Source organism: Cellulomonas terrae (assembly GCF_007990265.1).
Classification (GTDB): domain Bacteria; phylum Actinomycetota; class Actinomycetes; order Actinomycetales; family Cellulomonadaceae; genus Cellulomonas; species Cellulomonas terrae.
The window spans coordinates 1-57,442 of record NZ_BJWH01000021.1 but is presented as its reverse complement, the minus strand read 5'-3'; the positions used below and the strand labels follow the sequence as shown (position 1 = coordinate 57,442).

48 protein-coding genes and 2 tRNA genes (1 of these 50 cut by a window edge) are annotated in these 57,442 nt (G+C 71.6%); 36 read left to right on the top strand and 14 right to left on the bottom strand.

The features are described 5' to 3' along the window. The 7 genes from CTE05_RS16500 to CTE05_RS16475 all read left to right on the top strand — a co-directional run. On the top strand, window positions 1-976 hold the 3' portion of the coding sequence (locus tag CTE05_RS16500) for a site-specific DNA-methyltransferase (RefSeq protein ID WP_146847403.1). The gene continues 1,181 nt to the left of window position 1, outside the view; only the last 976 of its 2,157 coding nucleotides appear in the window; its start codon lies off the left edge, out of view; the stop codon is at window positions 974-976. Then, complete coding sequence (locus tag CTE05_RS16495) at window positions 973-3,552, top strand: DEAD/DEAH box helicase (protein WP_146847402.1); 2,580 nt, start codon at window positions 973-975, stop codon at window positions 3,550-3,552. The genes CTE05_RS16500 and CTE05_RS16495 overlap by 4 nt, the downstream gene beginning before the upstream one ends. Before the next feature lie 1,027 nt (window positions 3,553-4,579). Continuing rightward, entirely contained in the window at window positions 4,580-4,885 is a 306-nt protein-coding gene (locus CTE05_RS16490) for a hypothetical protein (protein ID WP_146847401.1), read from the top strand. A 135-nt stretch (window positions 4,886-5,020) separates the two neighbouring features. Beyond that, entirely contained in the window at window positions 5,021-5,770 is a 750-nt protein-coding gene (locus CTE05_RS16485; protein ID WP_146847400.1) for a hypothetical protein, read from the top strand. Between the two features lie 128 nt (window positions 5,771-5,898). After that, window positions 5,899-6,033 carry a hypothetical protein gene (locus tag CTE05_RS20760; RefSeq protein WP_281286195.1) on the top strand — a complete coding sequence of 45 codons (135 nt, stop codon included), beginning with the start codon at window positions 5,899-5,901 and terminating at the stop codon, window positions 6,031-6,033. Between the two features lie 48 nt (window positions 6,034-6,081). Then, entirely contained in the window at window positions 6,082-6,924 is an 843-nt protein-coding gene (locus CTE05_RS16480; RefSeq protein ID WP_146847399.1) for a hypothetical protein, read from the top strand. Further along, on the top strand, window positions 6,921-8,771 hold the full coding sequence (locus CTE05_RS16475) for a hypothetical protein (RefSeq protein ID WP_146847398.1): 1,851 nt from the start codon (window positions 6,921-6,923) through the stop codon (window positions 8,769-8,771). The genes CTE05_RS16480 and CTE05_RS16475 overlap by 4 nt, the downstream gene beginning before the upstream one ends. Window positions 8,772-9,080: 309 nt before the next feature. On the opposite strand, the gene CTE05_RS16470 is transcribed toward CTE05_RS16475, so the two are convergent. Beyond that, window positions 9,081-9,151, bottom strand: a tRNA-Gly gene (locus tag CTE05_RS16470). Between the two features lie 107 nt (window positions 9,152-9,258). On the opposite strand from CTE05_RS16470, the gene CTE05_RS16465 reads away from it, so the two are divergent. The 9 genes from CTE05_RS16465 (at window position 9,259) to CTE05_RS16425 (ending at window position 18,013) form a co-directional block, all read left to right on the top strand. Beyond that, window positions 9,259-9,332, top strand: a tRNA-Pro gene (locus CTE05_RS16465). Between the two features lie 63 nt (window positions 9,333-9,395). After that, entirely contained in the window at window positions 9,396-10,358 is a 963-nt protein-coding gene (locus CTE05_RS16460) for a DUF389 domain-containing protein (RefSeq protein ID WP_146847397.1), read from the top strand. A 75-nt stretch (window positions 10,359-10,433) separates the two neighbouring features. Then, complete coding sequence (locus tag CTE05_RS16455; RefSeq protein WP_146847396.1) at window positions 10,434-11,849, top strand: glycosyltransferase; 1,416 nt, start codon at window positions 10,434-10,436, stop codon at window positions 11,847-11,849. Window positions 11,850-11,907: 58 nt separating this feature from the next. Continuing rightward, on the top strand, window positions 11,908-13,314 hold the full coding sequence (gene tig / locus CTE05_RS16450) for a trigger factor (RefSeq protein ID WP_146847395.1): 1,407 nt from the start codon (window positions 11,908-11,910) through the stop codon (window positions 13,312-13,314). Window positions 13,315-13,534: 220 nt separating this feature from the next. Continuing rightward, window positions 13,535-14,134: an ATP-dependent Clp protease proteolytic subunit gene (locus tag CTE05_RS16445; RefSeq protein ID WP_146847424.1), complete on the top strand. Its 600-nt coding sequence runs from the start codon at window positions 13,535-13,537 to the stop codon at window positions 14,132-14,134. A gap of 26 nt (window positions 14,135-14,160) precedes the next feature. After that, a complete protein-coding gene (locus CTE05_RS16440; protein ID WP_056591158.1) occupies window positions 14,161-14,862 on the top strand; it encodes an ATP-dependent Clp protease proteolytic subunit in 702 nt (233 codons plus the stop codon). Window positions 14,863-15,075: 213 nt separating this feature from the next. Continuing rightward, on the top strand, window positions 15,076-16,356 hold the full coding sequence (gene clpX / locus CTE05_RS16435) for an ATP-dependent Clp protease ATP-binding subunit ClpX (RefSeq protein ID WP_146847394.1): 1,281 nt from the start codon (window positions 15,076-15,078) through the stop codon (window positions 16,354-16,356). 31 nt (window positions 16,357-16,387) lie between these two features. Next, window positions 16,388-16,702, top strand: coding sequence for a chorismate mutase (locus CTE05_RS16430; protein ID WP_146847393.1), 315 nt, complete (start codon window positions 16,388-16,390; stop codon window positions 16,700-16,702). 114 nt (window positions 16,703-16,816) lie between these two features. After that, on the top strand, window positions 16,817-18,013 hold the full coding sequence (locus CTE05_RS16425) for a baeRF2 domain-containing protein (RefSeq protein WP_146847392.1): 1,197 nt from the start codon (window positions 16,817-16,819) through the stop codon (window positions 18,011-18,013). 100 nt (window positions 18,014-18,113) lie between these two features. Here CTE05_RS16425 and CTE05_RS16420 read toward each other — a convergent pair whose 3' ends face one another. Both CTE05_RS16420 and valS read right to left on the bottom strand, forming a co-directional pair. Then, a complete protein-coding gene (locus CTE05_RS16420; RefSeq protein ID WP_146847391.1) occupies window positions 18,114-19,916 on the bottom strand; it encodes an AMP-dependent synthetase/ligase in 1,803 nt (600 codons plus the stop codon). A 1-nt stretch (window position 19,917) separates the two neighbouring features. Continuing rightward, a complete protein-coding gene (gene valS / locus CTE05_RS16415) occupies window positions 19,918-22,545 on the bottom strand; it encodes a valine--tRNA ligase (protein WP_146847390.1) in 2,628 nt (875 codons plus the stop codon). Window positions 22,546-22,718: 173 nt separating this feature from the next. Here valS and CTE05_RS16410 point away from each other — a divergent pair, with 173 nt between their 5' ends. From CTE05_RS16410 to CTE05_RS16395, 4 genes are all read left to right on the top strand, one after another. Then, window positions 22,719-26,558 (top strand): Pls/PosA family non-ribosomal peptide synthetase, encoded by a 3,840-nt coding sequence (locus CTE05_RS16410; RefSeq protein WP_146847389.1) that lies wholly within the window; start codon window positions 22,719-22,721, stop codon window positions 26,556-26,558. Then, complete coding sequence (locus CTE05_RS16405; RefSeq protein ID WP_222595501.1) at window positions 26,555-27,844, top strand: M1 family metallopeptidase; 1,290 nt, start codon at window positions 26,555-26,557, stop codon at window positions 27,842-27,844. Before CTE05_RS16410 ends, CTE05_RS16405 begins: the two co-directional genes overlap by 4 nt. A gap of 87 nt (window positions 27,845-27,931) precedes the next feature. Then, a complete protein-coding gene (locus tag CTE05_RS16400; protein WP_146847387.1) occupies window positions 27,932-28,948 on the top strand; it encodes a TIGR03557 family F420-dependent LLM class oxidoreductase in 1,017 nt (338 codons plus the stop codon). Beyond that, a complete protein-coding gene (locus CTE05_RS16395) occupies window positions 28,945-29,712 on the top strand; it encodes a coenzyme F420-0:L-glutamate ligase (RefSeq protein ID WP_146847386.1) in 768 nt (255 codons plus the stop codon). Before CTE05_RS16400 ends, CTE05_RS16395 begins: the two co-directional genes overlap by 4 nt. Before the next feature lie 121 nt (window positions 29,713-29,833). Here CTE05_RS16395 and CTE05_RS16390 read toward each other — a convergent pair whose 3' ends face one another. Both CTE05_RS16390 and CTE05_RS20360 read right to left on the bottom strand, forming a co-directional pair. Next, window positions 29,834-30,085, bottom strand: coding sequence for a helix-turn-helix domain-containing protein (locus CTE05_RS16390; RefSeq protein WP_186814903.1), 252 nt, complete (start codon window positions 30,083-30,085; stop codon window positions 29,834-29,836). Window positions 30,086-30,463: 378 nt separating this feature from the next. After that, window positions 30,464-30,715, bottom strand: a complete 252-nt coding sequence (locus CTE05_RS20360) for a hypothetical protein (protein WP_186814902.1) — start codon at window positions 30,713-30,715, stop codon at window positions 30,464-30,466. Here CTE05_RS20360 and CTE05_RS16385 point away from each other — a divergent pair. The 3 genes from CTE05_RS16385 (at window position 30,699) to CTE05_RS16375 (ending at window position 33,097) form a co-directional block, all read left to right on the top strand. Further along, window positions 30,699-30,893 (top strand): hypothetical protein, encoded by a 195-nt coding sequence (locus CTE05_RS16385; protein WP_146847384.1) that lies wholly within the window; start codon window positions 30,699-30,701, stop codon window positions 30,891-30,893. The genes CTE05_RS20360 and CTE05_RS16385 overlap by 17 nt on opposite strands. 483 nt (window positions 30,894-31,376) lie before the next feature. Continuing rightward, window positions 31,377-32,324 (top strand): ABC transporter ATP-binding protein, encoded by a 948-nt coding sequence (locus tag CTE05_RS16380; protein WP_146847383.1) that lies wholly within the window; start codon window positions 31,377-31,379, stop codon window positions 32,322-32,324. A 95-nt stretch (window positions 32,325-32,419) separates the two neighbouring features. Continuing rightward, window positions 32,420-33,097: a hypothetical protein gene (locus CTE05_RS16375; RefSeq protein ID WP_146847382.1), complete on the top strand. Its 678-nt coding sequence runs from the start codon at window positions 32,420-32,422 to the stop codon at window positions 33,095-33,097. An 80-nt stretch (window positions 33,098-33,177) separates the two neighbouring features. Here CTE05_RS16375 and CTE05_RS16370 read toward each other — a convergent pair whose 3' ends face one another. Further along, a complete protein-coding gene (locus CTE05_RS16370; RefSeq protein ID WP_146847381.1) occupies window positions 33,178-33,756 on the bottom strand; it encodes an HhH-GPD-type base excision DNA repair protein in 579 nt (192 codons plus the stop codon). Window positions 33,757-33,792: 36 nt separating this feature from the next. Here CTE05_RS16370 and cofC point away from each other — a divergent pair, with 36 nt between their 5' ends. Continuing rightward, complete coding sequence (gene cofC, locus CTE05_RS16365) at window positions 33,793-34,395, top strand: 2-phospho-L-lactate guanylyltransferase (RefSeq protein ID WP_146847380.1); 603 nt, start codon at window positions 33,793-33,795, stop codon at window positions 34,393-34,395. Window positions 34,396-34,404: 9 nt separating this feature from the next. After that, window positions 34,405-35,454: a zinc-binding metallopeptidase family protein gene (locus CTE05_RS16360; protein WP_281286194.1), complete on the top strand. Its 1,050-nt coding sequence runs from the start codon at window positions 34,405-34,407 to the stop codon at window positions 35,452-35,454. Here CTE05_RS16360 and cofD read toward each other — a convergent pair. The 5 genes from cofD to CTE05_RS16335 form a co-directional block, all read right to left on the bottom strand. After that, window positions 35,451-36,407, bottom strand: coding sequence for a 2-phospho-L-lactate transferase (cofD, locus tag CTE05_RS16355; protein ID WP_146847379.1), 957 nt, complete (start codon window positions 36,405-36,407; stop codon window positions 35,451-35,453). The genes CTE05_RS16360 and cofD overlap by 4 nt on opposite strands. Continuing rightward, on the bottom strand, window positions 36,404-37,174 hold the full coding sequence (locus CTE05_RS16350; RefSeq protein WP_146847378.1) for a putative F420-0 ABC transporter ATP-binding protein: 771 nt from the start codon (window positions 37,172-37,174) through the stop codon (window positions 36,404-36,406). Before CTE05_RS16350 ends, cofD begins: the two co-directional genes overlap by 4 nt. Then, the gene (locus CTE05_RS16345; protein ID WP_146847377.1) at window positions 37,165-38,184 is read right to left on the bottom strand and encodes a putative F420-0 ABC transporter permease subunit; all 1,020 of its coding nucleotides are present in this window, start codon (window positions 38,182-38,184) and stop codon (window positions 37,165-37,167) included. The genes CTE05_RS16350 and CTE05_RS16345 overlap by 10 nt, the downstream gene beginning before the upstream one ends. Then, window positions 38,181-39,164, bottom strand: a complete 984-nt coding sequence (locus CTE05_RS16340; RefSeq protein WP_146847376.1) for a putative F420-0 ABC transporter substrate-binding protein — start codon at window positions 39,162-39,164, stop codon at window positions 38,181-38,183. The genes CTE05_RS16345 and CTE05_RS16340 overlap by 4 nt, the downstream gene beginning before the upstream one ends. Window positions 39,165-39,495: 331 nt before the next feature. Next, complete coding sequence (locus tag CTE05_RS16335) at window positions 39,496-40,848, bottom strand: aminotransferase-like domain-containing protein (RefSeq protein WP_146847375.1); 1,353 nt, start codon at window positions 40,846-40,848, stop codon at window positions 39,496-39,498. 221 nt (window positions 40,849-41,069) lie between these two features. Here CTE05_RS16335 and CTE05_RS16330 point away from each other — a divergent pair, with 221 nt between their 5' ends. The 11 genes from CTE05_RS16330 (at window position 41,070) to CTE05_RS16280 (ending at window position 53,974) form a co-directional block, all read left to right on the top strand. Further along, window positions 41,070-41,918: a nitrilase-related carbon-nitrogen hydrolase gene (locus CTE05_RS16330; RefSeq protein ID WP_146847374.1), complete on the top strand. Its 849-nt coding sequence runs from the start codon at window positions 41,070-41,072 to the stop codon at window positions 41,916-41,918. A 16-nt stretch (window positions 41,919-41,934) separates the two neighbouring features. Next, window positions 41,935-43,353: a dihydropyrimidinase gene (hydA, locus tag CTE05_RS16325; RefSeq protein ID WP_146847373.1), complete on the top strand. Its 1,419-nt coding sequence runs from the start codon at window positions 41,935-41,937 to the stop codon at window positions 43,351-43,353. 11 nt (window positions 43,354-43,364) lie between these two features. Continuing rightward, window positions 43,365-44,381: a TIGR03842 family LLM class F420-dependent oxidoreductase gene (locus CTE05_RS16320; RefSeq protein ID WP_146847372.1), complete on the top strand. Its 1,017-nt coding sequence runs from the start codon at window positions 43,365-43,367 to the stop codon at window positions 44,379-44,381. After that, a complete protein-coding gene (locus CTE05_RS16315; protein ID WP_146847371.1) occupies window positions 44,378-45,313 on the top strand; it encodes an ABC transporter permease in 936 nt (311 codons plus the stop codon). The genes CTE05_RS16320 and CTE05_RS16315 overlap by 4 nt, the downstream gene beginning before the upstream one ends. Next, window positions 45,310-46,101 (top strand): ABC transporter ATP-binding protein, encoded by a 792-nt coding sequence (locus CTE05_RS16310; protein ID WP_146847370.1) that lies wholly within the window; start codon window positions 45,310-45,312, stop codon window positions 46,099-46,101. The genes CTE05_RS16315 and CTE05_RS16310 overlap by 4 nt, the downstream gene beginning before the upstream one ends. Then, window positions 46,098-46,859, top strand: a complete 762-nt coding sequence (locus tag CTE05_RS16305) for an ABC transporter permease (RefSeq protein ID WP_146847369.1) — start codon at window positions 46,098-46,100, stop codon at window positions 46,857-46,859. The genes CTE05_RS16310 and CTE05_RS16305 overlap by 4 nt, the downstream gene beginning before the upstream one ends. Window positions 46,860-46,919: 60 nt before the next feature. Further along, window positions 46,920-48,074, top strand: coding sequence for an ABC transporter substrate-binding protein (locus tag CTE05_RS16300; RefSeq protein WP_146847368.1), 1,155 nt, complete (start codon window positions 46,920-46,922; stop codon window positions 48,072-48,074). Between the two features lie 67 nt (window positions 48,075-48,141). Beyond that, window positions 48,142-49,446 (top strand): aspartate aminotransferase family protein, encoded by a 1,305-nt coding sequence (locus tag CTE05_RS16295; RefSeq protein WP_146847367.1) that lies wholly within the window; start codon window positions 48,142-48,144, stop codon window positions 49,444-49,446. A 40-nt stretch (window positions 49,447-49,486) separates the two neighbouring features. Further along, complete coding sequence (locus CTE05_RS16290; protein WP_146847366.1) at window positions 49,487-50,245, top strand: SDR family oxidoreductase; 759 nt, start codon at window positions 49,487-49,489, stop codon at window positions 50,243-50,245. A gap of 43 nt (window positions 50,246-50,288) precedes the next feature. Next, entirely contained in the window at window positions 50,289-52,154 is a 1,866-nt protein-coding gene (locus CTE05_RS16285) for an ABC transporter ATP-binding protein (protein WP_146847365.1), read from the top strand. Then, on the top strand, window positions 52,151-53,974 hold the full coding sequence (locus tag CTE05_RS16280; RefSeq protein ID WP_146847364.1) for an ABC transporter ATP-binding protein: 1,824 nt from the start codon (window positions 52,151-52,153) through the stop codon (window positions 53,972-53,974). The genes CTE05_RS16285 and CTE05_RS16280 overlap by 4 nt, the downstream gene beginning before the upstream one ends. 6 nt (window positions 53,975-53,980) lie before the next feature. On the opposite strand, the gene CTE05_RS16275 is transcribed toward CTE05_RS16280, so the two are convergent. The 3 genes from CTE05_RS16275 to CTE05_RS16265 all read right to left on the bottom strand — a co-directional run bounded on the left by CTE05_RS16275 (window position 53,981) and on the right by CTE05_RS16265 (window position 57,346). Further along, window positions 53,981-54,631, bottom strand: coding sequence for a response regulator (locus CTE05_RS16275; protein WP_146847363.1), 651 nt, complete (start codon window positions 54,629-54,631; stop codon window positions 53,981-53,983). Then, on the bottom strand, window positions 54,628-56,580 hold the full coding sequence (locus CTE05_RS16270) for a sensor histidine kinase (protein WP_146847362.1): 1,953 nt from the start codon (window positions 56,578-56,580) through the stop codon (window positions 54,628-54,630). The genes CTE05_RS16275 and CTE05_RS16270 overlap by 4 nt, the downstream gene beginning before the upstream one ends. An 82-nt stretch (window positions 56,581-56,662) precedes the next feature. Further along, complete coding sequence (locus tag CTE05_RS16265) at window positions 56,663-57,346, bottom strand: hypothetical protein (RefSeq protein WP_146847361.1); 684 nt, start codon at window positions 57,344-57,346, stop codon at window positions 56,663-56,665. Window positions 57,347-57,442 lie beyond the last annotated feature (96 nt).

The window sequence follows — 57,442 nt, the reverse complement described above, 5'->3', positions numbered from 1 at the left end:
ACGGCCGACGCCCTACGGATATGTCATCAACTACCTTCCGGACGGTGCGTATGCGGCGGTCATGTCGGATCGCTTCGAGATTGCCGGCCGAGCGGACGACGGCTCGATTGTCGCCCACGGCAGGGTTGATTCACGACGAGTTGCTCCAACTCAGTGGAAAATATCGACGCATAACGCATCCGAGTATGGCTCAACGCTCCTCTCGGCATTCATTCCCCGTCGCGCATTCCCATTCCCAAAGTCATTGTACGCCGTCGAGGACGTGCTGCGCTTCTTCGTTTCGAGCAAGAAGGAAGCCACGATCATCGATTTCTTCTCTGGCTCCGGCACGACCGCCCATGCCGTCATGCGGCTTAACCGGCAAGATGGCGGTCGGAGAGTCTCGATCTCTGTGACCAATAACGAAGTATCCTCAGGCGAGCAGAAGGCTCTCCGCGAAAAGAACCTCCGACCTGGCGATGCCGAATGGGAGCAATGGGGTATCTGCGAGTACATCACTAAGCCTCGGATCCGCGCGGCGATTACCGGGCGAACTCCACAGGGTGAACCGATCAACGGTGAATACAAGGTGACCGATGTATTCCCCATGTCCGAGGGCTTCGACGAGAACCTCGAGTGCTTCACGCTTACCTACGAGTCGCCGCTTCGAGTTCAGGCGAACCGAGAATTTGAAAGAATCTCGCTGCTTTTGTGGATCCGGGCGGGACTGCACGGCCGTCAAATCCAGGCCATCCCGGCCGTCGGCTGGGATGTCGCTGAGACCTACGGGGTCCTGGTCGACCTCGATCACGTGAACGAGTTTGTGGATGCGGTGCGGGCCGCTGACGGCCTCACGCACGCATTCATCGTAACGGACGATGAGCGGCTCTTTCAGGCGGTCGTCCGCGATCTGCCTGATTCCGTTGAGCCTGTTCGGCTGTACGAGTCGTACCTTACGAACTTCCGCATTGACGCGATCCGGGCGGTGCAGCGATGAAGTACACGCTCAAGGACTACCAGGTCGACGGCGTGCTCCAGGTGCTCGGCAACCTGGGAACCGCGCTCGGCCTTTATGCGCGTGGGCAAGAGTCTGCCGTTGCACTCACGGCGCCCACGGGCTCAGGGAAGACCGTCATGGCAGCCGCGATCATAGAGTCGCTGTTCTTCGGCTCGGATGACTTCGAAGCCGACCCGACTGCGACCGTCATCTGGTTCTCCGACGACCCGAACCTCAACGACCAGTCGCGGACCCGCCTGACGCAGGCGTCCGACAGGTTGACGTATGACAGGCTCGTCACCGTCCGCGCAGGTCTGTGGCGTCCGGTGCCGATGCTCGATGCGGGCAAGGTCTACTTCCTCAACACGCAACAGCTCGCCAGGGGTGCACGTCTCACCCGCGGATGGGAGGAGCGTGGTGGCGACGCGACGCTCTTCGACAATGTGATCCCGCCCGATGACCTCGCCTGGAACATCTGGGAGACGATTGCCAACACCGTCGACCAAGAGGACCGAACGCTCTACCTCGTGCTTGATGAGGCGCATCGAGGGTTCAACACGCGGACGTCGACAGAGCGAGCCACCATCGTTTCTCGCCTCGTCAACGGCATCGACATCGGGCAGCCGATTCCGATCGTGCTAGGTATTTCCGCCACGATCGACCGGTTCCGCGAGGCGATGAAGAACCTCGAAACGTCCGCGGGCTACACCCGACGGACGTTTGAGGTGTCGGTCAACCCTGAACGGGTGGTGGACTCAGGGCTCCTAAAGGACACGGTCGTGCTCGACATCCCGGCTGAGGCCGGAAACTTCGACACTGTCTTGGTGACGCGCGCGGCGCGCAAGCTGCGAGAGTCGAGCGAGCGTTGGGTGAAGTACGCGAATAGCCAGAACTCGGCCGACACCGTTGCGCCTCTGATGGTGCTCCAGGTGCCGAACCTGCCTGACCCGTTGCAGATCGGGGCCGCGCTTGACGCGGTCGCTGCCGAGATTCCCGGGCTGGGGCTAGCGAATGTCCGGCACGTGTTCGGCGGTGGAGGCGGCACAGAGGAGTTCGGGTCGTGGGTCGTCGACTGGATCGAGCCGCAGCGCGTCGAGGAGACCAAGTCTGTCCGGGTTCTTGTCGCCAAGGAGGCGATCTCGACTGGGTGGGACTGCCCCCGCGCCGAAGTGCTCGTGTCGTTCCGGCCCGCGAAGGATCACACCCACATCACGCAGATGCTTGGCCGCATGATTCGCACGCCGCTCGCGCGCCGCGTGCCGGGTGACGAACGTCTAAACGCCGTGGACTGCATCTTGCCGTTCTTCGACCGCACGACGGCAGGCAACGTCGTCAAGTACATGACCGGCCTCATCCCGGAGATCCCAGGCGGCGCTCAGAAGGTGGTCCTGGACGGACGCGAGCTGCACCCGAACCTGTCGATCCCTCAGAGGGTCTGGGAGGAGTGGGACGGCCTGCCAACCCTTGTCGTGCCGCAGCGGGGCGTGGCGCCCGTGAAGCGCCTCGTTCTGCTGGCACAGGAGTTGTCGAACGACAGTCTCCAGCCGGGCGCCGTCGGAATGGCTCTCCAAGAGATGCACGCCGTCCTGGACGGGTACGCCGTTCGGTATCAGGGAAAGCTCGACGACGCGGTGAGCGAGATCCTGAGAGTTCACGGACAGACGCTCGTAGGTGCTCGTGGCGGTTCGGCGGTCACGTACACCTCGTTCGTCGAGACTGCCGACGACCGTGCGATCGGTGTCGGGTTCGACTTCGCAAAGAAGGCCTTCGGCGGCGAGTTGGCGATGTCATACCTGAACCACCACGCCGGGGAGGACGACGACCTGCGCGACTCGTACGTGACCACCGCTGCGCTGGCGACGGTCAAGGAGATCCGAGAGCGACTCGACGCCGAGGCCGACAAGATGTCCGACGAGTGGTTCGACCGCTACCGAGTCGCCATTCGTGGACTCTCGGACGAGCGTCAGCAGGTGTACGAGGACGTGCGGGCTCTCGCGGCGAACCCGCAGATCACGACGCTACGTCGCCCGCGTACCCGGATCGAAGACTTCGCCGTGGCCGGACCAGATGAGCTCCTAGCGTGGGTGGCGGCGCCGACTGTTGAGAAGCACTTGATGTCGGACGAGCGCGGCCAGTTCCCCGTTGGGTCGCTCAACGAGTGGGAGCAGGACGTTGTCCGCGCGGAAATCGCCAGGCCCGACTCGGTGGCGTGGTACCGAAACCCGTCGCGGCCAGCCGTGGACTCTCTCGGAATCGTGTACCGCGACGACCTCGGGAACTGGCGATCGATGCATGCGGACTTCATCTTCTTCAACGAGATCGGTGGCGAGGTCAAGGCTTCGATCGTCGACCCGCACGGTCACCACCTCGAGGACTCGATGATCAAGCTACGCGCGCTCGCGGACTTCGCGAACGAGTTCGGCGACCGATTCCACCGGATCGAGGCGCTTGACAAGGTCGGCGGTCGGATGCGCCTGCTCGACCTTAAGGACTCTGACACGCGGGCTACCGTTCGGTCGTGGACGGGTGCCGTCGAAGCGCTGTACCTAGAGCCGGTCGCCCGGAACTACTCCTAGGCACAACGACTCGTTGTGGGGCTCCTCGGACAGCGGGCCTAGTTCCGCCCTGTCCAGGTGGCAGGAGCGATTGCCCGCGAGATGGGTGACTTCGTCGAGGACGCACCGCAGGGCGAGTCGAGTGCCGCGCTGTAGCGCGAGCTGATCTGCTCACGGCTGGGTCCGAGTACGTTCGGCGCGTTCTTGCGCTGGCGTACGTCTAGGAGGGACCGGAGACGCCACGCTCCTGGTCGGCCGACGTGTGCGGGCCCTCGATCCGAGGCGAGCCGTCCCAACGATCCGGCGGCGGTGGACGTTGCGGCTTGCCCCAGCGCTGCTCGGTGGGTGGGGTCTCATCACCTCCATTCCGGAGACCCAGCCGAGCAGCGCTGCGGCCGCCGTCGTGTTGCGCTGTGCAGTTGTCAACGTGCAGTGCAGTGGGTTGCGGCGACGCACGGTGACCGGCGATCGCGATTGCGCAACCAGCTAGGTGGCGAACTTCGTGCCCGCTGCCCATGCGCGCCTCGCGAGCACAGTGCTCGTGATCGTCGAACGGCGATCACGACTACCAGGAGGCCAAAGTGCCAGCTTCGCCCTCACGAGCCACACCCGTGCACAATCCCCTGACACCCGAGCGGGTCGGCTCCCTGCCGTCGGCCCACCTCTTCGACCTTGCCGCCACGCGCGCGGGGCTCGCCGCGGGCTCGGCGGGCATCGCCGCTCGTGGATTCGAGTGCAACGGGGCAGCCGTCGTCCGGACGGCTTGGGAGTTGCTCCTGTCCCGGTTTGAAGACACGCCGATGTCCTGCCCGTCGTGCGAGGGCACCACCCGGGAGCGGGCCTGCATCGCGGAGCGCGGCGCAACGCGCGGAATGGTGACGATCGGCGCGATCGGGGCCCGGGCGGGGCTGGCGACCGCCTCGCGAGATGGTCGGTCAGCCAGCTTGGGAGAGGTCGCCCCGCCGCAACGGGTGATGCGGACGGGCCAGCGCCCGCCCGCGTCACCCGGCAGATGAGCTGTCTGGGGCGCCTTCGGCTGGAGGAGCCGATGATCACAAAGGAACCGAACCGGCGATGGGAACTGCTGCGGCTGCTCCACCGTCGAAACCGACTGGCCACCGCCGCGATCGAGCACCTTGCTCACGACCTGCCGGGCGCCGACCTGCTGTGGCAGGAGGTGCACAAGGTCGAGGAGCGGGTTCGCATCCAGTTCCCGGCTGTGTGGGCGATCGAGAACGCGTCGTGGGTGGTGCAGGACGGCGAGCGTCTCCACACGGCGGACTCGCCGCGACCGGCTGACTGCCGAATCTGCGCAGCACAGGCCCGACTGTCGGTAGGCCCCCGAGCTGCGTGACGTGTGGCCCCGCCTCGATCTGAGGCGGGGCCACATCCGTTCCGGCTCGGCATCGAACGCCAGCGGGCGGGTGCTCTGTGGCGCCCGGTTGCCTGGCTCATTGCGCGATCCCCGGGGCGCCGGACGTTGGCAGGCATGGACCCCTCTGCCAACCCTTCTGTCCCTCAAGTGCCTTCGTCCGCCGAGCAGTACGTCCGCGCCTACCGGCCCAAGTCCGTGTCGGACTGGGCGCAGATCGCCCCCGCCGCGATCGCGCTGGTCCTGCGCGGGGCCCCGACCAAGGACCGAGCGCGGAAGGACATTCAGGCGATCGCCGCAGCGGCCGGGCACCTCGAGCGGATCGGCAGGCCACTGACCGTCGACGAGCTCGTCGCCGACCACACCCTCCTTTCCTTGGACCAGGCGATGGCGCGCGAGGGTCTCGACTCGGGAACGCGCGAGAACGTGCGTGGGATCCTGCGTCGACTTCAGGCGGGCCACCACGGCGTGCCAGGACGTCGGCCCCGACGCGCTCCGGGCGAGCGCGTGCTGTACATGCCGGAGCCGGGGATCGTCGACGACCTGGCCCGAATCGCGCAGGCGGCGTCTACCGGCGATCGAGACGGATCTGCCTTTCTCGCGGCCGTGGAGCGCGCCCGCAGGGCCAGGACTGCACGCGGAAGCTCGCCGAGCCATGAGGGCGACGAGTGGATACGGGCCCGCTCTTTCGCGAGAAGGCACGGCCTCAACCTCACGACGCGGTCGCTCGCCGCGGCTGTGACCCATGAAGTGCTGGCGAGCGACGCCCCGCTCGCCACGCTCATCGAGACGTGCGGCTTGACCGTTCGTGACCTCGACCTCGGCCTGACCCATGCCCACGCGCTCGGTGAGTTCGTGAGCTCGTGAGCTCGAACGATGCTGCCGTTCTTCGAGGCAGCTGACGCGAATCCCGCCGATTGCGCACACGGACACACCGCGCACCTTCACGTCTCGCCACCCGCGACCGCCGGTGGCAGATATCGAAGGAGCAAGACATGAGCAAGTCCCGAACCGGGCGCACCCGCAAGGTCAGCGCCGCCGCGATGGCCCGAAGGATCAAGGAGCTCGAGGCCGCGTCTACCCAGCCGCGCGCGCTCCCCGAGAGCATCCTCAACCTCATCGACTCGTAAACCAGCGCGGCGCTTTCGGACACCGAGCTGGAGAGTATCCGTCCGTTCATGCGCCGCGTCGTCGTCGCCAGCACGCTGGACGGCGAGAAGAGCATCCGCAACCACCGCACGCACATCGCCGGCCTCGCCGCGTACGCGATGCGCCACGGCCACCCGCTCGACCCCGTCAAGGTCCTGACGACCGACCTGATCGACGAGTACATCCGGATCGGCATGCCCGGCGCGGGCGACCACGTCCGAGCCGAGCGGCGCCGGCGGCTGCTCGCGCTCGCGCGCACGGTCAACCCGGGGCCGACCACGCCGGCGAACCTGGCGCCGATCGCCCACCGCGCCGTCAAGCCGCCCTACACGCCCCGCGAGCGCGCCGTGTACTTCCGCGTCGCCGGAGTCCAGCCGACGGCAATCCTCGCGCGGGACCTGTCCGCCGTAGTGGGGCTCGGCGCGGGAGCCGGCCTGGACAGCCTGGACATCCGGTACCTGCGCGTCGGGCACATCGAGGACCAGGGCGAGCCCGGGCTGACGGTGCATGTGCCCGGGCCCCGGCCGCGCGTCGTGCCGGTGCGCGCATGTGCGGCGGCGTTGGTCCGCGCGGCTGTCGCGGGCCGCGGCGCCGAGGAACTGGTCCTCGGACAGCAGGTCGACCGCCGCAACATCGCCGCCCGCATCGCGGACCGCGCCGCGCTGTACAACGTCCCACGCATCGAGCAGTCCCGCTTGCGCGCCACGTGGCTCGCAGACCTCATGACCGACCCCGTCCCGATCGGTCTGCTGCTGCGCGCCGCGGGGCTCCAGTCCGCTCGAACGCTCGTCGACCTGCAGCCCTACCTCGCACCGTGGCTCGAGTTCAAGGGGCTCGGTGCCGGCGCGAGCCTGCGGGGCGGTGCCCGATGAGCGCCGTCCACATCAGTGTCGAGATGCTGGACCGGGCGGTGCACGTGATCGACACCTCCGGCGTCCTCGACCTGGCCTGCCCGCCCCGGAAGCCGGGGCAGAGGGGTCGCATCGGCTGTCTCTACGAGAACACCAGACTGCTCTTCATCGGGCTCCACCTGTGCGCCCGTCTCGGCCACGAGACGACCATCAGGGGGGCACACATGGCCCTGACCGAAGGGCTGGACCGCGACTCTCAGTGGAAGATCGGCGTCCTGCGCCCTCTCACGAGCCGGTCGAGGGGCACGCGGGCCAAGGCGGAGTTTGACCCCGAGGCTCCTCGCCTCACGTCGTCGGGAAAGCCACGCAAGCGGATGTGGGAGGCGGACGGGGTCGAGGAGATCGGGTACGACGACCTTGCGAACGCCGCGAAGCGGCTACGCGAGCGCCTCGACTACGGCCTCGGCTCGGCGCCCGGCTTGTCGGACGGTGAGCGAGAGGCTCGGCAGGCGGCGGTGGAGGCGATCGTCGACAGCCTGATCCGTGTCACGACGGTTCCCCGGACGGGCTCCGTCTTCGCGATCGACGCGACCGGTCAGTGGGCGTGGACGAAGGGCCCGACCGCAGACCGGGCGCGAGCGGAGCGTGTTCTCGCCGCGATGGAGGCCGCCGAGGCGGCGGGGGAGGCCCTCGAGGTCGCCGACATCGCGATCGACGACGACGGTGCGACGGCCCCCGAGAGTGCTCCGGAGGTTCCGTCCGCGAACCTCCGGGGCAGGTGCCTCGACGCGGCGTGGGGGTACAAGACCTCCAAGCTGGGGAAGAAGGAGGTCGGCTTCGGCTTCCACCAACACACGATCTGCCGCGTGCCCGACCCCGACGCCGAGGACGACGACGAGGCCGTGCTCGTCGATGGATTCGCGCTCACGCCCGCCAACTGTGACGTCGTCGACGCCTCGCTCCGCATCATCGACCGCATCCGCAAGAACCACGGCTTCACGGGCTTGATCGGCGACCACCTCTACACCAACCTCAAGGCGTGGCGATGGGCGGTGCCGCTCGCGGAGCGCGGGATCGAGCAGTGCCTGACGATGGGGAAGAACGACCACGGCATCGTCGACGTGAAGGGCGCCAAGCTGCAGTACGGCTGGATGCACTGCCCGATGGCACCGATGGCCGACCGCCCGCTACCACCCGAGAACGGGACCAAGGAGGACTGGGACACCTACTTCACGAAGATCGAGGACTTCCAGCGACGCTGGGCCTTCAGCCGCAAGGAGAGCGGCCTCGGAGCCTCTGCCACCAGCAAGTGGGTGTGCCCGGCGGTCGCGACGCGCGTCGGTTGCCACGCTCGCGGCGGTGCGAACGTCCAGGCCGCGATCGACGTCGGGAACCCGGTCACCAGGCCGCCGGACGACTGGGACAGCCGAGACTGCTGCACCAACCGGACGGTCGACTTCACGCCTGACCCGACCGACACCCACCACCAGCGCAAGCTCGCTCAGCGTCACTACTACGGCAACCGAGCGTGGCGCCGGCTCTTCAAGCGGCGGACCTTCGTCGAGGGGATCTTCGGGATCCTGAAGAACCCGAGCCGACAGCGACTGCGACGAGGGCAGAACCGTCTCCCAGGGCTGGCGATGGCGACGGTCATCTCAGCCCTGAAGATCAGCCTCTTCAACGAGGAGCAGCTGCGTGCCTGGCACGGTCGGACGGCGCGCGGACCGGTGGACCACCCCCTGCTGCGGGCTGATCCGCCGAGCTGGGGCTTCCGGAACCTCGGCCGCGACGAGGCCAGGGCGATCGACGCGACGCACCTCGACCGCCTGCGGGCGGGTGCGGCTGCGCGGGAATCTCGCGCTGCCTGATCGCCTGGAGGCCGCCTCTCCCAACGACCCGGCGCTCGATGTGCACCTCGTGCGCCGGGTCGTCGCGTCGCGCAAGAGTGCCGGCACAGAGGAGCGAGCCCAGGAACGTCTGGCTCTGCGCGGGAGCGCAGTCCGCACGACACAGCCGTGGTGACCGAGCGCTCAAACGGTTGCCCTGCACCTTGTCGCGCCGCCGCCCGCGCCCACCGTGGGCGGGTGAGGCTCGGCCGGTTGGCGATGCGGACAGGGCGCCGCCCGAGCCCGGCAATCTGCGAAGAGTTGGCTCGATATCTACGAAGACCTCACGGGAGCGGACGACGGGAATCGAACCCGCGTAGCCAGTTTGGAAGACTGGGGCTCTACCATTGAGCTACGTCCGCACAGGTCCGGCTGCTGCATGCTCAGTCAGGACCGCGGCACCCAGGGTACCGGGTGTGCGAGGGCGCACCGTGCACCTCCCTCGGCCCCCGGGCCTGGTGAGGTGCGCCGGGATGTGGCGCAGGTTGGTAGCGCGTCCGCTTTGGGAGCGGAAGGTCGTGGGTTCGAATCCCGCCATCCCGACAGAGTTCGACGACGGCGGAGCGGCTCCCACCGTCGTGGGCCGGACGGCGACACACTGACCCCGTGCTGCACCTGCGGATCTCGGTCCCGGCGGACCTCACGAGCGGCGTCGTCGGCGTGCTGGAGCGGGCGCCTGCCGTGAGCAGCCTGGCGGTCTTCGACGGTGCGTCGCGACGGCCCGTGGGCGACGTCGTACTGGCGGACATCGCCAGGGAGGCCGCGAACGACGTCCTCGACGAGCTGCTGGAGCTGGGTGTCCAGCGTGAGGGCACGCTCAAGATCGAGCCTGTCGACACATGGGTGTCGCAGCCCGGGTTCGACGCCGAACAGCTCGCGCCGGGCAGCAGCGCGGACGCGGTCGTGTGGGTCGACGTCACGCGGCGGGCGTACGCCGAGTCGGAGCTGAACTGGAGCTACCTGAGCTTCATGTGCTTCGCGACGCTCATCGCCGCGATCGCGATCGTGCTCGACTCCCAGATCCTCATCATCGGCGCGATGGTCCTGGGGCCGGAGTTCGTCCCGATCGCCGCCCTGGGGATCGCGCTGGTCCGCCGCCGGTTCCACCTGCTCCGGATCGCGCTCTGGACGCTCGTGGTCGGGTTCCTCATCGCGATCCTCGTCACGTGCGTGGCGGCGCTCGCGGCGAAGCAGCTCGGGTGGGTGACGCTCGAGCAGGTGACGGCTCCCCGCCCGGACACCGCGTTCATCTACTCGCCGGACAAGTGGTCGTTCATCGTCGCGGTCATCGCGGGGGCGGCCGGCGTGCTGTCGTTGACGTCGGCCCGGGTGGGGGCGCTCGCGGGGGCGTTCATCTCCGTGACGACGGTGCCGGCTGCGGGCAACGTCGCGCTCGGGCTGGCGTTCGGGCAGCTGGCCGAGGTGCGTGGCAGCGCCCTGCAGCTGGGCGTCAACATCGTGGGGATGGCTCTGGCGGGCTGGCTCACGCTCGTGTTCCAGAAGGCGGTGTGGAACAGGTTCGCCGAGCGGCGGGAGCGCTTGCGGGCGCGGATCCTCGGGCGGCCCTGAGCGACGGGATGTATCAGGGCGAATCGCCCAGGGTCTTCGTCGGGGAATGCCCCCGTCACCTCTCGGAGAACCGCCATGAGCAGGATCCTGTTCGCCCTGACCCCCGTCACCGGCCACGTGCGGCCTGCGCTGCCGCTGGCCCGCGCCCTCGTCGACGAGGGTCACGACGTCGTCGTCTACACGGGCCGCAAGTTCGCGAGCGCCGTCACGGCGACCGGCGCCAAGCATGCCCCGATCGTGCAGGGCCGCGACCTGGACGACGCGGAGTTCGACGCCTGGTCGTCGGAGCACGACGCGCCCGCCCCCGGCATCAAGCGGGTGCAGTGGGACGTGCTCCACCACTTCGTGGCGACCGTCCCCGGGTTCCTGGCCGACATCGACACCGTCGTCGCCGCCGAGCGACCCGACGTGATCGTGATGGACAACGCGTTCATGGCCGGGGCGATCGCGGCGCGCCGCCACGACCTGCCGTCGGTGCTGTTCTCGGTCTCACCGCTGGCCATCTCGAGCAAGGACACGGCGCCGTTCGGCATGGGGCTGCAGCCGCCGCGGACCGGGTTCGACGGCCTGCGGTACGCCCTCCTGGACTGGTTCACACGCAAGGTCGTGTTCCGGGACGTGCAGAGGGCGGCCGAGCAGATCGTCGCCGACGCGGGCCAGCCCGTCCCGGACGGCTTCTTCCTCGACTGGGTCCAGACGGAGGTCACCCGTGTGCTGCACCCGTCGATCCCGTCGTTCGAGTACCCGCGCAGCGACCTGCCGGAGCACGTCGAGCTCGTCGGCCCGTACCTGCCGGCCGGCATCGACGGGTTCGACCCGCCCGCCTGGTGGGACGACGTCCTGGAGGCGCGCGCGACGGGTCGGCCCGTGGTCCTGGTCACGCAGGGCACCGTCGCGACCGATCCGGAACGCCTCCTCTGGCCGGCGATCGACGGCCTCGCCGACGAGGACGTCCTCGTCGTCGCGACCACTGAACCCCTCGACGCCTATCCGGCGAACGTGCGGGCGACGCCGTTCGTCCCGTTCGACCGGCTGCTGCCGCTCGTCGACGTCCTGGTCACCAACGGCGGCTTCGGGGGAGTCCAGCAGGCGCTCGCCGCGGGCGTGCCCGTGATCGTCGCCGGGCGGACGGAGGACAAGGCGGAGGTCGGTGCGCGGGTGGTGTGGTCCGGCGTCGGTCTGGCGCTGCCCACCGACAAGGTCACGGACGGCACGACGTCGCAAGCCGTGCGCGACGGTGTGAACCGGGTGCTGGACAACCCGTCGTTCGCGCGTCGGGCGGCGGAGCTGGCCCAGGAGTACGCCGAGTACGACGGCATCGCGCGGACCGTCTCGGTGATCACCGAGGTCGCGGGCGCCGGCAGGCGAGGGCGTGGGCGGTGCCACAGCCTCCCGGCTTGGGAGCGCCGCTCCCCGTGGCGTAAGGTCGAGGGTCGCCAGCGTGCGGTCGTCGCTCCGTTTTCAGGGCGTCACGACGGCGTGCGGCCCTGAACCAACGGAGATCGCCGGAGTCGCCGGCGCCCGCCCCGATCAGTTGGAGACCATCGAAGTGAAGAGCGCCGTCGAGACCCTGGAGCCCACCAAGGTCAAGCTGACCGTCGAGGTGACGTACGACGAGCTCAAGCCGAGCATCGATCACGCGTACGAGCACATCGCCCAGGACGTCGTCGTCCCCGGCTTCCGCAAGGGCAAGGTGCCGCCGCGCATCATCGACCAGCGCGTCGGTCGCCCGGCCGTCCTCGAGCACGCGATCAACGAGGGCCTGTCCGGCTTCTACGCCGAGGCCGTCCGCGAGAACAAGCTGCGCCCCCTGGGCCAGCCCGAGGTCGAGGTCACCAAGGTCCCCGGCCTGACGGCCGCACCCGCCGGCGAGGAGGGTGAGCTGCACTTCACCGCCGAGGTCGAGGTCCGCCCCGAGATCACCGTCCCGGCGCTCGACGGCATCGCCGTCACGGTCGACGACGTCGAGGTCTCCGACGAGGACGTCGCCGCCCGCCTGGACGCCCTGCGCGAGCGCTTCGGCACGCTGGTCGGCGTCGACCGCCCGGCCGCCGAGGGCGACTTCGTCGTCATCGACCTGACCGCCACGATCGGCGACGAGCAGGTCGACAACGTCTCCGGCGTCAGCTACCAGATCGGGTCGGGCAACATGCTCGAGGGTCTCGACGAGGCGCTCACGGGCCTGTCGGCCGGCGAGTCGACCACGTTCGAGACGGCGCTCGCGGGCGGCGACCACGCCGGCGAGACCGCCCTGGTGAACGTCACCGCCACGACCGTCAAGGAGCGTCAGCTCCCCGACGCCGACGACGACTTCGCGCAGCTGGCCAGCGAGTTCGACACGCTCGAGGAGCTGACGGCGGACCTGCGCACGCAGGCGTCCAGCATCAAGGCGTCGAACCAGGCCGTGCAGGCCCGCGACCTGCTGCTCGAGCAGCTGCTCGCCGCGACGGAGATCCCGGTCCCGGCAGGCGTCGTCGAGACCGAGGTGCACCGTCACCTCGAGGGTGAGGGGCGGCTCGAGGACGACGAGCACCGTGCGGAGGTCGGCGAGCAGGCCACCACCGCGCTGCGCAACCAGATCCTCCTCGACACGCTCGCCGAGCAGCTCGAGATCAAGGTCAGCCAGAACGAGCTGCTCGACTACCTGGTGAACGCGTCGCGCCAGTACGGCATGGACCCGAACACGTTCATCCAGACCATCGACCAGCAGGGCCAGATCCCCACGATGGTCGCCGAGGTCGCACGGTCCAAGGCGCTCGCCGTCGCGCTGCGTCGCGTCGCCGTCACCGACGGCTCCGGCAAGGCCGTCGACCTCTCGGAGTTCATCGGCTCCGACGCCGAGGACGCGGAGGAGGCAGCCGCCGCGACCGCGACGGCGACCGACGCCGCGACCGACATCGCCGCGTTCGACGTGTACGACGACGAGGTCGAGACGGCCGAGGACACCAAGGCCTGACGTCCCACCAGGAGGCCCCGCACCGATCACCGGTGCGGGGCCTCCTGTCTGCCCGGGCGCCCTGCTCTGCCGTCAGCGAAAACGCTCCGTGGCGGGACATGGGCGGGCGGGGGCGCGCGTTAGGGTCACTGCATCGCACAGGTCCCGGACGGGACGGCTGTGCGGTGCAGGACAGACGTCACCGTCAGACGAGGGAGCCTTCGTGAACGAGCTAGCGCCGATGATGGCCAGGGCCGACAGCCCGGCCTTCGGCCTCAATGACTCCATCTACAACCGGCTGCTGCGCGAACGCATCATCTGGCTCGGCTCCGAGGTGCGCGACGAGAACGCCAACGCCATCTGCGCGCAGATGATGCTGCTGGCCGCGGAGGACCCGGACAAGGACATCTGGCTGTACATCAACTCGCCCGGTGGCTCGATCACCGCGGGCATGGCGATCTACGACACCATGCAGTACATCCAGCCGGACGTCGCCACGATCGCGATGGGCATGGCCGCCTCGATGGGGCAGTTCCTGCTCTCGTCGGGCGCCAAGGGCAAGCGCTACGCCCTGCCGCACGCCCGCGTGATGATGCACCAGCCCTCGGGCGGGATCGGTGGCACCGCGACGGACGTGCGGATCAACGCCCAGCTCATCCTGCACATGAAGAACGTGCTCGCCGAGCTCACCGCAGCACAGACGGGAAAGAGCGTCGACCAGATCAACTCCGACGCCGACCGTGACCGCTGGTTCACCGCCCCCGAGGCGCTCGAGTACGGCTTCGTGGACAAGGTCGTCACGAAGGCCGACTCGGTCGCCGGCGGCGGCGGCACGGCCTGACACCCCTTCATCTTGAGGAGAAGCTCATGAGCATGGAATCTCAGTTCATGGCGCGCGCCGGGATGCTGGCGGGGCCGGGTGGCCTTGCGCCGTCCTCGCCCGCCGCCCGGTACGTGCTGCCGCAGTTCGAGGAGCGCACGGCCTACGGCTTCAAGCGCCAGGACCCGTACACCAAGCTGTTCGAGGACCGGATCATCTTCCTCGGCGTGCAGGTGGACGACGCCTCGGCCGACGACGTCATGGCCCAGCTGCTGGTGCTGGAGAGCACCGACCCGGACCGCGACATCATCCTGTACATCAACTCGCCCGGCGGCTCGTTCACGGCGCTCACGGCGATCTACGACACGATGCAGTACATCAAGCCGCACATCCAGACGGTCTGCCTCGGGCAGGCCGCCTCGGCGGCGGCGGTGCTGCTCGCGGCCGGCTCGCCCGGCAAGCGCCTGGCTCTGCCCAACGCGCGCGTGCTGATCCACCAGCCCGCGATGGAGGGTGGTGGCTACGCGCAGGCGTCCGACATCGAGATCCACGCGAACGAGCTCATCCGCATGCGGGAGTGGCTCGAGCTGACGATCGCGCACCACACCGGGCGTGACATCGAGCTGGTCCGCAAGGACATCGAGCGGGACAAGATCCTCACCGCTCAGGCGGCGCTGGAGTACGGGATCGTCGACCAGGTGCTCGCCAGCCGCAAGGGCGTCGTCCCGACGACCGTGCAGGCCAAGTAGCACATCACGAGCCGGGTTCCGCTGCGGCGGGACCCGGCTCGGGTGCGTCCGGCGCGACACGCCCGGAACACGCCGAGACTCGCCGAGCCGTGTGTTCGGCTGACATCCCGGCCCGGGTGGTGTGCAATGGGGGAGGACGCGCACCCTGCGGGGTTGACGCACTGACGACGCACCGCCCGTCGGGCGGAGGGCGACACGAGGAAGGGGATCGACGTGGCTCGTATCGGGGACGGGGCCGATCTCCTCAAGTGTTCCTTCTGCGGCAAGTCGCAGAAGCAGGTCAAGAAGCTGATCGCCGGGCCCGGGGTCTACATCTGCGACGAGTGCATCGAGCTCTGCAACGAGATCATCGAGGAAGAGCTGGCGGAGGCCACCGAGGTCGGCCTGGTCGAGCTGCCGAAGCCGAAGGAGATCTTCGAGTTCCTCGAGCAGTACATCATCGGCCAGGAGTCGGCCAAGCGGGCGCTCGCGGTCGCGGTCTACAACCACTACAAGCGGGTCCAGGCCGGTGAGGCACGCACGTCGACGACGGACGACCACATCGAGATCGCGAAGTCGAACATCCTGCTGGTCGGCCCCACGGGCACCGGCAAGACGTACCTCGCGCAGACCCTCGCCCGCATGCTGAACGTCCCGTTCGCGATCGCCGACGCCACGGCCCTGACCGAGGCCGGCTACGTCGGCGAGGACGTCGAGAACATCCTCCTCAAGCTCATCCAGGCCGCCGACTACGACGTCAAGAAGGCCGAGTCGGGGATCATCTACATCGACGAGATCGACAAGATCGCCCGCAAGAGCGAGAACCCGTCGATCACGCGCGACGTCTCCGGCGAGGGTGTCCAGCAGGCGCTCCTGAAGATCATCGAGGGCACGACCGCCTCGGTCCCGCCGCAGGGCGGTCGCAAGCACCCGCACCAGGAGTTCATCCAGATCGACACGACGAACGTGCTGTTCATCGTGGCCGGGGCGTTCTCCGGGCTGGACGACATCATCGCGGCCCGCGCGCGCAAGCGCGTCGTCGGCTTCGGCGCACCGTTGCTGGAGGCCGTCGACGAGGGTGACCTGTTCGCGGAGGTCCGTCCCGAGGACCTGCAGAAGTACGGCCTGATCCCCGAGTTCATCGGGCGCCTGCCCGTCGTCGCCGCGGTCTCCCGCCTCGACCAGGACGCGCTCGTCCGCATCCTGACCGAGCCCAAGAACGCGCTGGTCAAGCAGTACCAGCGGATGTTCCAGATCGACGGCGTCGAGCTCGAGTTCGACGACGAGGCCGTCGCCTCCATCGCGGACCAGGCGCTGCTGCGCGGCACCGGTGCCCGTGGCCTGCGGGCCATCATGGAGGAGGTCCTCCAGCAGGTCATGTTCGAGGTGCCCAGCCGCGACGACGTGGGCCGCGTGGTCATCACGCGGGACGTGGTGCTGGAGAACGTCAACCCGACGCTGATCCCGCGGGACAGCGGCGAGGAGAAGCGCACACCCCGCGAGAAGAGCGCCTGACAGGTCCGTCATCGCGCCTAGGATCGCGACCGTGAGCGACCTGCCGACCCCGATCCCTGCCGAGCTCGCCCGCCTGCGCGGGAGCATCGACAACATCGACGCCGCGCTGGTGTACCTGCTGGCGGAGCGGTTCAAGGCCACGCAGCAGGTGGGCGTGCTCAAGGCGACCACGGGCCTGCCGCCGTCGGACCCCGCGCGCGAGCAGCAGCAGGTGGCCCGGCTGCGCGAGCTCGCGCGGAACGCCGACCTCGACCCGGTGTTCGCGGAGAAGTTCCTCGCGTTCATCGTCGAGGAGGTCATCCAGCACCACGAGGCCATCGCCCAGGGGCACGCGCAGCGCGACTGAGAAGTTCGGGGTGGCGCCGCGGTCCGCAGGAGCGGAAGGTAGGTGGGGTCAGCTCCGGCCGGCCGCGGGGGTGAGTGTGCGGCTGCCGGGGATCTCGATCCCGGAGGGATGCCCATGGACCTGCACTGGCTCAAGCCGCTGCTCGGACGGCCGTCGCCGTTCACGACCGTCTACCTGGACGCGACGAGGACCGGCGCGAACGCTGACGCCGAGGCGGCCGACCGCTGGAGGGCTGTCCGGCGCTCCCTGGAGCGCGACGGGGCGTCCGCGGGCGTGCTGGACGACATCGCCGAGCTGGTCTCCGTCCCGACCGGGGTGCGTGGTCCGCACGGCCGGGTGGTCGTCGCGGACGCCGAGGGCGTCGTCGTCGACCGGGTCCTCTCCGAGCCGCCGGCCCAGTCCTACGCGGTGTTCGGGCCCGCACCCGCTCTGCTCCCGGCGGTGCGTGCGGCCGACGAGACGGTGACCTACCTCCTGGTCGCGGTGGACCGCAACGGTGCGGACCTGACCTGGGCCGCCGGGGGCACGGTCCGGACCGAGGGTGGTCCGGAGACCGAGACCGTCGACGGTGGGCACGACGACGTGCACAAGACGCGCGAGGGCGGGCTGGACCGGCGCAGCCAGACGCGGGCAGAGGACTCGTGGGGTCGCAACGCGGAGGCGGTCGCGGCGGTGCTCGACAAGCGCGTCGCGGAGCGGAGCCCGGACCTGGTGCTGATCACCGGTGACGTGCGTGCGGTCTCTCTCGTGCGCGACGCCGTCGGTCAGCCCACGCGCGAGCTGCTCGTCGACGTGCCTGGGGGCGGCCGGGGCGAGGGCCTGAAGAAGGGGTCGTTCGAGGCGCGCGTGGCCGAAGCGCTTGCTGCGGTCCGGAAGCAGCGCAGCGATGCGGTGCTGGACCGGTTCCGAGAGGCGCAGGGCCGCGGTGGCGGGGCGGTCACGGCGCTCGACGACGTGATCGAGGTGCTCCGGCGCGGTCAGGTGGCCGAGCTGGTGCTGCACGTCGACGCCCTGACGTCCGGGCTGGCGGACCGGACCCTCTGGGTCGGCCCCGAGCCGCTCCAGGTGGCGACGAGCGCGACCGACCTCGCGTCTATCGGGGTGACCGGGGGCGCTGAGGAGATGGACGCGAACGTCGCGCTGGTGCGAGCGGCCCTGGGTCAGGACGCCGGGCTCACGTTCGCCGAGGACGGCACCGTCGACCTCGTCGACGGCATCGGCGCGGTGCTGCGCTGGTCCGACGACTCCACCCCCAGCGAGGCGGTCCCGACCCAGTCGGCGGACCAGGCCCGGCTCCGCTCGGTGGTGTAGCCCCTCCACGGCGTCCGAGGAAGCGAGCGCTCCGGCGACCGCTTCCTCGGACGTCCGCACTCGTGCGGGGTCACGCGTGCAGGAGTGCGGACGTTGTGGGTCAGTCGCCTCGGGTGTCCGTGTACAGGGCGTCGATGTCGGTCGCGAAGTCCTCGAGGATCACCGCGCGCTTCATCTTCAGGGAGGGCGTGAGGTACCCGTTCGCCTCGGTGAAGTCCGTGGTGAGCACGCGGAGCTTGCGGATCGACTCCGCGCGCGAGACGGCCTCGTTGGCGCGCTCTGCGGCGCGGTCGAGAGCCTGCAGGACGCGCGGGTCGGTCGCCGCCTCGTCGACGGACATGGCCGGCAGGCCGTGGTTGGACAGCCAGCCGGGGAGCATGTCGGCGTCGAGCGTGACCAGGGCACCGATGAACGGGCGCTGGTCGCCGACGACGACGACCTGGCTGATCAGCGGGTGACCCCGGAGCCGGTCCTCGAGCACCGCGGGAGCGACGTTCTTGCCGCCCGCTGTGACGATGATCTCCTTGGTCCGGCCGGTGATTGTCAGGTAGCCGTCGTCGTCGAGCGTGCCGACGTCTCCGGTGCGGAACCAGCCGTCGACCAGGGCCTCCGCGGTGGCCTCGGCGTCGTGCCGGTAGCCGCGGAACACGTGCGGTCCGGACACGAAGACCTGCCCCTCGTCGTCGACCCGCAGGGCGGTGCCGGGGAACGCGGGTCCGACGGTGCCGATCTTGGTGAGCCCGGGCCGGTTCACGGCTGTCGGCGCGGTGGTCTCGGTGAGCCCGTAGCCCTCCAGCACCTCGACGCCGATGCCGCGGTAGAAGTGCCCGAGCCGTTCGCCCAGCGGGGCGCCCCCGGAGATGGCGTACTGCGCGCGACCGCCGAGCGCCGCGCGGAGCTTGCTGTGCACCAGGGTGCCCGCCAGCCGGTGCCGAGCACGCAGGGCCGCGCTGGGCCCCGACGAGTCGAGCGCGCGCGAGTAGTCCTCCGCAGCCTTGGCGGCCCACCGGAACAGCGTCAGCTTCGCGCCCGAGCCCGCCTTCTGCTCGGCCGAGTTGTAGACCTTCTCGAACACGCGCGGCACCGCCAGGATGAACGTCGGCTGGAACGCGGCGAGGTCGCCGAGGAGGTTCTTGGCGTCGGGCGTGTGGCCCAGGACGGCGCCCGAGGGGACGCAGAGCACCTGGATGAACCGCGCGAACACGTGCGCGAGCGGCATGAAGAGCAGGGTCCGCGACCCGGCCTGCGCGCAGACGTCACCGAGCCCGGCGACGCCGTTGAGCGTGAGAGCGACGAAGTTGCCGTGCGTCAGCTCGACACCCTTCGGGCGGCCCGTCGTGCCGGACGTGTAGATGATCGTCGCCAGGTCGTCGGCCCGCGCCAGCGCGCTGCGCCGGGCGACCTCGGCGTCGGTGACCCCGGTGCCGGCGGCGACGAGCGACGCGACGGCGCCGTCCTCGATCACGAGCACGTCCGTCAGCCCGGGGAGGTCGTCCCGGACCTGCGCGACGACCGCGGCGTGCTGGGCGGTCTCGACGATCGCGAGTCGCACCCCGGCATCGGCCGCGATCCAGCGGACCTGCTCTGCCGAGGACGTCTCGTAGACCGGGACGCCGAGCGCACCCGCGGCCCAGCAGGCGAAGTCGAGCAGGGTCCACTCGTAGCGCGTGCGGGACATGATCGCGACGCGGTCGCCGGGTTCGACGCCGCGCGCCACGAGCCCCTTGGCGACAGCCGTGACCTCGGCGACGAACGCCGACACCGTGACCGGCGTCCACCGGCCGTCGACGACGCGCTCGGCGAACACCCCGTCCGGGTCGCGCGCGAGCCGGTCCGTGAGCAGCCCCGGGATGCTCGCGGCCGGGTCGGGCTCGACCAGGGGGTCCGACCGGAACTCGCGCACGTCAGTCCTTCGGCGCCGGGGGCACCAGGACGGCGTCGCGCGCCACGCACGTCTCGGCCTCGCCGTCGACGAGCGTGAGGGTTCCCGTGACCCGGCCGGCCGCGCGGATGTCGCCGAGCGCCGACTCGACGCCCGGGCGCAGGGCCGCGGGCACGACGAGCTCGACCGCGGTGATCTCGGTGCGCATCGACAGCTTGGCCTCGGACTTCACCTTGCGCAGCGCGGCGAGCGCCGAGCCTGCGGCGGAGACGACGCCCGGGTCCGCCGACGTGCGCAGCGGCTCGGCGGTCGGCCACGGCGCGCGGTGCACCGAACCCTCGCGCCACCACGACCAGACCTCCTCCGTCGCGAACGGCAGCACCGGGGCGAACAGGCGCAGCAGCACGTCGAGGGCGATCGCCAGCGCGGCGCGAGCCGAGGTGGTCTCCGGGGACGGGTCGCCGTAGGCGCGGTCCTTGACCAGCTCCAGGTAGTCGTCGCAGAACGTCCAGAAGAACGTCTCCGAGAGCTCGAGCGCGCGGGTGTGGTCGTACGCGTCGAGGGCCGCGGTGGCCTTGTCGACGACGTCCGCGAGGCCGGCGAGCATCGCGCGGTCGATCTCGGACGTGACGAGCGCGGGGTCGAGCGCGAGCGGCTCGTCGGCGGCACCGAACGAGAGGGCGAACTTCGAGGCGTTGAGCACCTTGATGGCGAGGCGTCGGCCGATCTTCATCTGGCCGATCTCGAACGCCGCGTCCGTGCCGAGTCGCGCCGAGGCGGCCCAGTACCGGACGGCGTCGGAGCCGTGCTCCTCGAGCAGGCCCATCGGCGTGACGACGTTGCCCTTGGACTTCGACATCTTCTTGCGGTCGGGGTCGAGGATCCAGCCGCTGATCGCGGCCGACGACCACGGCAGCGAGCCGTGCTCCAGGTGCGAGCGGACGACCGTGGAGAAGAGCCAGGTACGGATGATGTCCTGGCCCTGGGGGCGCAGGTCCATCGGGAACACGCGGCTGAACAGGTCGGGGTCCGTGCGCCAGCCGCCGACGATCTGGGGGGTCAGCGAGCTGGTGGCCCAGGTGTCCATGATGTCGGGGTCGGCCGCGAAGCCGCCCGGCACCCCGCGCTGGTCGGCCGTGTAGCCGGCGGGCACGTCGGAGGACGGGTCGATCGGGAGCTGGTCCTCGGTCGGCAGGAGCGGCTTGTCGTGCTGCGGCTCGCCGTGCTCGTCGAGCGGGTACCAGACGGGGAACGGCACGCCGAAGAAGCGCTGCCGAGAGACCAGCCAGTCGCCGTTCAGGCCGCTGACCCAGTTCTCGTAGCGGACCTTCATGAAGTCGGGGTTGAACCCGAGCTCCGCGCCGCGGGCCAGCAGCGCCTCGCGCAGGGACTCGTCGCGACCGCCGTTGCGGATGTACCACTGGCGGCTGGTGACGATCTCGAGGGGCTTGTCGCCCTTCTCGTAGAAGTTCGCCTTGCGCTCGGTCTTCACCGGCTCGCCGTCCAGGTCGCCGGTCTCGCGCAGGCCGGCGACGACGGCCTCCCGTGCGGAGAACGTGGTCTTGCCGGCGAGCTCCTCGTACCGGGTGCGTGCCGACTCGGTGCTCAGCCACTCCGGGGTGTCCCGCAGGATGCGGCCGTCGCGACCCACCACGGAGCGCGTCGGCAGCTGGAGCTCGCGCCACCACTGCACGTCGGTCAGGTCGCCGAAGGTGCAGCACATCGCGATGCCGGCGCCCTTGTCGGGCTCGGCCAGCGCGTGCGCCAGCACGGGGATCTCGACGTCGAACAGCGGCGAGCGGACGGTGGTGCCGAACAAGTGCTGGTAGCGCTCGTCGTCCGGGTGCGCGATGAGGGCGACGCAGGCGGGCAGCAGCTCCGGACGCGTCGTCTCGATGTGGACGGGACCGTCGGCACCGTGGAACGCGACCCGGTGGAACGCACCGGGGTAGTCGCGCGCCTCGAGCTCGGCCTGGGCGACGGCCGTCTGGAACGTCACGTCCCACAGGCCCGGCGCCTCGGCCTGGTACGCCTCGCCGCGCGCGAGGTTGCGCAGGAACGCCTGCTGGGCGACGGCGCGGGACTCCGCGGAGACCGTCTGATAGGTCCGCGACCAGTCCACCGACAGGCCGAGCCGACGCCACAGGGCCTCGAAGAGCCGCTCGTCCTCGACCGTCAGCCGCTCGCACAGCTCGACGAAGTTCTTGCGGCTCACCGGCACCTGCGGCCCCGACTTGCCCTCGCCGCCCTCGAACGGGGGAGCGAAGTCCTCGTCGTAGGGCAGGGACGGGTCGCAGCGGACGCCGTAGTAGTTCTGCACGCGGCGCTCGGTGGGCAGGCCGTTGTCGTCCCAGCCCATCGGGTAGAACACCTCGCGGCCGCGCATGCGCTGGAACCGCGCGACGACGTCGGTGTGCGTGTACGAGAACACGTGGCCCACGTGCAGCGAGCCGGACACCGTCGGGGGAGGCGTGTCGATCGAGTACACCTGCTCGCGCGTGGCCGTCCGGTCGAACGCGTACAGGTCCTGCGCGGTCCACGCCTCGTCCCAGCGGGTCTCGACACCGTCGAGGGAGACCCGGTCCGGTACCTGCCGTGTACCCGTGGTGGACAGGGGTGCGGCGGGCGTGTTCGGGGACTCAGAGCTCATGGGTCGACATCTTCCCAGATCGTCGGGCGTCGAGGATCCGGCGACGAACAGGCGAACACTCGGTGAACTGGTGCGGTCCGGGCGCGGACCGGCGCGCCCCGGGTGCGAGGATCGCCACTCGCCGGGTCGTGAGCGCATGATCGGGAACACACGATCGGACGGGGAGGCTGGCGATGGCGGCCGAGGGGTTCCTCCGTGCCGACCTCGCGCCCGCGCCGCGCACCCTCGTCGACGTCCTCGAGGCGACGGCGCTGGCGCACGGCGACGCCCCCGCGATCGACGACGGCAGCACGGTCCTGACCTACGCCGAGCTGCTGGTGGCCGTCCGCGCGGCCGCGGCTGGCCTGGCAGGTGCGGGCATCGGACCGGGCGACCGCGTCGGGGTGCGCATCCCGTCGGGCACGGCCGAGCTCTACACGGCGATCCTCGCGGTCCTCGCCGCCGGCGCCGCGTACGTGCCCGTCGACGTGGACGACCCGGACGAGCGCGCGCGGACCGTCTTCCGCGAGGCGAGGGTGGCGCGGGTGCTCACCGAGGGCGACCTCGCGGGCCTGCGCCGCACCGCCGAGCCGCGCCGGCCGACGCTGGAGGACGACGCCTGGATCATCTTCACGTCGGGCTCGACCGGTGCACCCAAGGGGGTCGCGGTCACGCACCGGTCGGCGGCCGCGTTCGTCGACGCCGAGGCCCGCCTCTTCCTCCAGGCGGCACCGCTCGGCCCGGGCGACCGGGTGCTCGCCGGCCTGTCCGTGGCCTTCGACGCCAGCTGCGAGGAGATGTGGCTCGCCTGGGGGCACGGGGCCTGCCTGGTCCCGGCACCTCGTGCGCTCGTGCGCACCGGCATGGATCTCGGTCCGTGGCTCGTCGCGCAGGGCATCACGGTCATCTCGACGGTACCGACGCTGGCCGGGCTGTGGCGCGCCGAGGAGCTGGCGGGCGTCCGGCTCCTCATCTTCGGCGGCGAGGCGTGCCCGCCCGAGCTCGTCGCGCGGCTGGTCGGGGACCGGCGGGAGGTCTGGAACACGTACGGACCCACGGAGGCGACCGTCGTCGCGTGCGCGGCGCTGCTCACCGGCGACGGGCCCGTGCGCATCGGGCACGCGCTCGACGGCTGGGACCTCGCGGTCGTGGCCCCCGACGGTTCGCCGGTCGAGGAGGGTGGGCTCGGCGAGCTCATCATCGGCGGTGTCGGGCTCGCGCGGTACCTCGACCCGGCCAAGGACGCCGAGAAGTACGCGCCCGCCGAGGGCCTCGGGTGGCAGCGGGCGTACCGCAGCGGCGACCTCGTCCGGTACGAGCCCGAGGGGCTGGTCTTCGTCGGGCGCGCCGACGACCAGGTCAAGGTGGGCGGCCGGCGCATCGAGCTGGGCGAGGTCGACTCCGCCCTGCTCGGGCTGCCGGGGGTCGCCGGAGCCGCCGCCGCCGTACGCAGGACACCGGCCGGCACTTCGGTCCTCGTCGGCTACCTCGTCCCCGAGCCCGGGATCGAGCTGGACCTCGCCGACGCCCGCCACCGCCTCACCGGCATGCTCCCGGCCGCGCTGGTCCCGCTGCTCGCCCCCGTGGAGTCGATCCCGACCCGGGGCTCCGGAAAGGTGGACCGCGACGCGCTCCCGTGGCCGCTCGCACGTCCCGACGAGGAGTCCGCGCCAGCTGTCGGGCTGACCGCGACGGGTGCGTGGGTGGCGGAGCGCTGGACCGCGGCGCTCGGTGTCGCCGTCGCCGGCCCCCGCGACGACTTCTTCGCGTCCGGTGGGGGGAGCCTGGTGGCTGCGCAGCTGGTGAGCGCCCTGCGGGAGCGGTTCCCCACCGTGACCGTCGCGGACGTCTACGAGTATCCGCGGATCGGGGACCTGGCGCGCCGGCTCGACGAGTTCGAGCCGACGGTCGCAGCCGAGGCGCGGGTCGTCCTGCCGACCCCGCTCCGGGCACAGCTCGTCCAGACGGTGCTCGCGCTGCCGCTCGCCGCGCTCGTCGGGCTGCGGTGGCTGACCTGGCTGCTGGCGGCGGACGCGGTGCTCGTCGCGACGACCGGAGCGCCCTGGGTGCCCGTCGTGCTCGGCGTCTGGTGGTGGGTGGCGCTCGGGTGGCTCGTGCTCATCAGCCCGCTCGGGCGCATGGGGACCACCGTCGTCGTCGCCCGGACGCTCCTGCGTGGCCTGACGCCCGGCCGGTACCCGCGCGGCGGGGCGGTGCACCTACGGCTCTGGTTCACCGAGTCGTGGGCCGCGGCGGCGGGTGCGGAGAACCTGTCCTGCGCTCCGTGGACCGCGCAGTACGCGCGCGCGCTCGGCGCGACCATCGGCCGCGACGTCGACCTGCACGCTCTGCCGCCGGTCACCGGCTTGCTCACGCTCGGCAACGGCTGCGCGGTCGAGCCGGAGGTCGACCTGCGCGGGCACTGGCTGGACGGCGACGTGCTGCGAGTCGGCCGGGTGCGGATCGACAAGCGGGCGACCGTCGGGACGCGCAGCACGCTGGCGCCCGGCACCCGCGTCGGTGCCTGGGCCGAGGTCGCACCCGGGTCCGCCGTGCTCGACTCCGTACCGCCCGGCGAGCTGTGGGTGGGGTCGCCCGCGGTGTTCGACGGGCCGGCGCGTCGCCACTGGCCGCGCGACAAGGCACCCCGCGGCCGGCGCTGGGTGGCCGCCTACGGTGCGACGGCCGCGGCGCTCGCGGCCCTGCCGGTGGTGGCAGCGGCGTGCGGGCTGCTCGTGGTCGGGATCGGGCTCCGAGACGCGACGACGCGGTCCGAGGCGGCCGTCGACGCCCTGCGGGCCGTCCCGCTCGGCGCGGTCACGATGGTCGTCGTGCTCGCTGTGGTGACGCTCGTGTCCGTGCGGCTGCTCGGGCTCGGCTTCCGCGAGGGGTACCACGCCGTGCGCAGCCGGGCGGGCTGGCAGGTGTGGGCGACGCTGCGGCTCATGGACGACGCCCGCACCACGCTGTTCCCGCTCTACTCCAGCATGGCGACACCGGTGTGGCTGCGGGCGCTCGGGGCCGACATCGGCAAGGACGTCGAAGCGTCGACGGCTCTCATGCTCCCGACCCTCACGACGGTCGGGGACGGGGCGTTCCTCGCCGACGACACGCTCATCGGCTCCTACGAGCTCGGGCACGGCTGGCTCCGGGTGGAGCGCAGCAAGGTGGGCAAGCGGGCGTTCCTCGGCAACTCGGGGATGATCGCGCCCGGCCGCGCGGTGCCGAAGCGGGGCCTCGTCGCCGTCCTGTCCGCCACGCCGGAGGACGCGCGGGCGGGCACCAGCTGGCTCGGGTCACCGCCGGTGAAGCTGCGCCGGGTGGCGGGGGAGTCCGACGACGCGCGCACGTTCGCGCCCCCGACGCGGCTGCGGATCGCACGCGCGCTCGTGGAGCTCTGCCGGATCGTGCCCGTGATCTGCACGTTCGGTCTCGGCGTCGTCGTCCTGCTCGCGCTCCAGGCCGCCTTCGACGCGTGGGGGCTCGGTGTCGCAGCAGCGCTGTCCCCGGTCGTCGTGCTCGGTGCTGCCGCAGTCGCCTGCGCCCTCGCGACCGCCGCGAAGTGGCTCCTCGTCGGACGCCTCCGGCCGGGCGACCACCCGCTGTGGAGCTCGTTCATCTGGCGCAACGAGCTTGCCGACACGTTCCTGGAGGTCGTCGCGGTCCCGTGGTTGGGTCCGGCCACGAACGGCTCGCCCGCGCTGACCGTCTGGTTGCGGACGCTCGGTGCGCGCATCGGCCGCGGCGTCTGGTGCGAGACCTACTGGCTGCCCGAGGCCGACCTGGTGACGCTCGGCGACGCCGCCACCGTGAACCGTGGGTGCGTGCTGCAGACACACTTGTTCCATGATCGGGTCATGAGCATGGACACAGTCGAGCTCGGACGCGGCGCGAGCCTGGGCCCGCACGGGGTGGTGCTGCCCGCGGCGAGCCTCGACGACGGGGCCCGCGTCGGGCCGGCGTCGCTCGTGCTGCGCGGCGACACCATCCCCGCCGGGTCCCGCTGGACGGGGAACCCGGTGTCCCCGGCGTGACGCAGCCGCCGGAGGACCCCTACCTGCCCGGTCGCCCGGACGGTGGCCTCTCGGTGGACCGGTACGAGCTGGAGCTCGACTACCGCGTGGCCACGAACAGGCTCGACGCCCGCGCCGTCGTGCACGCCCGGGCGTCGAGCGTGGTCGACCGGGTGTCGCTGTCCCTGCGTGGGCTGCGCGTCAGCCAGGTGCTGGTCGACGGGAGGCGGCCCGAACGGTGGTCGCACCGCGACGGCCGGCTCACCGTCCGGCTCGGCCGTGCCGTGCTCGTCGGGACGTCGCTCGTCCTCGAGGTCCGTTACGGCGGACAGCCGGGACCCGCCCGCGGACCGTGGGGCGAGGTCGGGTGGGAGGAGCTGGAGGACGGGCTCATCGTGGCCGGCCAGCCCGACGGCGCACCGACCTGGTTCCCGTGCCACGACAGCCCCGCGGACAAGGCCACCTTCTCCGTGGTCGTCACCGCGGAGGCCGGGTACGAGGTGCTCGCCAACGGGCGGCTCGTCTCGCGCGCGCCCAGGGCTGGGCGCGTCCGGTGGGCCTACGACCAGGCCGAGCCCATGGCGCCGTACCTCGCCACGCTGCAGATCGGCCGCTACCAGCGCTTGGAGCACGGCACCCAGCTGCTCGTCCCCCCGCGGCTGCAGCAGGCGGCGGAGCACGACCTCGCTCCTCAGCCCGAGATGATGGCGCTCTTCGAGGAGCGCTTCGGGCCCTACCCGTTCGCCGCCCCGTACACGGTCGTCGTCACCGACGACGATCTCGAGATCCCGCTGGAGGCGCAGGGGCTCTCCGTGTTCGGCGCCAACCACATGGACGGACGGCGCGGGTCGGAACGGCTGGTGGCGCACGAGCTGGCGCACCAGTGGTTCGGCAACAGCCTGACCGTTGGGCGGTGGCGGGACATCTGGCTGCACGAGGGCTTCGCCTGCTACGCCGAGTGGCTGTGGTCGGAGGCGTCGGGCGGCTGGACGGCGCACCGCCACGCGCGCTCGGCGCACGCGCGCTTGATGATCCTGCCGCAGGACCTGGTCATCGGGGATCCCGGCGCGGCGGCGATGTTCGACGACCGTCTCTACAAGCGCGGTGCGCTGACCCTGCACGCCCTGCGCCTCACCGTGGGGGACGACGTGTTCTTCCAGATCCTGCGCACGTGGACCGCGCGCTACCGGCACGGGACGGTCAGCACGGAGCAGCTCGTCGCGTGCGCGTCCGAGGTGGCCGGCACCCCGGTCGCGCTCCTCGTCGAGTCGTGGGTCTACCGGGCGGCCCTGCCGGCGCTGCCGTAGGGATCATTCGGCCTGGTCCCGCGGTTAGGGTGATTCGGGGACGATCTCGCGGAGCACCGCGTACCCCGCGCTCACAGGAGTCAGTAGATGGCACAGGTCACGGCGGACGGCCTCACGGTCGGGTACGCGGCGATGCTCGAGCAGTTCCACCCGACCGAGGCGGTCGAGCTGTCCGTCCACGCGGAGGCCCACGGGTTCTCCGGTGTGATGGCCGCCGACCACTACCAGCCGTGGGTCCCCGCGCAGGGCCAGGCCGCGTTCGTCTGGAACGTGCTGACCGCCCTCGGCGAGCGCACCACCGGTGACATCGGCCCCGGCGTGACCGCCCCGACCTTCCGCTGGCACCCCGCGATGGTCGCGCAGGCGTCGGCCACGCTCGCCGCGATGTACCCCGGGCGCCACTGGCTCGGGCTCGGCTCCGGCGAGGCGCTCAACGAGCACATCGTCGCGAACTACTGGCCCGAGGCCCCCGAGCGGATCAACCGCATGTTCGAGGCCATCGAGATCATCAAGAAGCTGTTCACCGCCTCGATCGCCGGCAAGGACGTCAAGCACGCCGGGCAGTTCTACAAGGTGGAGTCCACCCGGTTGTGGACCATGCCCGAGGTCGCCCCGGAGATCCTCGTCGCCACCGCCGGCCCGGTCACGGCCAAGCGCGCCGGCCGGCACGCCGACGGGCTCATCACCGTCGGCGCACCGCTGGAGAAGATCTCCGGCCTGTTCGGCAAGTTCGACGAGGGTGCGCGCGAGGCCGGCAAGGACCCCGACACGATGCCGAAGGTCCTCCAGCTCCACCTGTCCTGGGCGGAGACCGACGAGCTCGCCCTCGCGCACGCCATGCACGAGTGGCCCAACGGCGGCATGAAGTTCCCGAAGGCCGACATCCGCTCCCCGTTCGACTTCGAGCAGATGGCCAAGCTGGTGCGACCCGAGGACTTCGAGGGCCGCATGGTCATCTCCGCGGACCCCGACAAGCACCGCGCCGAGATCCAGAAGTACGTCGACCTCGGGTTCGACCGCATCTACCTGCACAACGTCGGGCGCAACCAGCGCGAGTGGATCGAGACGTTCGGGGCGGACGTGCTGCCCAAGCTCGTGCGATGAGCACCCGCCTCGAGGTCTGGGCACCCGACGGGCTCCCGGAGATCGCACCCGGCGACGACCTGGTGGCGCTGCTGGTGACGTTGCTCGCCGACGACCCGCTCGTCGACGGTGACGTCCTCGTGCTGACGTCGAAGGTCGTCTCGAAGGCGGAGGGACGGGTCGTCTCCGCCGACGACCGCGAGCAGGCCATCACCGACGAGACCGTGCGGGTCGTGGCCACCCGTGAGCACGCCTCCGGGGTGACGAGGATCGTCGAGAACCGGCTGGGCCTCGTCATGGCCGCCGCCGGCGTCGACGCGTCGAACACCCCCGAGGGGACAGTCCTGCTGCTCCCCGTCGACCCGGACGCGTCCGCTCGGGCACTGCGTGCCGGCCTCTCCGCGGCCTTCGGCGTCCGGATCGGCGTCGTCGTCACCGACACCGCCGGACGGCCCTGGCGGCAGGGCGTCACCGACATCGCGATCGGCGCCGCCGGGCTCGTCGTCCTCGACGACCTGCGCGGACAGGTCGACTCGTTCGGCCGCCCCCTCGTCATGACGCAGGCCGCCGTCGCCGACGAGATCGCGTCCGCCGGTGAGCTGGTCAAGGGCAAGGCCGAGGGGCGACCGCTCGCCGTCGTCCGAGGCCTCGGCCACCTCGTCACCGACGACGACGGCCCCGGTGCGCGGGCGCTCGTGCGGCTCGGTGCCGAGGACATGTTCGCGCAGGGCAGCGCCGAGGCGTACTCGCAGGGCTGGAAGGACGCGCTGCGGGAGCAGTCCTGACCGTGCCGGCTGTCGCTGCAGCGGACCACGGCAGCCCGCACAGGAGGCGCGCACGTCGCCGCGGGTTCAGAGCGGGTGTTCGTGAGATCGCGTCCGATCCGCCTCCCAACGGAGAACTCGGTCAGAGCCGCGACGACGCCGTGACGTCCAGGTCGTCGAGGTAGTCGTACAGGCCCACGATCATGCGGGCTACCGCGACGGCCTGCCGACCGGCCGGTGTCAACCGGGTGCCGTCCGCGGTGCGCGCGACGACGGGCGTCCCGACGTGGCGCTCGACCGCGCTGATGTGCGCGCTGATGGTGCTCGGCGCGTACCCGAGCGACCGTGCCGCCGCGATCATCGAGCCGAGATCCGCCACCGCGACCAATGTCATGAGTTGAACGGCGGTGATGTGCATTGAGCCCCCTGAGGCATCCGACCGGCGGCACGCTAGCAGCCCGGCACCGCGCCAGGGGGCGGCAGTCAACAGGCATCGCCGCCGTCAGCCGGCTGCGGTGCGCGAGCCCGACGTCCGATGTCCGGTACCCGACGTATCGGATATTCAGTGATCGCGCATGCCCTTGACCTGCTGCTCTGCGATGCAGAAGCCTCGGTCCCGCCGGGTCAGGTGCCCGGCACCGGACGTGCACTCGTCCGGTCATGACGAACCGCGCCGGGCACTGGCATGCCCGACGCGGTTCCGGTGCGGCGTCGCCGCGCCCTTCACACAACCCAGAGAGAAGTGTGAGATGACAGCGTACAGAAGGCGCTTCTACCGGATCACGGCGTCAGCCCTGGTCGGTGCCATGGGCATCACGGGGATCGCGGCCACCGCATCGGTGGCATCGCCGTCGTCCGTCGGTTCGAGCGTGAGCAGTTCCACGTCGACGTCAGTCGGTGCGCCGGCCGCTTCCGTTTCCGCCTTCGCGGCAGGCAGCGCCGTCCCCCTCCAGGTTCCCGGGCCTTCTGCGCCGGGTGCCGTCGGCGGGAGCTCGACGACGCTTGGCGTGGCAAGCGCAATCATCAAGGCCATCAAGGCGATCCCCAAGCTGTGGAACGCGGCGGTCGAGAAGGTGAAGGCCGGATACCGGGCGTTCAAGTCCTGGTGGGAGAACTCGGTCCCGCAGTGGATCAAGAACCTCATGACGGGCGTGACCATCTACGACATCTACCAGGAGATCCGCAACCTCATCGGTCTCTAGTGGCGTGACGCGCTCGGGCTCGACCGGAGAGTTGCGGTCGAGCCCGAGTGCCGCTGCTTGTGAAGGGATTCAGACGTGCAGAGTGACGACCATGGCGTCGAGGACTCGTCGACCGCCCGTCCGGGACGGCGAGACTCCGACGTCTCGGCATTGACAGGCATCGGGTTGCTCCTGCTCCTCGCGTCGCTCGTCGTGGGGCGGTTCTCAGGCGGTGAGCTCGTGGCGATGTTGGTAGGGCTCGCGTCCCTGGTTCCGTTCGGCGCGGCCGTGGTCGTCGGGATCCGGCGTCGGGTGGGAAGAGCGACGGTTCTCCCCGTCGTGCTCTTCGTGCTCACGGCGGTGCTGGGTGTTGTACGCCTCACCTGAGCACGGAGCAGGGCGGCGAGAAGGGCCGACGATCAGTTGCCGGCGCCCTGAGGGGCGGCAAGCAGACAGGGGTGGGTACGGGTGCGTGTGCAGGTAGGGAGCGAGAGTCCGGCATCGGTGGGGCTCGTCGCACACGGGCTGACCAAGAGCTATGGAGGGCGGCTCGCGGCGGACGATGTCTCGTTCACCGTTCGGGGCGGTGAGATCACGGGATTCCTCGGCCCGAACGGATCGGGGAAGTCGACGACGATGCGGATGCTCGTCGGGCTGTCGAGACCGGACCGGGGGCAGGCGATCCTCGACGGCACGCCCGTCGCGGCCTACCACAACCCTGGACTGCGGCTCGGTGCGCTGCTCGACGCCAGTGCCGTCCACGACGGACGGAGCGTTCGGGAGACGATGTCCATCGCGACACAGACGATGGGGCTGGCACGGTCGACGGGTGACGAGTGGTTGTCGCGAGTAGGCCTCTCGTCCGTCGCTCGACGTCGTGCAGGGGCACTGTCGCTCGGCATGCGCCAGCGGCTCGGGCTGGCGATCGCGTGCGTCGGCTCCCCCCGCTACCTGGTCCTGGACGAGCCGATGAACGGCCTCGACACCGAGGGCATCGGATGGGTGAAGTCCCTGCTGCGCCTCATCGCGGACGACGGCGCAGGCGTGCTGATCTCCACGCATCTCATCGGCGAGATCGAGGATCTGGCGGACCGGGTCGTCGTCATCGACCGCGGGCGCGTCGTCGTCGAGGCCGATCCGCGCGCGCTCGGCGCGCCCCTGACGGTGGTTCGCTCCGCGGACGACGTGGCGCTGGTCCGCGCGCTGGAGGCGGCTGGCTGCCCCGCCACGACCACGCCTCATGGGGTCACGACCGCCGCGGCTCCGGACCTCGTGGGGCGTGTTGCCCTGTCTGCGGCCGTCGCGCTCGTCGAGCTGCGAGAGGAGCGGGCCAGACTGGCGTCGTTCGTGCTCGACAACACGCGAGGCGAGTTCGCGGCTCCCGACGGGCTCGAACCGGTCGGCATCCCGAGCACGGCGCCAGCACCTGCTCCTGAAAGGACCTCGTCGTGACGGCGGACGTCAGTGTCGGTGCATCGCGGTCTGTGACTGACGACGCGTTGAGTCGGGACACGCCGATCCCGTTCGGGAGACTGGTCGCGGTCGAGATGCGCAAGTCCGTGGACACGCGTGCGGCGAGGGCAGTCCTGGGGACGTTCATCGTCATCGGGGCGCTCATCCTGGTTCTCGCCCTGGTCAACGACCCGGACGCGTCACTCGCTACAGCCGCACTGCCCGCGACTCTCCTCGTGGCAGGTTTCCCGGTCATCGGTGTCCTGGTCATGACGTCCGAGTGGGGACAGCGGACGGCCGTGACCACGTTCCGGCTCGTGCCTCGGCGGTCGCGGGTGCTCGCCGCGAAGGTCGCCGCTGCCCTTGTCGTCTCGCTCGCGACCGTCACCGTGCTCCTCGTCGTGTGCCTCTCGATCACGGCCGTCGCCCTCGCCGCACGAGGTGGGTCCGTGACCGCCGCGGGGGTGGGCGAGGAGATACGCCTCGCGTACGTGTCTGTCCTCACGGCGACGCTCTTCGGGCTGGCGTGGGGAGCGCTGCTGCGGTCGACGCCGGTTGCCCTGGTGTTCACGATCGTGGCGTCACTCGTCGCCGACCTCGCCCTGAGGGTCGCCCTCGGTGACGTCGCCCGTTGGTTCACCAGCGAGACGTCCGCCACCTGGCTGCTCGGCGAGGAGAGCCTCTCGCTCGCGGCCGTCACCTCGGCGGGCATCTGGTACGTGGTCCCGCTGGTCGTCGGTTGTTGGCTGCAGACGCGATGGGAGGTCCGCTGACGGCGGCGGTGCCGGAACCGCCAGGGCTAGTGGCCGCGTCGGTGGCGGGAGGTCGACGAGCCAGTCGGTCGGAAGGATGCTCAGGAGCCCGCTGCAGCCTTGGCGGCAGCCTTGGCGGCCTGCTTGGTCGCCCGCACCTCGCTCAGGGACGTCGGGTCGGTGACGTCGGCGATCGAGCGGCGCGCACCGGGTTCCCCGTAGGCGCCGGCGGCCTCGGCCCAGCCCGCGGGCTGGACGCCGCGCTGCTTGCCGAGGAGCGCGAGGAAGATCCGGGCCTTCTGGTCGCCGAAGCCGGGCAGTGTCTTGAGCCGCTTCAGGACGGTCTTGCCGTCGGGGTCGCCGTCGGTCCACAGCCGGGTGACGTCGCCGTCGTAGTCCTCGACGACGGCGGCGGCCACGGCCTGGATGCGACCGGCCATCGAGCCCGGGTAGCGGTGGACCGCCGGGGGAGTCGCGCACAGGGCGGCGAACGTCTCCGGGTCGGCCTCCGCGATGCGGTGGACGTCGAGACCGTCCATGCGCGACGCGATCTTCGCCGGGCCGGCGAAGGCGGACTCCATGGTGACCTGCTGGTCGAGGAGCATGCCGATGAGGAGGGCGAACGGGTCGTCGGTCAGGAGCTGGTCGGCGGTCGGGTCGCCGGTGAGCCAGAGGGTCATGTCGGCATCCTCTCGCAGGTGGGGGAGGATGCGGCAGTGCGATGGGTCGTGGTGGTGCCCGTGAAGCCGGCGGTCGACGGGAAGACGCGGCTGGCCGGGGTGCTGTCCACGCCGGCGCGGGAAGGGCTGGTCCGGGCGATGGCGCTCGACACGATCGCCGCGGCGGTCGCGACGACCGAGGTGGTGCGGGTGGTCGTCGTGACGGCGGACGTGCCGCTGCGGACGCTGCTGGCGGGGTCGGTCGACCTCGTCGACGAGCCCGGTGGGGGACTGAACGGAGCGGTCCGCGCGGGCATCGACCGGGCGGTGCGGTCCGATGCCGGTGTCGCGGTCCTGCTGGGCGACCTGCCCGCGCTGCGGCCCGACGATCTCGCGGACGCGCTGAGCATGGCGAGCGCCCACGAGCGTGCGTTCGTGGCCGACGCCGACGGCACGGGCACGACGTTGCTCGCCGCGTCGCCCGGTGTCGCGCTCCAACCGCGGTTCGGTCCGGGGTCCGCGGCCGCGCACGAGCTGGCCGGTCACGTGCGTCTGGCGGTCGTCGCGACGTCCACGGTGCGGCGCGACGTGGACGTTCCCGACGACCTGATCGAGGTGGCGCGGCTCGGCGTCGGCCCGGCGACGCGCGCGGTGCTCTAGCGTCGGCCCGTGCGCCTCTTTCGTTGTCCCCGCTGCGCGAACGTGGCGTTCATCGAGTCCGTGTCCTGCGACGGGTGCGGCCTGGAGCTCGGCCTGCACCCGCCGACACTGACGATGCGGGCTGCGCCCACGCAGGGCAGCGACGTCGACGGCACGTGGTGGTTCCCGTGCGCGAACCGGCTGTGGGACTGCAACTGGCTCACGGCGGCGGACTCCGGCTCCGGCCAGTGCGTCTCGTGCCGGCTGACCCGCACGCGGCCGGGCAACGACGACACCCTGGCGCTGGAGAAGCTCGCGACCGCGTCGGGCGACAAGCGCCGGCTGCTGGTCCAGCTCGCGGACCTCGGGCTGCCGATCACCCCCTGGTACGAGCGGCCGGGCGGGCTCGGGTTCGACCTCCTGTCGTCCCGGTCCCACGGCGCGCGCGTCACCATCGGGCACGCCAACGGGATCGTCACGATCGACCTGGCGGAGTCGCTCGACGCGCACCGCGAGGCGTTGCGGATCCGGCTGGGCGAGCCGTACCGGACGATGCTCGGGCACTTCCGGCACGAGGTCGGGCACTACTACGAGTGGATCCTCGTCGAGCAGACCGGCTGGATCGACGAGTGCCGGACGATCTTCGGCGACGAGCGCTCGTCGTACCGCGACGCGATCGCCCGGCACTACCGCACGGGTGCGCCGCACGACTGGGCGGAGAGCTTCATCTCCGAGTACGCGACGATGCACCCGTGGGAGGACTTCGCGGAGTGCTTCGCCCACTACCTGCACCTGACCAGCACGCTGCAGACCGCGGCGGGCGGGAACATGAGCATCCGGGTGGAGGGTGTGCCGCAGATCGCCGACGGGGAGGTGCGCCCGCGGACCAGCTACGCGGACGCGGCGATGGTGGAGATCCTCGCCGACTGGCTTCCCGTCTCGACGTTCCTCAACCGGGTGAACCGCGCGATGGGCAAGGGCGACCTGTACCCGTTCACGATCGCGGCGCCGGTGGCCCGCAAGCTCGACTTCGTGCACCGGGTCGTCACCGCGTCGAGGGTGGAGCAGCCGCTCGGCTAAGGCAGCGCGCCCACCAGGGCGAGCGCGTCGGCGGCGATGCGGGCGGTCGTCGGCACGTCGGTCATGAGGGTGGGCGCGGCGCCCGCGATCCAGCCCTCGGACCGCAGGGCGTCGGCCGCGTCGGCGTCGCGCTCGTCGACGAGCCACGCGTCGAGCACCCCGTCGGGCCGGCGGCCGTAGTGCCGCGCGACGGCGACGGCGCTGGTCTCGACGCCGATCGCCGTCAGGCACGCGTCGGCCATCCCGCGCACGGGTGCTCCGCCGATCACGGGGCTGACGCCGACCACCGGAGCGGACGACGTGCGCAGCGCGTCGCGGACGCCGGGGATCGCCAAGATGGTCCCGACGGAGACGACGGGGTTGGACGGCGGGACGACGACCACGTCGGCCTCGGTGAGGGCGGCGAGGACGCCGGGTGCGGGGGCGGCGGTCGCCAGGTTCGTCTGCACGAACCGCGCTGCGGGGAGCGTCGCCCGGTGACGCACCCACCACTCCTCGAAGTGGATCTCCTGACCGTCGGCGGTGACGACGTGCGTCTCGACCTCGTCGTCGGTCATCGGCAGCAGCGTCACGCGGGGTGCCCAGCGTTCGGCGAGGCGGGCCGTGACCTGGGACAACGGCAGCCCGGTGCGGAGCAGCTCGGTCCGGGCCAGGTGGGTGGCGAGGTCCAGGTCGCCGAGCGTGAACCACTCCCAGCCGAGCCCGTACGCGGCGAGGTCGTCGCTGGTCCGCCGGGTCTCGTCGCGTCGGCCCCAGCCCTGCTCCTCGTGCACGGCGCCGCCGAGCGTGTACATCAGGGTGTCGAGGTCGGGGCAGACGCGGACGCCGTGCAGCCACAGGTCGTCGCCCGTGTTGGCGACGACGGTGACGTGGGCGCGTTCGCCGAGGAGGCTCAGCAGGCCGCGGGTGAAGCGGGCGCCGCCGACGCCGCCGGACAGGACGGTGACCTTCATTCGGACCTCGTCGGCTCGTGGAACGCGATGACTGGTCGGCCGGTGCGCGGGTGCTCGAGGATGTCGGCCTCGACGCCGTAGACCGTGCGCAGCAGGTCCGGGGTCAGGACGTCGCGCGGGTGGCCTGCCGCGGCCAGGTGCCCGTCGGCGAGCACGAGCACGTGCTCGCAGAACGCGGCCGCGAGGTTGAGGTCGTGCAGCGCGGCGACCGTCGTCGTGCCCAGGTCCCGCACGAACGCCAGCAGGCTCAGCTGCGCGCTGACGTCGAGGTGGTTGGTCGGCTCGTCGAGGAGCAGGAGCTCAGGCTCCTGCGCCAGCGCCCGGGCGATCTGGACACGCTGGCGCTCTCCGCCGGAGAGCGAGGACCAGGGACGCTCCGCGAGGTGGTCTGCCTGCGCGCTCACGAGCGCGCGGTCGACGGCTGCGTCGTCGGGGTCGGTGCCCCACAGGCTCCGGTAAGGGATCCGGCCCAGCGACACGACCTCGCGGACGGTCAGCGGGACGGTGCTCGTGGACTCCTGCTCCAGCAGGGCGATCTGACGCGCGCGCGTCCTGCGCGGAAGCTCGTGCACCGGGGTGTCGCGGACGAGCACCGCGCCCTTCTCGGGCGGCAGCAGCCCGGCGACCAGCCGCAGCAGCGTGGTCTTGCCCGCCCCGTTCGGCCCGAGCAGCCCGGTCAGGTGACCGGCCGGCGGGGTCGCGTCGATCCCGTCCACCACCCAGCGTCCGCCGAGGCGGGTGCCGACGCCGTCGAGGGTCAGGTCCATGCCGACCCCTTCCCGCGGCGCAGCAGGAACGCGAAGACCGGGACGCCGATCAGGGCGGTGACGATCCCGACGGGCAGCTCGCGCGGGTCGAAGACCGTCCGCGCGAGCGTGTCCGCCCAGATCAGGAACACGGCACCGCTCAGCGCGGCGACGGGCAGCAGCCGGCGGTGCGCGGGGCCGGTCAGGGACGAGACCGCGTGCGGCAGGATCAGGCCGACGAACCCGATGGCGCCGCTGACCGCGACCATCGCGCCGGTGAGCAGCGCGACGACCGTCATCAGCGTCCAGCGTGTGCGGTCGACGTCGATGCCGAGGGCCGCGGCCGACGTGTCCCCGAACGCGAACGCGTCGAGCCGCGTCGCGCTGAGCACCAGGACCGCGCCGACGACGACGACGGCGATGCCCGCGATGGCGACCGACGTCCACGTCGCGCCGGCCAGCGAGCCGAGGAGCCAGGTGAGGATCTCGCGGTAGGAGTCGCCCGTCGAGCTCCAGAAGATGACGAAGCTCGTCCCGGCCGCGGCCATCTGGGACACCGCGAGACCGGCGAGGACCGTCCGCGCCGGTGACAGGGTGCTGCCCGAGCGGGCGAGGGCCAGGGTCGCGACGAGGGCCAGCAGGGCCCCGGCGAACGCGGCGACCGGCAGCAGCAGGCTCACACCGACGACGAGCACGGCGACCGCCCCGAGCGAGGCACCTGAGGAGAGGCCGAGCAGGTACGGGTCGGCCAGCGGGTTGCGGGTCAGGCTCTGCATCACCGCGCCCGCGATCGCGAGGCCGGCACCCACGGCCGCGGCCGTGAGCACGCGCGGGAGGCGCAGGTCCCACACGATCGCGTCGTGCAGGCGCGGGACGGCCTCGACCGGCAGGCCGAGGTGGCCCGCGATGCTCCGCGCGACCTCCGCGACGCCGAGGTCCGCCGGACCGATGGTGACCGTGACCAGGACGGTGACGACCAACGCCGCCAGCCCCGCGAGGACGAGCAGCGTCAGGGGCGTGCGGCGTCTCACCCCAGCTCGGTCAGCTGGTCGCTGAGCGAGGCGACCGCGTCGGCGTTCCGGACCCCGGCCTCGCCCGCCGCGAACGGGACGACGAGATACTGCTTCTCCCGCACGGCCGTGAGCTGGCTCGTCGCCGGGTTGGCCTCGAGCAGACCGATCTTCTTCTCCGCGGTGTTCCACGCGGCGTCGACGAGCACGATCACGTCCGGGTCCGCCGCCACGACCTGCTCCCAGCCGGCCGACGTCCAGGTGTCGTGCACGTCCGCAAAGATGTTGGTCAGCCCCGCGGCGTCCATGATCATCTGCGGCGCACCGATGCCTGCCCCGACGTACGGGGTGTCCGTGCCGGAGCTGTACCAGAGCGCGGTCGTCTCCTCGGCCGGCTGCTGCACCGCGTCCAGCGTGGCCTCCTGCTCCGCGACGAGCTCCTCCGCCCGCTCGGGTACCCCGAAGATCGTCGCGACCTCCCGGATCTCGTCCGCGACCTCCTCGAACGTCAGCGGGTCGGGCATGTAGCCCTCCTCCTTGCAGGCCGCGGGGGAGACGTACGTGGTGATCCCGAGGTCGTGCAGCGCCGCGCGGTCGCCGGCGCCGTCTGCGGAGAAGTTGGACTCCCAACCGCCGTAGACGAAGTCGGGTTCCAGCGCGAGCAGCGCCTCCTGTCCGGGGACCTTGTCCGAGACCACCGGGACGCTCGTGTAGGCGGACTCGTACTCCGCCGGGACCGGGCCGTCGGCGAACGCGGTGCCGATGAGCACGTCCTGCATGCCCAGCGCCAGGAGCATCTCCGTGGCGGTCGACTTGATGGTGACGACCTTCGTCGGCGGCGCGGTGATCGTGACCTCCGTGCCGCAGTTGTCGAGCGTGACCGGGGCGAACGTGGCGCTCGCGGTCCCGGTCGGTGCCGCTTCCGGGGCGCTCTGGGCGGAGCACGCCGCGAGCGCCAGTGCGGCGACGGCGGTCAGGAGGACGGGACGGATCCTGGGCATCGGGATGAGGGCTCCGGGGGCTCTGCGGTGGGGGCGCGCGAGCACGTCGCTCGGCGTCGGGGGTGGGGTGCACGTCGCACCTCCGGAGGGCCGCCCACGTCCGGGCGGCGCGACCCGGCCACAGCCGGCCGGGTTCCGGGCACAGAGTAGGCCTGGAGGGTGGCGTGTCGGCAAGTGGGGATCGTGGGTGCTGCGCGGATCGGCTCCGTGGCCTTGCCGTGGCCGAAACCAAGGATTAGGATCGAACGCATGTTCGAAGAACGGTAGGAGCGGGGATCCGGGGCTCGGGGAGGTCCCGGATCCCGCTCGTGCCGGGTCGCACGTGCAGGCGTCAGGGTGCAGCGGCGAGGGCCAGCGCCAGCGCGACGTCGTCGACCTCGGCTCCGAGCAGGCCCACCGTGATGCGGACATGGCCGCCCTCGGCAGCGTCTGCTGCGAGCGGGCCCGCCGGTTGCCCTCCGTCGGCGGAGAACGGTGCCCCCGGGGCCACGCGGATGCCGGCGGCCTCCAGGCGGACCAGGGCGGTGCGCTCGTCGTGGACCGGGAGCCAGACGTTGATGCCGTCGCCGGGATCGATCGTGATGCCGTGGCCGGCGAGTGCGTCGCGCAGGGCTCGGCGGCGGGCGTGGTAGACGCGTCGGGCGTGGGCGACGGCCTCGATGGCGGTGCTGTCGGTGAGCAGGTCGACGAGGACGTGCTGGAGGAGGCGGCTGGTCCAGCCGGGGCCGAGCATGCGGCGGGCGACGAGGCCGTCGAGCACGGAGGCGGGTCCGCCGACGGCGGCGATGCGCAGGTCGGGGCCGTGGGACTTGGAGTAGGAGCGGACGTGCACGACCCGGTCGGGCAGGAGCGACCCGAGGCTGACGTCGCGGGCGGACGCGATCTCGCCCGAGTGGTCGTCCTCGACGACGAGGGCGTCGTGCCGGCGCAGGACGGCGGCGAGCTCGCGGGCGCGCGTCGAGGTCATGCTCACGCCGGTCGGGTTGTGGGCGCGCGGCTGGACGACGACGACGCCCGCCCCGGCGTCGAGCGCCCGCTCGAGCGCGTCGGGACGCATCCCGTGCCGGTCGAGCGTGACCGGCACGCGTTCGAGGCCGAGCTGGTCCACGAGATCGAACAGCGGTGGGAAACCGGGGTCCTCGACCGCGATGCGGGAGCCGTAACCGGCGACCCGCTCCAGGGTGCGGCTGATGGCGTCGAGCGCTCCGTCGACCACGGTGATGCGCTGCGGTGCGAACGGCCAGGAGTCGCGCAGCAGCACCTCGAGGGCGGGGACGACGGGGGAGGTCACATAGGCGCCGGTGTCGGCTGCGGGTCGCTGGCGGGCGACGCGGGACAGCGCGGGGCCGATCAGGGGCAGCAGCTCGGGGTCGGGGGTGCCGGTCGAGAGGTCGAGCCGTGCGGGTGCGCCGCCGGCGAGCTCGCGGTAGCGCGGCGGGAGCCAGCTGGCCGGGGGCGGGAGCACGACCGTGCCGGCGCGCCCGCGGGAGATCACGATGCCGACGGCCGAGAGCGCCTGCCAGGCGCCGCTGACGGTCGCGGGGCTGACGCCGAGGTCGGCGGCGAGCGTGCGGACGGTCGGCAGCCGGTCGCCGGGGCGCAGGTCACCGCCGCGGACGAGGCGCGCCACGGTCGCGGCGATGCCGCGCGGGCTGCGGTCGTCGACGTGGGAGGCGAGGTCCATGCCGGTCAGGATGCACGCCGCGGGCGGGACCGAGGAGACCCTCCGCGAGACGGTGCAGATGTTTACGTGGGCGGTGCCGATGTTCGCGTCCGGGTACTCCTCAGTAACAGTGCAGAAATGTTCAACCCGGACAGTCACATTCCAGGCTACGGTGCCAAGAACGGGCACTCAGGCGCCGCGTGGGGCTCCGAGGCCGGTCGACAGAGATGCGGAGGAGCCCTATGACCGTCGTACGCGTCGCGTTCACCCAGGCCACCTGGACGGGCGACAAGGAGTCGATGATCGCGCTCCACGAGGCCTGGACCCGTGAGGCCGCCTCGCAGGGTGCGCAGATCATCGCGTTCCAGGAGCTGTTCTACGGCCCGTACTTCGGGATCACGCAGGACACCGCCTACTACGACTACGCGGAGGCGGTGCCGGGCCCGACGACCGAGCGGTTCGCCGCGCTGGCCAAGGAGCTCGGCATCGTCATGGTGCTCCCCGTGTACGAGGAGGAGCAGCCCGGCGTCCTCTACAACACGGCCGCGGTCATCGACGCCGACGGCAGCTACCTGGGCAAGTACCGCAAGCACCACATCCCGAACCTGCCGAAGTTCTGGGAGAAGTTCTACTTCCGCCCCGGCAACCTGGGGTACCCGGTGTTCGAGACGGCCGTCGGGACGATCGGCGTGAACATCTGCTACGACCGGCACTTCCCGGAGGGGTGGCGGGTGCTGGCCCTCAACGGCGCGCAGATCGTGTTCAACCCGAACGCCACGGCCCCGGGCATCTCGAACAAGCTGTGGGAGATCGAGCAGCCCGCCGCTGCCGTCGCCAACGGGATCTTCGTCGTCGCGAACAACCGCGTGGGGCTCGAGGACAACGAGTACGGCGACCAGGCGGTCAACTTCTACGGCTCGTCGTACGCCGTCGGACCCGACGGCAACTACGTCGGCGAGGTCGGCTCGTCGACCGAGAACCAGCTGATCGTCCGCGACCTGGACCTCGACCAGATCCGCGTCGTGCGGGAGCGGTGGCAGTTCTTCCGCGACCGCCGGCCGGACGCGTACGGCCCGATCGTGGCTCCGTGACCGAGGAGGCACTGTCATGACGACGCTCATCACCGGCGGCACCCTGGTCAGCGCGACCGGGCGGACGGCCGCCGACGTGCTCATCGACGGCGAGACCATCGCCGCCGTCCTCAGCCCGGGCTCCACGCTGCTCGGGCACGATCTCGCCTCATCCGTCGACGAGGTCATCGACGCCACGGGCAAGTACGTCATCCCCGGCGGCATCGACGCGCACACCCACATGGAGCTCCCGTTCGGGGGCACGAACGCGTCGGACACGTTCGAGAGCGGGACCCGCGCCGCGGCGTGGGGCGGGACGACCACGATCATCGACTTCGCCGTGCAGCGCGCGGGGGAGCGGGTCCTGGACGGGCTCGGGGCGTGGCACGACAAGGCGGCGGGGAACTGCGCGATCGACTACGGGTTCCACCAGATCGTCGGCGGCGTCGACGAGGACTCGCTCAAGGCGATGGAGGGCCTCGTCGCGGAGGGTGTGACCAGCTACAAGCTGTTCATGGCCTACCCGGGGGTCTTCTACTCCGACGACGCACAGATCCTGCGGGCCATGCAGAAGGCGGCCGACCTCGGGCTGCTCACGATGATGCACGCCGAGAACGGCCCGGCGATCGACGTGCTCGCCGCCCAGCTCGTCGCGCAGGGCAAGACCGACCCGTACTTCCACGGCATCGCACGCGCGTGGCAGCTGGAGGAGGAGGCCACGCACCGGGCGATCATGCTGGCCGACGTCACCAACGCCCCGCTGTACGTCGTGCACGTGAGCGCCAAGCAGGCGGTCGCGCAGCTCGCGTGGGCGCGGGACAACGGCAAGAACGTGTTCGGCGAGACGTGTCCGCAGTACCTGTACCTCAGCCTCGAGGAGCAGCTGGGAGCACCAGGCTTCGAGGGCGCCAAGTGGGTGTGCTCCACACCCCTGCGCTCGCGGGCCGAGGGTCACCAGGAGCACATGTGGCAGGCGCTGCGGACCAACGACCTGCAGATGGTCTCCACGGACCACTGCCCCTTCTGCATGAAGGGCCAGAAGGACCTGGGGGTCGGTGACTTCCGGGCCATCCCGAACGGGATCGGCTCGATCGAGCACCGGATGGACCTCATGTACCAGGGGGTCGTGACGGGGCAGATCACGCTGGAGCGGTGGGTCGAGCTCACGTCGACCACCCCGGCGCGGATGTTCGGGCTGTACGGGAGGAAGGGCGTGATCGCACCGGGGGCCGACGCCGACGTCGTGGTCTACGACCCGGCCGGGCACACCTCGATCGGCCTGGGCAAGACCCACCACATGAACATGGACTACTCCGCGTGGGAGGGGTACGAGATCGACGGGCACGTCGACGTCGTCCTGTCGCGAGGGTCCGTCGTGGTCGACGAGACCGGCTTCCGCGGACGCGCCGGGCACGGGAAGTACGTGCCGCGCGGCCTGTCCCAGTACCTCCTGTAGAAGGGCACCCCATGGACTTCGGCGTCGTCCTGCAGACCAACCCACCGGCCTCACGCACCGTCGAGCTGGCGCGCCTGGCCGAGACGCACGGGTTCAGCCACGTGTGGACGTTCGACTCGCACCTGCTGTGGCAGGAGCCGTTCGTCATCTACTCGGCGATCCTCGCGGCCACCCGCCGGGTCATGGTCGGGCCCATGGTGACCAACCCCGCGACGCGGGACTGGACGGTCATCGCGTCCCTGTTCGCCACGCTCAACGAGATGTACGGGAACCGCACGATCTGCGGGATCGGCCGCGGCGACTCCGCGGTGCGGACCCTGCACGGGCGGCCGTCGAACCTGGCGACGCTGCGCGAGTCGGTGCACGTCATCCGCGAGCTGGCGAACGACCGGTCCGTCGAGGTCAACGGCGCGAAGGTGCACTTCCCGTGGTCACGGGGGTCGACGCTCGACATCTGGGTCGCCGCGTACGGTCCGCTGGCACTCCAGCTCACCGGTGAGGTGGGCGACGGGTTCATCCTGCAGCTCGCGGACCCGGACATCGCCGCGTGGACCATCAAGGTGGTGCGGGACGCGGCCGAGCAGGCGGGACGGGACCCCGACGCCGTGAAGTTCTGCGTCGCCGCCCCCATGTACGTCGGCGACGACCGAGAGCACATGCGCGAGCAGTGCCGGTGGTTCGGCGGGATGGTGGGCAACCACGTCGCGGACATCGTCGCCCGGTACGGCGCCGACTCCTCCGTGCCGAAGGCGCTCACCGACTACATCGCCGGCCGGCAGGGCTACGACTACAACGAGCACGGCCGCGCGGGGAACACGCACGCAGCGTTCGTGCCGGACGAGATCGTCGAGCGGTTCTGCATCCTCGGCTCCGCCGCCGAGCACGTCGAGCGGCTCGAGGCCCTGCGCGACCTCGGCGTCACCCAGTTCGCCGGCTACCTCCAGCACGACAACAAGGAGGAGACGATGCGCGTCTACGGGGAGCACGTCATCCCCGCCCTGGCGACCCCGGTCGTGGCCACCGCATGACCGACCTGGCCACCACGCTCGCGCCGGAGCGCACCGCTCCGGTGCCCGTCCGCCCGCGCGAGAGGTCGACGGTGGGCCGACGGATCCTCGTCGGGGTGCTCGCGGTCCTCCTGCTCGCCGCGCTGTGGGAGCTGGTCAAGGTCGTCGTCCCCGACGGCGGCGGGCACCTCGGCGAGGCGAGCGTCCTGCCGCGGACCGACGACCTGGCGATGCCGCACGTGTGGGACATCGTGGACCGGGTGCTCCAGCCGGAGACGTCGGCCACCGGGTCGCCGACGGTGCTGAGCGCGATGCTCTCCGCCTGCTGGTTCACGCTGCGGGTCGCGCTCGCGGGCTGGTTGGTCGGGTCGATCGGCGGGTTGCTGCTCGCCGCGCTCATGCAGCGCTGGCAGCTGGCCGAGTCCGCGCTGGTGCCGTGGGTGGTGCTCAGCCAGACGGTCCCGCTCATCGCGCTCGCGCCGCTGGTGGTCGGCTGGGGCGGGCGCATCCACGTCGGGACGTTCGAGTGGCAGCGGTGGATGTCGGTCGCGCTCATCGCGAGCTACCTGGCGTTCTTCCCCGTGACCATCGGCGCGCTGCGAGGGTTCCAGTCGCCGCCCGCTGCGCAGGTCGAGCTGTTCCGTGCGCAGGCGGCCAGCTGGAACCGGACGATGCTCTCGCTGCGGCTGCCCGCGAGCGTGCCGTACCTCTTGCCCGCGCTGCGGCTCGGGGCGGCGACCGCCGTGGTCGGCGCGATCGTCGCGGAGGTGTCGACCGGCACGAAGGGCGGGATCGGCCGACTGATCATCAGCTACGCCCAGTCCGCGAGCGGCGACCCGGCCAAGCCGTGGGCCGCGATCGCCGCGGCCGCACTGCTCGGGCTGGTCGCCGCCGGCCTGGTGTCCCTGCTCGGGCTCGGTCTGGGCCGGTATCGCTACGCGGAGGTCAGATGAGTGCCGTCGAGGCTCGGGGCGTCGGGAAGGTCTTCTCCTCCCGGTCCGGCGACGTGGTCGCGCTGGAGGGCATCGACCTCACGGTCGCGGCAGGCGAGTTCGTCGCGCTCATCGGTCCGTCCGGCTGTGGCAAGTCGACGCTCCTGCGCCTGATCGCGGACCTCGACGCGCCCACCACCGGTGAGCTCACCGTCTTCGGGAAGACCCCGCAGCAGGCCCGCGAGGCGCAGGACTACGGCATCGCGTTCCAGCAGGCCGGCCTGCTGCCGTGGCGGACCGTGACGGCGAACGTCGAGCTGCCGCTGGAGCTGCACGGCGTGGGCAAGGCGGAGCGGGCCGGGCGGGCGAGGGAGCTGCTCTCGCTCGTCGGGCTCGACGACTTCGCCGGGCACTTCCCGCACCAGCTGTCCGGGGGCATGCAGCAGCGCGTCGCGATCGCGCGGTCGCTCGCGGAGCGGCCCAGCCTGCTGCTCATGGACGAGCCGTTCGGGGCGCTCGACGAGATGACCCGAGAGCGGATGCAGACCGAGCTGGTGCGGATCTGCGCGGAGAGCGGCGCGGCTGTCGTGTTCGTGACGCACTCGATCCCCGAGGCCGTGTTCCTGTCGCAGAGGGTGGTCGTGATGTCGCCGCGACCGGGCCGGATCAGCGCGGTCGTGCCGGTGAACCTCGGCGACGTGCGCGGGGAGGGGCTGCGGGAGGACGCGTCGTTCTTCGCGGCGGTCACCGCCGTCCGCGAGGCGCTGCACGGCACGCCGGTCACGGCGCGCGGGGTGGACCTGCGATGACCGCCTCCGCCGTCCGCCGCTGGGTCGCCCCGGTCGTCCTGGGCGTCCTCGCGCTGCTGCTCTGGCAGGCGTTCGTCGTGGGGGCGGGCATCAAGCCGTACCTGCTGCCGAGCCCGACCGCGATCGTCGAGCAGCTCGTCCTGGTCCTGCCGCTCGTCTGGTCCGCGGCGCTGGCCACGGGCATGAACGTGCTGGTCGGTCTCGTGGTCGGCAGCGTGGTGGCCGTCGGCGCGGCCGTCGTCGCGGCGCGCAGCCGGATGGCCGACACGCTCCTGTCACCGACCGCGGCAGCCCTGTCGGTCATGCCGATCGTCGCCCTGGCGCCCGCGCTGAACACGATGTTCGGCACCACCTCGACGACCCCGCGACGGCTGGTGGTGTCCGTCGTCGTCTTCGCGCCCGTGTTCGTCAACATGCTGCGCGGGCTGCGGCAGGTGCAGCCGGTGCACCGCGACCTGCTGAAGGCCTACGCGGCGACGCCCCGCCAGATCACGCGCACGGTGACGATCCCCGGCGCGCTGCCGTACCTGTTCACCGGCCTGCGGATCGCGTCGTCGACGGCCGTCATCGCCGCGATCGTCGCGGAGTACTTCGGCGGGCTGCAGAACGGCCTCGGCTCGCGCATCACGTCGGCCGCGTCGAACAGCGCCTACGCCCGGGCGTGGGCGTTCGTGCTCGGCGCGATCCTGCTCGGACTCGTGTTCTACCTCGCGACCCTCGCGCTCGAGCGCACCGTCGCGAGGCGCCAAGGGGGCTAGACGTCCGCCTGCCAGCGACGCCAGGCCGGATCCATCGCACAGCCAACGAGAGGATTGATCATGAGACTCAACCGGCTTACGGCGTGGGGCGCGGTCGGCGTCGCCGCAGCGCTCGTCCTGGCGGGATGCAGCTCGGACAGCGGCGGGGAGGCGGAGGAGGAGCCCTCGATGAGCTCCGAGGTGCTGATCCCCGTCAAGCTCCAGCTGCAGTGGTTCACGCAGGCCCAGTTCGCCGGCTACTACGCGGCGATCGACCAGGGGTACTACGTCGACGAGGGTCTCGACGTGCAGATCGTCGAGGGTGGCACCGACATCGTGCCGCAGTCCGTGCTGGCCGACGGCTCGGTCGACTACGCGATCGCGTGGGTGCCCAAGGCGCTCGCGTCGCGCGAGCAGGGCGCCGGGATCACCGACGTCGCCCAGATCTTCCAGAGGTCCGGCACGCTGCAGGTCTCGTTCGCGGACAAGGGCATCTCCACCGCGGCCGACCTCGAGGGCAAGACCGTCGGCAACTGGGGCTACGGCAACGAGTTCGAGCTGTTCGCCGGGATGACCAAGGCGGGCCTCGACCCGGCGACCGACGTCACGCTCGTCCAGCAGCAGTTCGACATGAACGCGTTCCTGGCAGGCGACATCGACGCGGCGCAGGCCATGACCTACAACGAGTACGCGCAGCTGCTCGAGGCGGAGAACCCCGAGACGGGCGAGCTGTACACGGCCGACGACTTCACGGCGATCGACTGGAACGACGAGGGCACGGCGATGCTCCAGGACGCCATCTGGGCGAACTCGGAGAAGCTCGCGTCCGACGAGGAGTACCAGGAGACGACCGTCAAGTTCATCAAGGCGAGCCTCAAGGGGTGGATCTACGCACGCGACAACCCGGAGGAGGCCCGGGACATCGTCGTGGCCCAGGGCTCGCAGCTGGGCAACAGCCACCAGCTGTGGCAGACCAACGAGATCAACAAGCTGATCTGGCCGTCGCCCGACGGCATCGGGATGATCGACGAGGACGCGTGGGCGCAGACCGTCGACGTCGCCCTCACCACGAAGAACGACCAGGGTGCCACCGTCATCACGACCGAGCCCGACGCCGAGGCGTACACGAACGAGTACGTCGAGCAGGCTCTGGCCGAGCTGAGGGACGAGGGCGTCGACGTGTCCGGCGAGGACTTCGAGCCCATCGAGGTCACACTCGAGGCCGGCGGCAACTGAGCAGTCCCCGCGCGCGGGCGTCGAGAACGGCGCCCGCGCGCGGTCCCGCACCAGGAGGAGAGGCACCATGACCACCGACGACGACGCGACGGCGCTGCGTCTCGACCGCGAGCACGTCTTCCACTCGTGGTCGGCGCAGGCACATCTGAACCCGCTGGTCATCGCCGGCGGGCTGGGGTCGACCGTGTGGGACCACGCGGGCCGTCGGTACCTGGACTTCTCCAGCCAGCTGGTGAACACCAACATCGGCCACCAGCACCCCCGGGTGGTGGCGGCGATCCAGGAGCAGGCCGCGACGCTCACGACGGTGGCGCCCGCGACGGCGAACCTCACGCGTGGCCGCGCCGCCGAGAAGGTGCTCAGCCACGCGCCCGACGGCTTCAGCAGCGTCTTCTTCACCAACGGCGGGGCCGACGCCAACGAGAACGCGATCCGGATGGCCCGCCTGCACACCGGCCGCGACAAGGTGGTGTCGGCGTACCGCTCGTACCACGGCAACACCGGTGCGGCCGTGGTGGCGACGGGGGACTGGCGGCGCGTGCCCAACGAGTACGCCCGGGGGCACGTGCACCACTTCGGGCCGTACCTGTACCGCTCGGAGTTCTGGGCGACCACCCCCGAGCAGGAGTCCGAGCGTGCGCTGCACCACCTGGAGCGCGTGATCCAGGCCGAGGGGCCGTCGTCGGTCGCGGCGATCCTGCTGGAGACCATCCCCGGCACGGCGGGCGTGCTCGTCCCGCCGCCCGGGTACCTCGCCGGCGTCCGCGCGATCGCCGACCGGTACGGCATCCTGCTCATCCTCGACGAGGTCATGGCCGGGTTCGGCCGGACCGGGCAGTGGTTCGCCTTCGACTCGTTCGACGTCGTGCCGGACCTCATCACGTTCGCCAAGGGGGTCAACTCCGGCTACGTCCCCGCGGGCGGCGTGATCCTCAGCGAGCCGATCGCGAAGACCTTCGACGACCGCGTGTTCCCCGGCGGGCTGACCTACTCGGGGCACCCGCTCGCGATGGGCTCGATCGTCGCGGCGCTCGACGCGATGGCCGACGAGGGCATCGTCGAGAACGCCGCCGCGATCGGCCGCGACGTCCTGGGTCCCGGCCTGGCGGAGCTGGCCGCGACGAACCCCCTGGTCGGCGAGGTGCGTGGGCTCGGGGTGTTCTGGGCCGTCGAGCTGGTCACGGACCAGGCCACGCGCGAGCCCGTCGACGCCGCGCTCATGGGCCGGGTCAAGGCGGGTGCGCTGGCCCGCGGGCTGCTCCCGTTCCTCGCGGACAACCGCGTGCACGTCGTGCCGCCGTGCGTCGTCACCCCCGACGAGGCGGAGACCGGTCTCGGACTGCTGACCGAGGTCCTCGCCGAGGTCGCCTAGCCTTCTGCCCAGCCCCGCCACCACCCTTCTGGAGTTCCGCATGAGCACAAGCACGCCCCGACGCGCCCTCGTCACGGGTGCCTCCTCCGGGATCGGCGCCGCGACCGTCCGGCGGCTGCGCGCTGAGGGCTGGGACGTCGTCGCGACCGCTCGGCGCGCCGACCGCCTGGCCGCGCTGGCCGACCAGACCGGTGCGGACACGATCGTCGCCGACGTCACGGACGACGCCGACGTCGCGCGGCTCGCGGCGCAGGTGGCCGACGGCGGGCCGCTCGACGCGCTGGTCAACAACGCGGGCGGCGCGTTCGGCCTCGACCCGGTGGAGTCGTCGAGCCTCGACCACTGGCGCCAGATGTACGAGCTCAACGTCCTGGGCACCCTGCGGGTCACGCAGGCGCTGCTCCCGCACCTGCGCGAGGGGGACGGCGGCGACATCGTCGTCGTGACCTCCACCGCCGCGCACGGGACGTACGAGGGCGGTGCGGGCTACGTCGGCGCCAAGCACGCCGAGCGGATGCTCGCGACGACGCTGCGCTGGGAGATCCTCGGCGAGCCGATCCGGGTCATCGAGATCGCACCGGGCGCCGTCGCCACCGAGGAGTTCTCGATGGTCCGGTTCGACGGGGACAGCGAGCGGGCCGCCGCCGTGTACGCCGGGTACGAGCCGCTCGTCGCGGACGACGTCGCCGACGCGATCGCGTGGACGCTCGGCCGGCCGCCGCACGTCAACATCGACCTCCTGGTGGTCCGCCCGCGCGCACAGGCGAGCAACAACCGGATCGTGCGGACCGACGCCTGAGATCGACCAGGCAACTGTCGGAGGGCCTCCGTAGGGTGGAGACGTGCCCTCCGCTCCACCCGCACGACCTCCCGAGTCCACCACCAGGGTCCTTCTGCGCCTGCGTCGCTGGGCGAGGCCTGCGCTCCCGCGGATCGCGCTCGGCGGGCTGACCGCCCTCGGCGCGTCCCTGCTCGCGCTCGCGGTGCCGCAGGTCCTGCGCGTGATCGTCAACGGTCCGCTGCTGACGGAGGGGTCGCAGCGCGGCGTGATCCTCGGCGCGCTGCTCGTGCTCGGGCTGGGTGTGCTCGAGGCGTTCCTCGTGTGGTGCCGACGTGCGCTCATCCTCACGCCGGGCACGACGGTCGAGCGGGACATGCGCACCGACCTGTTCCAGCACCTGCTCGACCTGCCCGTGGAGTTCCACGATCGCTGGTCGGGCGGTCAGCTGCTGTCGAGGATCATGTCCGACCTCGGGACGATCCGGCGGTGGACCGTGTTCGGGCTCGTGATGCTGCTGGTCAGCGGCACGACGGTCGTCGTCGGCATCGGACTGATGATCGCGACCAGCTGGGTGCTCGGGCTGGTGTACCTCGTCGGTGCGGTGCCCATGATCTGGCTGGGCTTCCGGTTCCGCGAGGACTACAAGGTCGTCGCACGGCGGGCCCGGGACCAGGCCGGGGACCTGGCCACGACGGTCGAGGAGTCCGTGCACGGCATCCGGGTGCTCAAGGCCTTCGGCCGCGGCGACGACGCGCTCGACGACTTCGCCCGGCAGGCCGACGAGCTGCGCAGCACCGAGGTGCACAAGGCCAGGACGCTCTCCCGCGTCTCGTTCGCGCTGGGGGCCATCCCGGAGGCGATCCTCGCGGTGTCGCTCGGGTTCGGGGTCGTCCTGACCTCCCGCAGCGAGCTCAGCGTGGGCGCGCTGGTCGCGTTCTTCGCCACCGCGGCGGTCGTGAACAGCCCGGTGGAACGCCTCGGGATGCTGCTCGCGATGACGCTCGACGCGAAGGCCGCGACCGACCGGTACCTGCAGGTCATGGACACCGGCTCGGCCGTGCGGGACCCCGCTCAGCCGGTCGCCCTGCCCGTCGCCGACCCGGCCGGCTCGCGGGTGGAGCTGTCGGGCGTCCACTTCGCGCACCCGCGCACCGCCACGGCGGACGGGCAGCCCCGGGGCGGGACGGACATCCTCGCCGGCATCGACCTGGTCCTGGAGCCGGGCGAGACCATGGCGCTCGTCGGGCTCACCGGCAGCGGCAAGACGACCCTGCTCCAGCTGGTCCCGCGGCTCTACGACGTCACCGCGGGCAGCGTCCGGATCGACGGGGTGGACGTGCGCGACCTGAGCCGGGCGGACCTGCGTGCGGCCGTGTCGATCGCGTTCGAGGACCCGATCCTGTTCTCGGCGTCGGTGCGCGAGAACGTGCTGCTCGGGAGCGACCTGACCGGGCAGGCCGCCGACGACCTGGTGGCCGAGGCGCTCGACGTCGCCCGCGCCGGGTTCGCCCACCGGCTGCCCGACGGGCTCGACACGATCATCGGCGAGGAGGGTCTCAGCCTCTCCGGCGGGCAGCGGCAGCGGATCGCCCTGGCCCGCGCGATCGCCGTCCGCCCCCGCGTGCTGCTGCTCGACGACCCGCTCTCGGCCCTCGACGTCACCACGGAGGCCGCGGTGACGGCGCGACTGCGCGAGATGCTCACCGGGACCACCACCCTCGTCGTCGCGCACCGGCCCTCGACGGTCGCGCTGGCTGACCGGGTGGCGGTGCTGGAGGACGGGCGCATCACCGGCGTCGGCAGGCACGCCGACCTCCTCTCCACGCACCCGCACTACCGGTACGTGCTGACCGCGCTGTCGGCGCTGGACGACGCGGACGGCACGGACGACGCGGAGTCGGACGAGCTCGCGCAGGTGCGGCCGTGAGCGCGCCGGTGAGCACCGTGACCGCCGAGGGCTCCGACGACGCGACCTCGGCCGCCGAGTCACGACGGATCCGGCGCCGGTCCCTCGGCCTGCTGCGGTCCCTGCTCCGGCCGGTCGCCGGTGCCGCGTGGGCGACCGCCGCGCTGGTCGTCGGCGCGCAGCTCGCGGCCGTCGCCGGTCCCGCGCTCGTCGCCTACGGCATCGACCAGGCGCTCCCGGCGCTCACGGACGGCGACGCCGGACCGATCACGCTCGCGACCGCCGCCTACCTCGCAGCCGCGCTGCTCGGCGGGCTGCTGACGGCCGCGACCGTCCGGGCGTCGGCCCGCGTGAGCCAGACGATGCTGCTCGACCTGCGGCGCCGGGTGTTCCGGCACACGCAGCGCCTCAGCCTGGAGTTCCACGAGAAGTACACGTCGGGCCGGATCATCTCGCGGCAGACCTCGGACGTGGACGCGCTGCGCGAGCTCCTCGACGGCGGCGTGACCACGCTGGCGTCGGGCGTGCTCGCGATGGTGTTCACCGCGGTGTCGCTCGTGCTCCTCGACTGGCGCAGCGGGCTCGTGCTCCTCATCGCGGTCGTGCCCGGTGTCGTCCTCACGCGGTGGTTCCAGGTGCGGTCGCAGGTGCAGTACCGCAAGCAGCGGACGGCGGCGGCGCGGCTCATCGTCCGGTTCGTCGAGACGATGACCGGCATCCGCGCGGTGCAGGCGTTCCGCCGCGAGCCCCAGGTACGGGGTGTCTACGGCGAGCTGGCCGAGGACTACCGCGACACCAACGCCAGGTCGATCCGGCTGAACGGCGTCTTCGACACGGGCCTGACGCTGATCGGGAACGTCACGGTCGCGGCGGTCCTGCTGGTCGGCGGCCTGCGTGCGCTGGAGGGCGGCATCGAGGTCGGGGTGCTCGTCGCCGCGGTGCTGTACGCACGGCGGTTCTTCAACCCGCTGCAGCAGATCGGGATGTTCTACAACTCGTTCCAGTCCGCGACCGCGGCACTCGAGAAGCTCGCGTCGCTGCTCGCCGAGGAGCCGACCGTCCCGGAACCCGTGCACCCGCAGCGGCTCGCTCAGGCCCGCGGCGACGTGCGGTTCGACGACGTCGAGTTCGGCTACGGCACCGGGCCCACGGTCCTGCCCCACGTCGACCTGCACATCCCGGCCGGGCAGTCGATCGCCCTCGTCGGCGAGACGGGCGCCGGCAAGTCGACGATCGCGAAGCTGCTCGCCCGGTTCTACGACGTCCGCGAGGGAGCCGTGCGCCTCGACGGGCTCGACCTGCGCGACATCGAGCCCGCCGACCTGCGACGGGCCGTCGTGATGGTGACGCAGGAGGCGTACCTGTTCTCGGGCTCGATCAGCGCGAACATCGCGCTCGGCAAGCCCGAGGCCACCCCGGCGGAGATCGAGGCGGCTGCGCGTGCGGTCGGCGTGCACGACCTCGTCGCGGCGATGCCCGACGGGTACGACACCGAGGCGGACAAGCGCGGTGTGCGGCTGTCGGCCGGGCAGCGCCAGCTGGTGTCGTTCGCGCGCGCGTTCCTGGCGGACCCGGCGCTGCTGATCCTCGACGAGGCGACCAGCTCGCTGGACCTCCCGGGGGAGGCGCTGGTCCAGGTCGGCCTGCAGACCCTGCTCGCCGACCGCACGTCGGTCGTCATCGCGCACCGTCTCTCGACGGTCATGGGGTCGGACCGCGTGCTGGTCATCGAGGACGGCCGCATCATCGAGGACGGCTCGCCCACCGAGCTCGTGGCGGCCGGTGGTCGGTTCGCGGACCTGCACGCCGACTGGCAGCGCTCGCTGCGCCGGACCGCGTAGACGACGTCAGCCGCTCGTCCCGAGCCCTTCCTCCCGGGCGCGCACGATCGCGGCCGACCGGTCGGGCAGCGCCAGCCGTGCCAGCACGTTCGCCAGGTGGTTGCGCACCGTCTTGGGACTGAGACGCAGGCGCCGGGCGATCGTCTCGTTGTCGAGCCCGGCGGCCACCAGGTCGAGGACCTCGCGCTCCCGGTCGGTGAGCTGCGGGAACGGCAGACGCGCGGCGGTCCGCCCACCGAGCACGTAGGCCATCGCGCGCTGCGCCACGGCGGGCGACAGGATCATCTCGCCCGCCGCCACGGCGCGGACGGCACGTTCCACGGCGTCGGGCGGTGCGGACTTCACCAGGTACCCCCGCGCGCCGGCGCGGACGGCCGCCACGACGGCGTCGTCGTCCTCGTGCATGGTGACCACGAGCACGCGCAGGTCCGGGTGCTGCTGCAGGAGCTCGCGGGTGAGGTCGATGCCGGAGCCGTCGCCGAGGTCGAGGTCCATGAGCACGACGTCGGCGTCGGTGCCGGAGGCGAGCAGGGGTCCGGCCTCCCGGGCGCTGGCGGCCTGCCCGGTCACGCGGATGCCGGGCAGCGAGTCGAGCAGCGCGGCCATGCCGATCCGGAACACGGGGTGGTCGTCGACGACCACGACGCTGATGGTCACGAGAGGCTCCGGACGAGGGCGGGGTCGAGGGGCAGGACGGCGTGCACGCGCGTGCCGCCGGGAGGGTGGGGCTCGACCGTGACGACGCCACCCAGCTCGTCGGCACGCTCGCGCATCGACCGCAGGCCCACGCCGGACGGTGACCCGGCGGGAATCCCGCTGCCGAGGTCGAGCACGATGACCACGAGCGAGGCGTCCTGGACGGTCACGCTCACCGTGCAGCCCTCGGCGCCGCTGTACCGGGACGCGTTGACCACGGACTCGCTGACGATCGCGTAGGCGGCGGCGGTCACCCGGGGGTCGAGGTCGGTGAGGTCGTCGGCGGCCAGGTCCAGCCGCACGTCGAAACCGCCGTCGCCGGTTCGTCGGGCGAGCTCGCGCAAGGCCGGCCCGAGACCTTCGCTGTCGAGCAGCGGCGGGAGCAGGCTCCGCGAGAGCAGCCGCACGTCCTGTACACGCTGCTCCACCTCGGCCTGGAGGGCGTCCAGGATCGTGTCGGCTGCCGCCGGGTCGCGGGTCAGGGTGTTCCGAGCGCCCTGCAGCCCGAGCCGCAGCCCCGAGAGCCACGGGCCGATGCCGTCGTGCAGCTCGCGGCGGATCAGCCGGCGCTCGGCGAGCCGGGCGCGGGTGGCGGCGTCGCGGGCGCGCTCGAGGTCCGCCGCGCCCTGCACGAGGGCGAGCCCGGCCGCGACGACGGGCAGCAGGTGGTCGAGGGACTCGCCGGTCCGCGCGTCGAGCCGTTCGCCGGGCCGGACCGTGACGGCGAGGGAGCCGATCGGGCGGCCCGCGTGCTCGAGCGTCCGGCGGACGGGCGTCGACGTCGCGGCGCCCCACTGCGCGGTGTGCTCGTCGCCCGTCACCGTCACCGACTCGAGCCGCAGCGACTCGGCCACCGCAGACGTGAGCCCGTCGAGGAGCTCGGTGCCGCCCGCGAGCTGGCGCCCGACCCGCAGCGCGGCGCTGCTGGTCGACTCGCCGTAGACGAGCGCGCGGACGCGGCGGCCGAGCCAGGAGTGCACGGGCTGCACCGCCACCGCGACGCCGACGGTCGCGATCACCTGCGCGACGGCCCCACCGCCCACCGCGACCGTCGCGGCGACGAGGACGAGCGCGTACACGACCGCGAGCCCGAGGGTGAGCAGACCGGCCACGGCCGCCCGGCTGACCGCCAGGTCGATGCCCCACAGCCGGTTGCGCAGCACGGTGACCAGCAGCGCGACGGGGAACAGCGCCTGGCACGCGAGGTGCGCCAGGGGTACGGCGAAGATCATCTCGGGCGGGGAGTCGACGAGCAGGAGCGGCACGAACGACAGGGCCATCAGGGCGGTGCCGACGGTGAGCAGTCCCAGCCCGGGTCGCTCGCGCACGGGACCGCGCCGGTACCGCCAGCCGGTCGCGGCAGCGGTGACCAGGCCGAGCACGACGACGCCCGCCAGGAGCGTGGTGTTGTCGGCCATGGGCAGGAGCAGGCGCTGGACCGTCAGAGCGAGGGTCAGCAGGGCTCCCGCGACCATCCCCGTCCAGGCGCCACGGGACAACGGCGAGTCCCGGACCAGCCACGGCACGACGAGGAAGAGCGCGAGCGTGCCGGGCACCCAGGCCCAGCTCACGGTCGCGGTCAGGACGGGCAGCTCGGGGAGGGTCGGGTGGCCCGACTGGTACGTCCCCCACGCGCTGCCCAGCGCGGCGAGCGCGCCGCCGGCACCGGTGAGCGCGACGAGCCAGCCGACGGGGTGCGAGCGACGGGCCAGGATGACGGCGCCGACCGTCCCGTAGACCACGCCCACCATCGCGTCGACGACGAAGAAGAGCAGGTCGGGGTCCATCGCCACGCGGGCCGCGACGCGCAGGACGACGGCGGCGAGCGTGACCGCCCAGGTCAGGACGGCGACGACCACGGCGAGCCGAGGGTGTCCGGAGCGGCGGGCGTCGTCGTCGGCCACCGTCATGGCGCCACCGTAGGGGGTGCCTCCGTGGCCGCGGTACGCCCCCGCGAGGGTGAACCTCGCGGGGGCGTGGAGCGTGTTCACCTCAGCGACGGTCGCCGAGGGCGAACCCGAGCGCGACGACCAGCAGCCAGACGGGTCCGGTGAACCCGGCCATGTACTGCAGGGGCGACAGCCCGGCGATCAGGGTGAGCCCGCCGAGCACGACGCTGACGGCGCCGACCCAGCGGGGCGCGGCCGAGTGCCGGAACGCGGCGACGGCGAGCGCGACGCCCGAGAGCCCGGCGCCGAGCCACAGCCAGGAGATGGTCGCCACCCAGTCGGTGTAGAACGCGGCGGACTCGGGCACGAGCACGTCCGGGTCGGACAGGGCCAGCGAGAACTGCGTGTCCAGACCGCTGCCCAGCAGGAGCGCGACGGACACGAGCACGAGCCCCCAGGCAGCCACGGTCCCGTGCAGTGAGCCGTCCGGGGTGCGCTGGTCGATCCGGCGCTTGAGCCCGGCCGCGAAGACGGGGATCACCACGGCGCACGCGGCGGCGAGCACGTGGAAGACCAGGAACGAGGACTGCTTCGTCGCCGCGTCGGCGAGCATCGCGACCGCATCGCCCTGGGTCTTGTCCCAGTCGACGGACGCGGCGAGCGACGCCTGGATGGTGGCCAGGCCGAGGGCCCCGGCGGCGACGCCCGTCCACGCCCACGCGCGGCTGCTGCCGGGGACGGATCGACGGGTCTGGCCGGCGGACGGCTCGACGGTGGTGCTGGACATCGATGTGCTCCTTCGGGTCGGCGCCGGTGGGCTCACCGGCGATCTCCCGAGGAGCGTCGGCGGGCGCGCGTCCCGGGCACCAGGGCGCGACGCCCG

What these genes read in the sequence shown, in the direction of transcription:
- CTE05_RS16495 (WP_146847402.1), top strand. Translation starts at nt 973, where the DNA reads ATGAAGTACACGCTCAAGGACTACCAGGTCGACGGCGTGCTCCAGGTG.
- CTE05_RS16490 (WP_146847401.1), top strand. Translation starts at nt 4,580, where the DNA reads ATGATCACAAAGGAACCGAACCGGCGATGGGAACTGCTGCGGCTGCTC.
- CTE05_RS16485 (WP_146847400.1), top strand. Translation starts at nt 5,021, where the DNA reads ATGGACCCCTCTGCCAACCCTTCTGTCCCTCAAGTGCCTTCGTCCGCC.
- CTE05_RS20760 (WP_281286195.1), top strand. Translation starts at nt 5,899, where the DNA reads ATGAGCAAGTCCCGAACCGGGCGCACCCGCAAGGTCAGCGCCGCCGCG.
- CTE05_RS16480 (WP_146847399.1), top strand. Translation starts at nt 6,082, where the DNA reads ATGCGCCGCGTCGTCGTCGCCAGCACGCTGGACGGCGAGAAGAGCATC.
- CTE05_RS16475 (WP_146847398.1), top strand. Translation starts at nt 6,921, where the DNA reads ATGAGCGCCGTCCACATCAGTGTCGAGATGCTGGACCGGGCGGTGCAC.
- CTE05_RS16455 (WP_146847396.1), top strand. Translation starts at nt 10,434, where the DNA reads ATGAGCAGGATCCTGTTCGCCCTGACCCCCGTCACCGGCCACGTGCGG.
- CTE05_RS16445 (WP_146847424.1), top strand. Translation starts at nt 13,535, where the DNA reads ATGATGGCCAGGGCCGACAGCCCGGCCTTCGGCCTCAATGACTCCATC.
- CTE05_RS16440 (WP_056591158.1), top strand. Translation starts at nt 14,161, where the DNA reads ATGAGCATGGAATCTCAGTTCATGGCGCGCGCCGGGATGCTGGCGGGG.
- CTE05_RS16425 (WP_146847392.1), top strand. Translation starts at nt 16,817, where the DNA reads ATGGACCTGCACTGGCTCAAGCCGCTGCTCGGACGGCCGTCGCCGTTC.
- valS (WP_146847390.1), bottom strand. Translation starts at nt 22,545, where the DNA reads ATGAGCTCTGAGTCCCCGAACACGCCCGCCGCACCCCTGTCCACCACG.
- CTE05_RS16410 (WP_146847389.1), top strand. Translation starts at nt 22,719, where the DNA reads ATGGCGGCCGAGGGGTTCCTCCGTGCCGACCTCGCGCCCGCGCCGCGC.
- CTE05_RS16400 (WP_146847387.1), top strand. Translation starts at nt 27,932, where the DNA reads ATGGCACAGGTCACGGCGGACGGCCTCACGGTCGGGTACGCGGCGATG.
- CTE05_RS16395 (WP_146847386.1), top strand. Translation starts at nt 28,945, where the DNA reads ATGAGCACCCGCCTCGAGGTCTGGGCACCCGACGGGCTCCCGGAGATC.
- CTE05_RS16390 (WP_186814903.1), bottom strand. Translation starts at nt 30,085, where the DNA reads ATGACATTGGTCGCGGTGGCGGATCTCGGCTCGATGATCGCGGCGGCA.
- CTE05_RS20360 (WP_186814902.1), bottom strand. Translation starts at nt 30,715, where the DNA reads ATGATTGCGCTTGCCACGCCAAGCGTCGTCGAGCTCCCGCCGACGGCA.
- CTE05_RS16375 (WP_146847382.1), top strand. Translation starts at nt 32,420, where the DNA reads ATGCGCAAGTCCGTGGACACGCGTGCGGCGAGGGCAGTCCTGGGGACG.
- CTE05_RS16370 (WP_146847381.1), bottom strand. Translation starts at nt 33,756, where the DNA reads ATGACCCTCTGGCTCACCGGCGACCCGACCGCCGACCAGCTCCTGACC.
- cofD (WP_146847379.1), bottom strand. Translation starts at nt 36,407, where the DNA reads ATGAAGGTCACCGTCCTGTCCGGCGGCGTCGGCGGCGCCCGCTTCACC.
- CTE05_RS16350 (WP_146847378.1), bottom strand. Translation starts at nt 37,174, where the DNA reads ATGGACCTGACCCTCGACGGCGTCGGCACCCGCCTCGGCGGACGCTGG.
- CTE05_RS16340 (WP_146847376.1), bottom strand. Translation starts at nt 39,164, where the DNA reads ATGCCCAGGATCCGTCCCGTCCTCCTGACCGCCGTCGCCGCACTGGCG.
- CTE05_RS16335 (WP_146847375.1), bottom strand. Translation starts at nt 40,848, where the DNA reads ATGGACCTCGCCTCCCACGTCGACGACCGCAGCCCGCGCGGCATCGCC.
- CTE05_RS16330 (WP_146847374.1), top strand. Translation starts at nt 41,070, where the DNA reads ATGACCGTCGTACGCGTCGCGTTCACCCAGGCCACCTGGACGGGCGAC.
- hydA (WP_146847373.1), top strand. Translation starts at nt 41,935, where the DNA reads ATGACGACGCTCATCACCGGCGGCACCCTGGTCAGCGCGACCGGGCGG.
- CTE05_RS16320 (WP_146847372.1), top strand. Translation starts at nt 43,365, where the DNA reads ATGGACTTCGGCGTCGTCCTGCAGACCAACCCACCGGCCTCACGCACC.
- CTE05_RS16315 (WP_146847371.1), top strand. Translation starts at nt 44,378, where the DNA reads ATGACCGACCTGGCCACCACGCTCGCGCCGGAGCGCACCGCTCCGGTG.
- CTE05_RS16310 (WP_146847370.1), top strand. Translation starts at nt 45,310, where the DNA reads ATGAGTGCCGTCGAGGCTCGGGGCGTCGGGAAGGTCTTCTCCTCCCGG.
- CTE05_RS16305 (WP_146847369.1), top strand. Translation starts at nt 46,098, where the DNA reads ATGACCGCCTCCGCCGTCCGCCGCTGGGTCGCCCCGGTCGTCCTGGGC.
- CTE05_RS16300 (WP_146847368.1), top strand. Translation starts at nt 46,920, where the DNA reads ATGAGACTCAACCGGCTTACGGCGTGGGGCGCGGTCGGCGTCGCCGCA.
- CTE05_RS16295 (WP_146847367.1), top strand. Translation starts at nt 48,142, where the DNA reads ATGACCACCGACGACGACGCGACGGCGCTGCGTCTCGACCGCGAGCAC.
- CTE05_RS16290 (WP_146847366.1), top strand. Translation starts at nt 49,487, where the DNA reads ATGAGCACAAGCACGCCCCGACGCGCCCTCGTCACGGGTGCCTCCTCC.
- CTE05_RS16270 (WP_146847362.1), bottom strand. Translation starts at nt 56,580, where the DNA reads ATGACGGTGGCCGACGACGACGCCCGCCGCTCCGGACACCCTCGGCTC.
- CTE05_RS16265 (WP_146847361.1), bottom strand. Translation starts at nt 57,346, where the DNA reads ATGTCCAGCACCACCGTCGAGCCGTCCGCCGGCCAGACCCGTCGATCC.